This is a genomic window from Streptacidiphilus jeojiensis (assembly GCF_042510965.1).
Taxonomy (GTDB): Bacteria; Actinomycetota; Actinomycetes; order Streptomycetales; family Streptomycetaceae; genus Streptacidiphilus; species Streptacidiphilus jeojiensis.
In genome coordinates, this window is record NZ_JBEUKS010000003.1 from 584751 (window position 1) to 641070 (window position 56320).

Here is a 56320-nt window from a genome sequence, read left to right on the forward strand (position 1 = left end):
GCGACAGCACCGCGAGCAGTTCCGCCAGCCGCACCCGCGAGAACGCAGATGGTTCCGCCACAGTGGCGATTCTAGGCCTGCGGCACGTCCGTCGCATCGAGCGTCCGTGTGGGAGCGTGGGCGGGGAGGGAGCTTCCTCGTACCAGCAGCTTCGTGGGCAGGATGAGGGGGGTGGGCTCCTCGCCCTCGATGAGGGTCACCAGCATGCGGGCCATCTCGCGGCCCAGTTGGCGGATCGGCTGCTGGACCGTGGACAGCTGCGGGTTGGTGAGTCGGGAGACCGGAGCGTCGTCGAAGCCGACCACCGCGACGTCCTCGGGGACCCTGCGTCCGCTCTCGCGCAGGGCGCGCAGGGCGCCGGCGGCCATGTTGTCGGAGGCGGCGAAGACGGCGTCCAGGTCGGGATGCCGGTCCAGCAGGAGCCTGGTCGCTGCGTAGCCGCCGGCCTCGGTGAAATCGGCTTCCACGGTGCGGGTGGTGTCCAGGCCGGCGACGGCCAGGGCCTCGCGGAAACCGCGGAGGCGTTGCACGGCGGCGTCGGTGTCCAGCAGGCCGGTGACGGTGGCGATGCGGCGGCGGCCGAGGGCGATCAGGTGCTCGGCCGCGAGCCGCGCACCGCCGCGGTTGTCGGCGTCCACGTACCACTGCGGTTCGGCGTCCAACGGGCGTCCGCCGTAGACGACAGGCAGGTCCAGTTTGCCGGCGAGGCGGTGCAGCGGGTCGTCGCCGTGGAGGGAGAGCAGCATCAGTCCGTCCGCACGGCGGGAGCGGAGGATGCGTTCCAGCCGGGTGCGGCCGTGCTCGGAGGCTGCGAGGACCAGCATCAACACCAGGTCGGTGCGTTCCAGCTCGGCGCTGACGCCGACGATGACCTGGGCGAAGAAGGGGTCGGCGAACAGCTCCGGGTCGTGGTGGGAGACGGCCAGGACCACCGCGCCCGCCTGCTGGGTGGCCAGGGCGCGGGCGCTGCGGTTGGGGACGTAGTCCAGTTCGCGCACCGCTCGCTCCACGGCCTGGCGGGTCGCCGGGCTGACGTTCCCGCTGCCGTTGATGGCACGGGAGGCGGCCGCACGGGAGACCCCGGCGGTCTGCGCGACCTCGTCGAGTGTGGGGCGGCGCTTGGGCGGTGTGGACACAGGGGGATCTTACCCGCGGCGGCCACGGTACTGGAAGCGCTTCCAGTTCTTTGTTCAAGTCATTGACAGCGGATGGGTGGGCAAGCACTATCTCGTGCAGATTCTGAAGGCCTGTCATGACTGGAAGCGCTTCCAGTTCACCTCTCCCACCCTAGGAGTCATCGTGCAACCTCGCAGTGTGCGAAGGCGTGTGGCCGCTGCTGCGGCGCTCGTCCTGGGCCTCGGTCTGACGGTGCTCGCGCCGGGCTCGGCCTCGGCCTCCACGGCCGTGTCCACCGGACACACGATCAACCCGGCCACCCGGTTCTTCGTGCCGCCGCCCGCGGACGGCTCGGTGCAGCAGATCGCCGGGCTGGTGAAGTCCGGCGACCTCAAGGACGCCAAGCTGCTGACCGAGATGGAGACCGTTCCGTCCGCCGTGTGGCTCACCGGCGGCACACCCGCGCAGGTCGCCAGGCAGGTGCGGACCACCCTGGCCGAAGCCGCGCTGGAGCGGGCCGAGCCTGTGTTCGTGGTCTACGACATCCCCGGACGCGACTGCTCCGAGTACTCCGCGGGCGGCGCCGCCGACCAGGCGGCGTACCAGAGCTGGATCGACGCGGTCGCCTCGGCCGTGGGCCGTGCGCACGCCATGCTGCTGGTCGAACCGGACGCGCTGGGCAACGAGCCGTCCGACTGCAACCTCCCCACCAGCGCCTATCCGTACACCGACGCCGAGCGGACCGGGGAGGTCGGCTACGCGGCCGGCGCGTTGGAGAAGGACCCGAACACCAGCGTCTACCTGGACGGAACCAACGCGCACTGGCAGGCCGTCGGCAACATCACCTCACGGCTGCTGGCGGCGGGCGTGCAGCAGACCCAGGGATTCTTCCTGAACGTCTCCAACTTCCGTACCAACGCCGAGTCCCAGGACTACGGCTCGTGGATCTCCGACTGCATCGCCATGGTCACCGACCCCTCGCACTGGGCCTTCGGCCACCCGGAGTACTGCGCCAGCCAGTACTACCCGGCCACCGTCGACGACTTCAGCACCTGGAGCCAGACCACGGCCTGGTACACCCAGAACCTGGGCGGCGCGGTGCCCACCACGCACTACGTGGTCGACACCAGCCGCAACGGACAGGGCCCCAACACCATGGCGGCGTACGGTGCCTCACCGTACGACCAGAGCCCGGCCACGGTCGCCGCGCTGATGCAGGGGAACTGGTGCAACCCGACCGGCGCGGGGCTCGGCGTGCGGCCCACGGCCAGTACCGGCGTGCCGCTGCTCGACGCGGACCTGTGGATCAAGACACCGGGGCAGTCCGACGGCCAGTGCGACGCCGCCGGCGGGGTACGGGCCTGGGACTACACGGCCTACACCCAGCCCGGCTGGCCCACGGACGCCGCCGCGCAGGCGCAGTTCGACCCGCTGTGGGGCCAGGTCGACCCGGCCGCAGGAGCCTGGTTCCCGGCACAGGCCCTGCAGTTGGTGCGGCTGGCCGCCCCGAAGCTGGGCTGAGCCGGCCGTAGGGGTTCTCCGCCCGCCCGCCCGCGCCCTCCTGGACCGGGGCGCAGGCGGGCGGGCGGGTAGCTCCAAACGGGTGGACTCGCCGGGACGCGTATCGGACGGGGACCGTCGGCTGTGGTCCGGATGGTGACGTTGCCATCTGCGCCCCTGCCCTGACCCGGAAGAAGCGTCCCACATGCAGAACGCCCCCTCCCGCCGTGGGTTCACGGCGGCACTCCTCGCGGCGGCGGTGCTGGCCCCCATGGGGGCCGGTTCCACCGCAGCGGCACTCGCCAAGAGCGGCGCCCGGTACGGCGAGGACGACTGCCCGCCCGGCGGACTCGGCCCGGAGCTGACCGCTCGGCTGGACACGGCCATCGAGGACGTCCGCCGGCAGGCCGGCATTCCCGGCGTCATCGCCGGCGTGTGGCTGCCCGGCAGGGGAAGCTACACCCGCGCGACCGGCGTCGCCGACACCGCCACCGGCCGACCGATGACCACCGACCTGTTCATGCGGATCGGAAGCGAGACCAAGACCTTCACGGTCACCGCGCTGCTCCAACTCGTCGACCAGGGCACGGTCCGGCTCGACGACCCGATCTCCGCCCATCTCGACGGCGTCCCCTGCGGCGGCCTGATCACGCTGCGTCAGCTCGCCGAGATGCGCAGCGGGCTGTTCCCGTACACCTCGGACCCGGACTTCGTGCAGGACCTGTTGAGCGATCCGAGTCGCTCGTTCACCCCGAGGGAACTGCTGGCGTACGGCTTCAAGAACCAGAACACCTTCGGGCCCGGCGAGAAGTTCCAGTACTCCAACACCAACCTCATCCTGCTCGGCCTGGTGGTCGAGAAGGTCAGCGGCCTGGGCCTGGCCGACTTCATCCACCAACGGGTGCTCCGCCCGTCCGGGCTGCACCACACGCTGCTGCCCCAGGGCGCCGAGATCCCCTGGCCGCACGCACACGGCTACACCAACCAGACGCTGAGCGGCGCCGTCGCGGACACCACCGACTGGAACGGCAGCTGGGCCTGGGCAGCCGGGGCGATGATCTCCGACCTCCAGGACCTGCGCCGCTGGGCCGAGATCGTCGCCACCGGAACGCTGCTCAGTGCGCAGACCCAGGCGGAGCGGCTCAAGGTGCTTCCGACCGGCCTGCCCGGCACCAGCTACGGTCTGGGCATCTTCGAGACCAGCGGATGGATCGGCCACAACGGCTCCACACCCGGCTACCAGAGCGTGACCGTCCACCTACCCTCGCAGAAGGCCACCCTGGTGCTTCTGCTCAACACGGACATCAGCTACGGGGGCCAGGAGCCGTCCACGCTCCTCGCCCGGGCGATCACCGAGATCGTCACCCCGGACAACATCTACGACAAGCCGACACCCCCGAGCTGAGCGGTGTCGCCCCGGCGCGTAGTGGGGTGCCGGAAGATCCCGGCGTGCCTGGTCGTGGCGTCACTCGGCCCATTCGTGCTCCAGCAGGGTGCGGAAGTCGGCGGGACGGTGGCCTATCAGTTCGGCCAGCGTCGGGTCGACGGTGGTGAACTCGCCGTTGCGCGCCGCGGCGAAGATGCTCAGCAGCAGGTCGGCGATCGGGGCTGGGGCGCCGTGCGCCAGGGTCTGCTCGCGGAAGTCGTCGTCGCCGAGGACGGTGCGCTTGAAGGGGCGGCCGGTGGCCCGGGCCGCGATCTCGGCGATGGCGTCGAAGTCGAGCGCCTCCGGGCCGGTGAGCGGCGGGGTGGGGCCCTGGAAGCGGCCCTCGTCGAGCAGGATCGCCGCAGTGGCCTCGGCGAGGTCGTCGTGGCCGGTCCAGGCGACGGGGCCGTCGGCGGGCAGGGCGATGTCGCCGCTGTGGCGGGCGGAGCGCAGGAACTGCAGGGCGCTGCTCGCGTAGAAGCCGTTGCGCAGCGCGGTCCAGGGCAGGCCGGTGGCGCGCAGCAGGTCCTCGGTGGCGGCGTGGTCGCGGCAGGCCTGGAAGCGGGAGTCGTGGGCTGCGCCCATCTGGCTGGTGTAGAGGATGCGGCCGACGCCGGCCTGCACGGCGGCGTCGACGGCGGCGCGGTGGCCGGTGACGCACTCCTCGCCGGTGCGGTCGAGCGAGACCAGGAGCAGTTGCTCCGCCCCCTCGAAGGCGTGCCGGAGCGAGTCGGGGTCGTCGAAGTCGCCCTGCCGTACCCGGACGCCGCGGTCGGCGAGGTCCTGGGCCTTGCGGGGGTCGCGGACGCTGACGCCGATGCGGTCGGCCGGGACGCGCTGCAGGAGCAGTTCGACGGTGCGGCGGCCGAGCTGTCCGGTGGCTCCGGTCACGATGATCATGGGTTCTCCCGATGCTGGTTCCAGTGGAAACATGAAAATGGTAGCACTGGAAATACCAGCGGAACCACATCCTCGGTATCATCGGTCCATGGCAACGCGCGACACCACCGACAGCCCCCGTCGCCGCATCGTCGAGGCCGCCGTCGAACTCCTGGAGACCGGCGGCCCCGACGCGGTGAGCACCCGCGCAGTCGCCGCCGCGGCCGGGATGCAGCCGCCGGCGATCTACCGCCTCTTCGGCGACAAGGAAGGGCTCCTCGAAGCCGTCGCGGAGCACGGCTACGCACAGTTCCTGGAGAGCAAGCGCGCCCACCTCGACCCCGACGGGCAGGACCCGATGGAGGAGCTGCGCCGCGGTTGGGACACGGTGGTCGAGTTCGGGGTCACCCATCCCGAGCTGTTCGCGGTGATGACCAGGGCCACCGGCCGCGGGGCGGACCTGGGACACCGTGCGGGCCTGGAGATCCTCCACGGCCGGGTGCGCCGGCTGGCGGCCGGCGGGTGGCTGCGGGTCGACGAGGAAATGGCCGCCCAGGTCATCCAGGCCACCGGCCTGGGTGCGGTCACCACCTGGCACTCCACCCCCGCGGAACGCCGCGATCCGGCGCTGCTGACCCTGCTGCGCGAGGCCATGGTCGCCGCCGTCACCCGCCTGGAACCGACGCTCCCCGCCACCGAGTCCGGCCCCGCAGCGGCAGCCCGCGCACTGCGCGCCGCCCTCCCGGCCGACACCGACGTCCTCACCGGCGCCGAGCAGCACCTGCTGCGCGAGTGGCTCACCCGCCTGGCGGCGGACGTCGGCACGCCGCGGACCGGGGACGCAGCGGCGGCGTCATGATGGAGATCCAAGCCCCGGCCGCCGAGGTGCGGCAACGGTCCTGAGGAGACGTGACATGAGTGCAGCAGTGAACTGGAACGAGCAGGTCATCGAGGAGTTCCGGGCGAACGGGGGCAGGGTCGGCGGGCCCTTCGAGGACGCGCCGCTGGTCCTGGTCCACCACCGCGGCCGCAAGAGCGGGAAGGGGCACATCGCCCCGATGATGTACCTGCCGCACGAGACCGACCAGGACCGCGTCTACGTCTTCGCGAGCAAGGGCGGAGCGCCCACGGATCCTGACTGGTACCGCAACCTGACCGCCGCCGGCGAAGGCAGTGTCGAGCGCGGCACCGAGACCTACCCGGTGACCGTCCACGAGGTGACCGGCGCCGAGCGCGACCGGCTCTACGCCGAGCAGGCGAGCCGCTACCCCGGCTTCGCCGAGTACGAGCGCAAGACGGCCGGCATCCGCACCATCCCCGTGCTCGAACTCCGGCGCGTCCATGACGCAGCGTCAGCCGGCGCCTGAGCGCGGACTCCTCGACGCCCTGGGCCGACCTGGGCAACGGGACCGCGCGGCCGATACCGTGCGGCCCATGCATCGGAGCCGCGTCTACGCCATCCTGATCGACACTCCCGAAGCCGAGGCCGCTCGGGCGGCCTCCTTCTGGTCCGCCGCCCTCGGTGCGCCGGCTCAGCCAGTACCCGCCGAACCGCAGTTCACCGCGCTCCACGACGCCCTGCCGGGGCTGGTCACCGCGATCCAGGCGGTCGACGACGCACCTCGATTCCACCTCGACATCGAGACCGACGACGTCGAAGCCGAGACCGCGCGCCTGCTCTCCCTCGGTGCCACCCAGGTAGCGCAGTGGCTGGAGCGCCACGTCCTGCGCGCCCCCGGCGGACACCTGCTGTGCGTGCTGCCCGTGCACAGCGACCCGGAGGTCTTCAGGACCCAGGCCCGTACCTGGCCCTCCTGACATCTCGTCAAGCCATCACTGCCGACCCGTTCAACGAACTACCGGTGACACCGGTACAGGTCCCGGCCTCCACCAGGAGCTGCAGTTGGGGCAGAGCGGCGGCGACCGCCCCGGGAACGGTCGCGTCCTGCGCGTTGATCAGCGCGAGCAGATCGGCCAGGGCGAGCCGGTCCAGCCCGGTCCTCAGCGGTGGTCATGGTGGTGCTCCCAGGGGACTCAGGGACGGTCGGAGATGAGCATGGGGGATCAGGTCCAGCCGGTGCGGGGGGAGATCCGGTGGTCGTGGTCCGGGAGGAGCAACTGCGGTCGGGGCGTCGTCCGTCGGGACATGGTGCGGAGGGTGTCCTTTCAGGACGCGGGTCGCCGAACGGTGCCGCGGATCACCAGGTGGGTGCCCAGGACGGTGTTCTGACGCATCGCCATGGTCATCGGGTCGTCCCGGTGCAGGGCCAGCCGCATCGCGGTGCGTCCGAGCTCCAGGTGCGGGACGTGCACGGTGGTGAGGCCGGGGACCACGTCCAGGGCCGTCGGCTCGTCGTTGTAGCCGACCACCGAGATGTCGCCGGGGACGTCGACTCCGGCCTCCCGCAGGGCTGCCATGGCGCCGGCGGCGACCAGGTCGTCGTAGCAGAACAGGGCGGTGAACGGCAGCGGGCCCTGCTCGACCAGTGCCTGGACGGTGCGGTACCCGAACTGCCGGGAGGGTTCACCGTCGGGGCGGCAGTGCCGCACCAGCGCCGGGTCGGGCTCGACCCCGAAGTCCCGCAGCGCGCGCCGGTAGCCGGCCAGCCGCGGTGCGGTGGTGGTGTAGCCGGGCGGACCGCCGAGGAAGGCGATCCGCCGGTGGCCCAGGGACAGCAGATGGCAGACGGCGGCGAAGGCGCCGCCCTCGTTGTCGTACTCGACCACGGTGATCGGCAGCGCCGGGTCCGGCGTCGGGCGTCCGCAGAACACCAGTCGCGAGCCCGCGCCGTCCAGGGCCTGGGCGAGCCTGCCGATCCTGGTCCGGTACTCGGGGGAGTCCCGCACCCCGCCGATCAGCACCACGGCCTCGGTGTTGCGCTTCCGCAGCAGCTCGATCAGTGCCATCTCCCGGTCCGGGTCGTCCATGGTGGTGCACACCAGGCACATCCGGTCCTCGGCCACGGCCTCCTGCTCCACGCCCCTGGCGACCTGGTTGTGGAACGGCCAGGTGATGTCGGCGAGCAGGATCGCCACCGTGCGCGAGTTGGCCACCGACAGGGAGCGGGCCTGCTCGTTGACCACGTAATCCAGGTCCTCGATGGCCTTGCGGACCCGGCGCCGCACCTCGGCGGAGACCGGCCGGTTTCCGGTGAGCACCCGGGAGACGGTCGCGGTGGAGACCCCGGCCCTGGCGGCGACGTCGCGCACGGTGGCGGCGCGGGCGGGGGTCGGCGATGGCTCAGAGGCATCCGGCATACCGGGAGTATAGGGATGAGTGATCACTTGAGCAGTCCCACGCTGAGTCCGGTCTGCACCTTCTTGGCCAGGGCGAGGTAGAGCGCGACCACCGGGAGCGCCGCGATGACCAGTCCGGCGAACAGCGCGCTCCAGTCGTTGGCGTAGCCCTGCTGCACGGCGAGTGCGGCCAGGCCCTGGGAGAGCAGGTACTTGTGCTGGTCGGAGTTGAGCACCAGCGGCAGCAGGTACTGGTTCCACATGCCCAGGAAGTTGAAGATGGCGACGCTGACCAGCCCCGGCTTGGCCATCGGCAGCATGATCCGGAAGAACACGCCCTCCTGCGAGCAGCCGTCGATGACGGCGGCCTCGGCCACCGAAGTGGGCAGGGTGCGGAAGAAGCCGGTGAGGAAGAAGACCGTGAACGGCAGCGCATAGGCGGTGTAGACCAGGATCAGCCCCGGGTAGCTGCTGAGCAGGTTCAGGTTCTTCACCACGAAGAACAGCGGGACCAGGGCCAGGAACACCGGGAAGGTCATCCCGGCCACGAAGGCGTAGTAGATGACGCGGTTGCCGGGGAAGCGGAACCGGGCCAGCACATAGGCGGCCATGGAGCCGAGCAGCATGGTCAGCGCCAGCGCGCCGACGACCACGATCACGGTGTTGACGAAGTACTCGCCGATGTCCGCCTTGGTCCAGGCCCGGACGAAGTTGTCGAAGTGCCAGGTCGCGGGCAGCTTCCAGGGGCTGGCGAACAGCTCGTTGTTGGTCTTGAAGGCGCTGACCAGGGCCCAGAGCAGCGGGACGGCGGCCAGCAGCGCCCAGACGCCCAGGAATCCCTGGGTGGCCCCGGTGCCGAGGCGGCGGGACAGCCGCCCGGCAGGCCGGTGCGGACTGCTTCCGGCAGCCTGCGGGGAATCACCCGGCGAGTCGGACCGCGGGCCGGCGTCGGGCTCCGCCGACAGCGGAGGGGTGGTGGTGTCGGTCATTGCGGCCTCCTCAGAATTCGATGGTCTCGCGGCGCGACAGCCCGAAGGTGGCCGCGGCCATGAGCAGGGTCAGCAGGCACAGCACCACGCCGATGGCCGACGCGTAGCCGAACTCCCCGTTCTGGAAGGCCGCCTGGTACAGGTACTGGGCCACCACATTGGTGGAATTGTCGGGGCCGCCGTCCGGCAGCAGCACCTCGAACAGCGCGAAGGCGTCCAGTGCGGCGATGCCCAGGTAGATCCAGGCGACCTGGACGGTCTCCCGCAGCAACGGCAGGGTGATCCGCCACATGGTCTGGGCCCGGGAGGAGCCGTCCAGGTCGGCGGCCTCGTAGATGTCCTTGGGGATGGACTGCATGGCGGCGCTGAACAGCACCACGTAGAAGCCGACCCCGGTCCAGACCATGATCGCGGCCAGGGACCACAGGGCCACCGCCGGGTCGCCCAGCCAGGTGGCCTTGAGGCTGCCCAGGCCGACCGCGTCCAGGGCCGAGTTGATCGGCCCCAGCTGCGGGTTGTACAGGAACTGCCAGAGCACCGCGGTGATGACGGCGGGCAGGATGTGCGGCAGGAAGAACAGCTTCTGGTAGGGCCCGGCGCCGCGCACCCCCTTGACCGTCCCGGCCGAGGCGCCCACGTTGAGCGTGCTCGCGAAGAACAGCCCCAGCGCGATGGTCACCAGCGGGACGGCCACCAGCAGCAGCGCATTGTGCTCCAGGGCCGTCCAGAAGCCGGGGTCCGAGGCCAGCTTGCGGTAGTTGGCCAGGCCCACGAAGGGCTGGGCGGCGGTGAAACCGGTCCAGCTGGTCAGCGAGATGTAGAAGGCCTGGGCGAACGGGGACAGCACGAACACCCCGTAGAGCGTGAGCGGCGCTGCCAGGAACAGCGTGATGATGCGGTACTTTCCGTGCCCCATGGCAGCGAACTCCGTTCTTCGTCAGGACGGTCAGCGGGTGTACTTCTTGATGGAGGAGTCGGCGGTCACGGCGTCGGCCGTGGCCTGCATCTTCTTCAGGAAGCCCGCCGCGTCGCTGCGCCCGGCCAGCAGGTTGCCGATCTCCGTCTTCAGGGTCGTGGCCATGGTCGGGTACCAGCTGGGGAAGAGGTACATGAAGGTGTTGTCCCCGGCGGCGGTGATCGCCTTGGTGACCGAGCCGAACGCGGTCGAGCCGAAGTCCTGCCCGGAGGCCGCGCCCTTGACCACCGTCGGCGCGTGGGTGAGCTCGGAGAAGTGGGTGGCCGCGGACTGGGACAGCATGATGCGCAGGAACTCCAGGCCGCCGCGGACGTTCTTGGACTGGGCCGGGACGATGTACTTCTCGCTGGCGCCGGTGTAGAGCGCGGTGACCGGCAGCTGGTCGGCGGCGGTGAGCGAGGGGAGGGTGCCCAGGACCATGTCGAAGCCGTCGGGCGTGATGCCCTTCATCTCGGCCTCGATCCAGGAGCCGCTGGGGTAGATCGCCGCCTTGCCCTGGACCCAGGAGGTCTGTGCCTGGGTGTGCGTCAGACCGGCGCTGCCGGACATCATCCAGCCGTTCTTGACCAGCGCGGCTATCGCCTGGGCGGCCTGCTGCATGGGCTCGGACTGCCAGGCGCCGGCCTTGAGGTTGTCGATGTCGGTGACCGTGCTCACGCCGCCGAGCTTCACCGCGAGGCTGATCAGCGGCTGCATGAAGTAGTCGGGGGCGGTCTGGCCGCCGTAGGCGAAGGGGGAGATCCCGGCCGCCTTGATCTTCCCGGCCAGGGTGACCAGTCCGGACCAGGTGGTCGGCCACTCCCAGCCGTTCTTCTGGAACAGCGACTGGGAGTACCAGAAGCCGTAGGCGGTGTAGACGTAGGGCAGTGCCATCACCTTGCCGTCGAAGGTGGTCGCGGTCAGCGCCCCGGGCAGCAGGGTGTCGGCGACGGTCTTGGACGGGTCGTCGATCGAGGGGGCCTTGAGCAGGTCGCTGAGGTCGGTGACCTGGCCGTTGCCGACCAGGGTGCCCAGCACCATGGCGCTGGCACCGCTGTTGTCGATGACCGCGGGCGGGTTGCCGGCGACGAAGCGCGGCTGCAGCTCGGTCTGGACCTGCTGGATGCCGTTGTGGGTGATGGTCGCCTTGGGGAAGGACTTCTTGTAGATGGCCTCGTCGAACTTGGCGTAGTCGTCGCCGTAGCCGCCCTTGAAGACGTAGACCTCCAGCGGCGCTGAGGTGTCGACACCGAGCGGGTTGGCCGCGCTGGTGGCGCCGGCGGCGGGGGAGGTGCCGGAGGAGGCGTCGCTGCCGCCGGTGGCGCAGCCGCTGAGCAGGGACACGGCGGGGACGGCGGCGATTCCCAGCAGGCCGGTGGTGCGCAGCAGGGATCTGCGGGTGAGCGGGGCGACGGTGTTCAGGTTCGGCTTGTTCATGGCTGTTCCTTTCGAGGGGGTGGAGCATGAGGGGTGGAGCATCGGGGTGAGGGTCGGATCGGGCATCGGGTCGGGCATCGGGTCGGTGCGGTTCGGGTTCAGGCGGTGGTCGCCAGTTCCTCGGCGGCGACCAGGCCGAGCAGCGGCAGTCCGGCCGCGAGCCGCTCGACCTCGGCCACGGCGAATTCGCCCAGGCGGCTCACCTCGCTCCCCATCGCACCGGCGACATGGGGGGTGACCAGCACGTTCGGCAGGGTGAGCAGCGGGTGTCCGTGCGGCAGCGGTTCGGGGTCGGTGACGTCGAGGACGGCGTCGATCCGGCCCGAGGCACATTCGGCGACCAGTGCCTCGGTGTCGATCAGGGCTCCGCGCGCGGTGTTGACCAGCACGGCGTGGTCCGGCAGCAGCGCCAGCCGACGGGCGTCCAACAGGCCGCGGGTGCCGGGGAGGAGCGGGGCGTGCACGGTGACCACGTCGCTGCGGATGAGCAGGTCGTCGAGCTCGACCAGTTCGACCCGGCCGTCCGGAACCAGCGCGGCGGCCTGTGCCTCGGTGATGGTCGGGTCGCTCACCAGTAGCCGGAACCCGTGTCCGGCGAGCATGGCGAGCACCAGCCGACCGGTGCGGGAGGCGCCGACCACCCCGACCGTGCGGCCGTGGTTGCCGGTGTCGGGCTGGACCGAGTAGTCCCTGAAGCCGGTCGAGGTGTACTCGTTGGCGAGCCGGAAGGCCCGCTTGCCCGCCAGCAGCACGGCGCTGACGGTGTACTGGGCCACCGGCAGGGCGTTGACGGCGGCCGCGGAGGAGACCAGGACCCCGCGGTCCCAGACCGTCGGGCTGACCAACTCCTTGACCGAGCCGGCCGCGTGGACCACGGCGCGCAGTTTCGGCGCGGCGTCCAGGACCCAGTCCTCGACCACCGGGCAGCCCCAACCGGTGATCAGCACGTCGGTCCCGGCGAGTGTGTGCAGGACCTCCGGCTCGGCGAAGTCGGTGGCCGCCAGCACGCGTTCGATCCGTGCGGTCGCACTCAGCCGGGCCATCAGCGGCTCGGGGAGCACGCTGGCGACGAGATCGGGGCGCATGGCGATCATTGCGGTCAGCTTCTCGGACACGAGGAGGCTGGTCTCCTTGGTGGTAGCAGTGCAGGCAATCGGTTACACGAGATGGCGAGATTCAAGCTTTTCGACTCATGGTTCGTCAATACCTGCGAGGAAGAAGCCCGGTAGATGTGGTGATTCACAGCGATCCCAAGCGCCGTCGGCTGGTAACCGATTGCCTGATATTCCGTCGAATCCGTTGACGTGTCGCTGGAAGGCGCTTACCTTCTCGTCAATCGGAGCGGGAGGCTCCGGGCCTGCGGACGCATCGGCGAGGAGACCCCCATGAGTACGCACTTCACCCGACGACGGATCCTTCAGCTGGGCGCAGCCACCACGGCGCTGGCGAGCACGGCCCAGTGGGCGTCCGCGCCGCACGCCTGGGCCGACGACGCCTACGACACCCTGCGCGGGCGCTGGCTGGAGCTGCTGACCGGCACCGGCTTCGACGCCACGGCGGCCCCCTTCGCCTCCGCGCTGTCCACCATCGGCACCCAGGCCTCGACCTACCAGGGCGCCATGACCACCAGCGGCAGCTCGCTCTGGAGCGATCTGCCGCTGGGCAGCGTCTCGGCGAACATCACCTCCAGCTACAACCGCCTGAAGACCATGGCCCTGGCCTACGTCCAGCCGGGCACCGGCCTGACCGGCGACGCGACCCTGGCGGCGGCGGTGACCAGCGGTCTGGACTTCCTCTGCGCCAACGCCTACACCGCCTCTGCGACCACGTACAACAACTGGTGGGACTGGCAGATCGGCAGTCCGGAGGCGCTGCTGGACACCTGCGTGCTGATGTACTCCCAGTTGAGCTCCACCGAGATCGCGAACTACTGCGCCGCCGTCGACCACTACGTACCGGACTCCGCCGTCTCCTCCTACAGCGGGACCAGTACCGGGGCCAACCGGGTGGACCTGTGCCGGGTGATCGCGCTGCGCGGTGTCCTCGGCAAGAGCTCCGCCAAGCTGGCGACCGCCACTGCCGCGCTCTCCCCGGTCTTCCCCTACGTGCTCACCGGCGACGGGCTCTACGCCGACGGCTCCTTCGTCCAGCACACCTACGTCCCCTACACCGGCTCCTACGGCGAGGTGATGCTCGGCGGCCTGAGCCGGATGCTCTGGCTGCTGTCCGGCTCCACCTGGGCGGTCACCGACACCGGGCAGCAGAACGTCTTCGACTCGGTCGCCAACGCCTATGCGCCCTTCCTCTTCAACGGCCTGGTGATGGACGGAGTGGTGGGGCGGGCCATCAGCCGGGGCCTGGCCGTCACCGACCCGCTGCAGATCCAGCAGGACGACCACCGGCGCGGACACACCCTGATCGCCGACATCCTGCGCCTGGCCGACTCGGGAGTGGCCTCCAGCACCCAGAGCGCGCAGTGGCTGGCGACGGTCAAGGGCTGGATGCAGCGCGACTACTACAGCCCCTACCTCTCCGACGCCACCCAGGGAGTGCCGGAACTCGCCCGCGCCCAGACACTGTTGAACGACTCCACGGTCACCGCCTCGGCCGAGCCCTCGGGCCACCGGGTCTTCGCCATGGACCGCGCCGTGCACCGCCGCAGCGGCTGGGCCGCCGCGGTGAGCATGTGCTCGGCCCGCACCACCTTCTACGAGAACGGCAACGGGGAGAACGTCCGCGGCTGGCACACCAACAACGGCATGCTCTACTGGTGGGGCGCCGGCTACGGCAACGGGCAGTACTCGGACGCCTTCTGGCCCACCGTCAACCCCTACCGGCTGCCCGGCACCACGGTGTCGACACTGGCACTGGCCGACGGTGCGGGCGGAGTCTGGGGCGCGGCCCACCCGGCCGCGGTCTGGGCCGGGGGAGCCACCGACGGCAGCTACGCGGCGATCGGCCAGGACGTCCGGGGCCTGTCCAGCACCCTGACCGGGAAGAAGTCCTGGTTCTTCCTGGACGACTCGGTGATGTGCCTGGGCGCCGGGATCAGCTGCACCGACGGCGTCGCGGTGGAGACCGTGATCGACAACCGCAACCTGGGTGCGACCGGCACCCACGCGCTCACCGTCAACGGCACCTCGCAGTCCACCACCCTCGGCTGGTCCTCACAGTTCACTGCGGCGAGCTCGATCGCGATCGCGGGTTTCGGCGGCTATGTGTTCCCCGGCGGGGCCACCGTCAACGCCCTGCGCGAGGCCCGGACCGGGGCCTGGTCCGACATCAACTCCAACGACATGACCACCGAGGTGACCCGCCGTTACCTCACCCTCTGGTTCGACCACGGCACCGATCCGACGGCCGGCTCCTACAGCTACCTGCTGATGCCCGGCGCAACCGCCGCAGCCACCGCGGCCCGCGCCGCCGCGCCGACGGTCAGCGTGCTGGTCAACAGCGCCACGGCGCAGGCCGTCACCGACACCGCCTCGGGCGTCACCGCCGCCAACTTCTTCGCCGCCGGCACCGCGGGACCGATCACCGTGAACGCACCGTGCTCGGTGCTGATGGTCGAGCAGAGCGGCACCCTGACGGTGACCGTCGCCGACCCCTCCCGCCTGGCCTCGACGGTGCAGGTGACCGTCGCCCGCTCCGGCTACACCTCGGCCACCGCGGGCACCGGCATCTCGGTGCTGTCCTCGTCCGGCGGGGCGATCACGCTGCTCGCGGAGGTCGGCGGCAGCCACGGCGCCTCCCGCACGGCGACGCTGAGCACCTCGGGCACCGCCCTCACCGCCTCCGCACTGACCCTGCTCGCGCCCACCGCGGACAGCTACGTCCGGGACGGCAGCGCCTACAACACCGTCAACTACGGGACCGCGACCACGCTGACGGTGAAGAACACCAACAGCACCGCCAGCGGATACTCGCGCCGGGCGCTGTTCGCGTTCGACGCCTCGGCGGTCACCGGAACGGTCTCCCGGGCGGTGCTGTGGACCCACGGCAACGTCGCCGACTCGGGCGGCACCCAGACCACCCTGCAGGCCTTCGCCACGGCGAGCGACACCTGGACCGAATCGGCGGTGACCTGGAACACCGCTCCCGCCCTGGGCACCGCGCTGGGCACCGGCCAGATCTCCACCGCCGCGGACTGGATCGGACTCGACGTCACCACCGCGGTCGCCGCCGCCGTCACCGCGGCAGGTGGCGACGGTACGGCCTCGCTGGCGGTCTGGGAACCGCTGGGCGCGGTGGGCCTGGCGGTGCTCCTCAACAGCCGTGAGAACGCGGCCTACCCGCCGGTGCTGCAGATCATCAGCAGCTGAGGGGGCCGGACGCCGCTGCCCTCGGTGAGGCCGAGGTCAGCGGCGGACCGCTGCCGATGCCCGGGCGTCGGACCGATCGGGGCGGATCAGCTCGCGAGCGGGTCGAGGACCTGGCCGAGGAAGAGGATCTGGCCGGTGGTGGTGTCGCGGACGGCGAAGACGAACGGATGGTCGAAGTCCAGCTGGATCCGGGCCGGGGCGACCGCGCCCATCCCCACGCCGACGCCGGTCGCGGCGGCCGCTGTGGTTCCCCGCTCGTCCACATCAACCTTGGTGCGCTGGACCACGGTGGTGACATGGAGGGGGGTGTGGTCGGTGGTGATCGCGCCGAGGTCCGCGTCGCCGGTGAAGGCGGTCCGCATGCCCAGGGCGCGCAGCGCCCCGCTCAGCTCGCCACCGTACTCGAAGTGGAACTTCGGCAGATGGATCCCCGCCTGCTGATGAGAGCTGCCCAGCGCGGCGACGGCCGCGGCCAGCTGTGCGCCGGTGGGCAGTCGGGTGCTGGTCGCGGAGTCGGGAAGCAGCAGGTCCATCGCCAGGTGTCCGCCCTGGTAGGGGAGTTCGGCAGCCTGCCAGCCGGGGATCGAGGCGGTGCTGACGTAGTGCTCCGACCTCATGGTCTCCACCGGGACGGTGCTGCCGTCCGCGAGGTGGAAGTCGGCCTGGGAGGTCTGGTTGGGGTCGAACGGTGATGCCCAGTCGGCGTGCAGGTAGAGCGCGTCGGTCAGCACCAGCCGGGTGTCGGAACCCAGGGCGCCTTGGTCGAAGAGCTTGGTGATCATCTTTCGGGTCTCCTGGGAGACCGTCGCATTGATCGCGTCGGTGGCCTGGTCGGCGTGGTGTGCGAAGTCCGCGGTGTGCACGCCTGTCGCGAAGGCCGCGGCCAGCGTCCGCAGATAGGTCCGGTCCAGCTTCAGGCCCTGCTGGGCCCAGAGGTCGTCGGCGTAGCTGAGCTGGTTGTGGTCCTTGGCGGCCTGGGCCTGCTCGTCCCTGCGCAGCGTGCCCAGCGCGGCGGCGTACTCGGCGGCGGAGAGCCGCGTGCCGAGCAGCTTGCGGATCTCGTCGGCGGTCGCCCCCTGCGCGCCGGGCAGCAGTAGCGCCAGCGCGCCTTGCAGGCTGGCGGGGGAGACCGCGAGGTTCTGCTTGCCGGCCTGGTTGTTCGAGCCGGCCAACTGCCGGAGCAGATCCAGACCGAGGGCGGTCCCGCCGGCCGCCGCTGCCTGCCGGTCTGCCGCCGGTGCCACGGCGGCTGCCGCGGACACCCGCACCAGCGTCCCGTCGGCCGTCCTGTCGTTGTTCCCGCCGCTGCTGTTCGCGCTCCCGCACCCCGTCAGCACGGTCAGCGCCGCGGCCAACAGCAGTCCCGACACGCGTGTCCTCCGCTGTACTGTCATGCCGCTTCGACGTGCCGGCCGGTGATCGGGTTCCAGCGCCCGGCGCGTGGATTCATCCGGATCTGGTGAACCGAACCCCGGTGCGGCGCAATAGAGGTGGTGATGGACGACGACGAGCTGATCGCCCGCCTGGCCGGCGGCGACGACGGGGCGCTGCGAGAGCTGTTCCACCGTCATGCCCCGTGGCTGGCGGCACGGTTGAGCCGAGTGCTGGCGGTCCAGGATGTGGAGGACGTGCTCCAGGAGACCTTCCTGGCGGTCTGGCGCAGCGCCGCCGGCTACCGGCCGGTGGGCTCCGCGGGCGGGTGGCTGTGGGTGATAGCGCACCGCCAGGCCGCGGCCTGGCTGCGCCGGCACGGCCGCGATCCCAGCCCGGTCGACGACCTGGTCCTCGCCGCCCTGCGCGGCCCCGACCCGGTCGGCGACGTGGCCGACACCGTGGTGAACCGCGCCGAACTGGCCGCGGCCGTGGCGGCGTTGGGGCCGGCGACCAGCACCGAACGTGAGGTCTGGCACCTCTACTACGTACAGGACCAGCCGGTGCACGAGGTTGCGCAACGGCTGGGCGTGCCCTCGGGCACGGTCAAGAGCCGGGCCCATCGGGTCCGGCGGCTGATGCAGGCTGCGCTCCTCGGACGCGCGGTGCGGGAGGAGGGGCTGTGAACTCTGCGCCAGGACAGGTTCCGGACGGGCCGGAACCGGACCTCGAACGGGTCTGGCTGGGAGTCGCGTCCGAGGTGTGGCGACGGCGGCCCGGTCCGTGCGAGCGGCTGGCCGCCAGGGCGCTGCGCTCCCCGGGGCTCGCCAGGGCCCTGCTGACCACGCCGTCCCTGCTGCTGCCCTGGCTGGTTGCCAGTGTGCTGGTGTTCGCCCTGGGTGCGGTCGCCTCGGTCGGCACGGGCCAGCCGGTGGTGGCGCTGGCCGCGCCGGCGCTCGCCGCGGTCGCCGTCGCCTATGCCTACGGTCCCGGGCTCGACCCGGCGTGGGAGCTGTCCCGGAGCATGGCCGTCAGCGACCGCAGCGTGCTGCTGGCCCGGGTGCTGGCGGTCTTCGCCCTGGACGCCGCGCTGGGGCTGCTGGCCTCCGCCGTTTCGGGCGCCGCCGCCGCGGTCGCCTTCGGCTGGCTGGCACCGATGACCGCGGTCTCGGCCCTGGCCCTGGCCGTGGCGACGACGGCGCGCTCGCCCAACGCGGGTGCCGCCGCCGGCATGGGCGCCTGGGCCGTCGCGGTGCTGTCCGGGCAGTCCGCCACCGGGCGGGTCGCCGAGGCCGTCACCGGTTCCGCCTTCGTCCTGCCCTGCCTGGCCCTGGCGGCCGGCTGCTCCGTTGTCGTGCTGGTGATGACCAGAACTCCGAAGGGACTGTCATGAACGTCGAGATCAACGACCTGACCAGGCGGTTCGGCCGCACCCGGGCGGTGGACGGCGTCGACCTGCGCACCGGGCCCGGGGTGCTGGGGCTGCTGGGTCCCAACGGCGCCGGCAAGACCTCGCTGCTGCGCATGATCGCCACCGTCATCCCGCCCAGCTCGGGCACCCTGCGGCTGCTGGAGCGAGATCCCGGCGCGGCGGGCCCGCGCCGCGAGATCCGGCGCCGGCTCGGCTACCTGCCGCAGGACCTGGGCTACTACCCGGGGTTCACCGTGGTGGATTTCGTGGAGTACTTCGCCCTGCTCAAGGAGGTGCCCCCGGCCCGGGTGCCCGCCGCGGTGGCCGCGGCCGTGGAGCGGGTCGGCCTGGGGGACAAGGCCAAGTCCAAGCTGCGCACCCTGTCGGGAGGCATGCTCCGTCGCGCCGGGATCGCCCAGGCCATCGTCAACGATCCCGAACTGCTGCTCTTCGACGAGCCCACGGCCGGCCTCGACCCCGAGCAGCGGGTCGAGTTCCGCACCCTGCTGCGCGACCTCGGCACCCGGGCGACCGTGGTGGTCAGCACCCACCTGGTCGAGGACGTCGGGGCCGCCTGCGGCGAGGTCGTCCTGATGCACCAGGGGCGCATCGCCTTCCAGGGCACGCCGGAACAGCTCACCGCCCGCGGTGAGGGACACGGCACCGGTGACGCCCCGCTGGAACGCGGCTACACCGCGGTGCTGGCGGAGGCCCGCTCATGAGCGCCGTGCTGCTGCCGGCCAGGGCGCCCCGCCGGATCGCGCTGCCGGGCGTGCTGAGGACCAGCGCCGGCCGGCTGCTGCGGCTGGAGCTCCGCCGCAGCCCGATGCTGTGGATCCTGCCGCTGGCGGTCCTGGTCTTCTGGCTGGACACCTACCGCAGCACCATGGTCCTGCCCCCGCTGTGGGGCTCGCGGGCGCTGATTCTCCGTCAGGGCTCGGCCGCGGACGACTTCGCCCCCTTCGTGATCGGCGCCGCCGCCTGGGCGGGCGGCCGCGACCGCCGGCGGGGCACCGACGAGCAGGTGGGGGCCACCGCCCTGCCACGCTGGGCGGCCCGGCTGACCACCTGTACGGCCGCGCTGTGCTGGGCGCTGCTGGCCAACCTGCTGTGCGTGGCAGCGCTCTACGGGGTGACCGCCGCCCAGGGCGCCGCGGGTCGGCCGCTGTGGTGGCCGGTCGCGGTCACCGAGGTCGCCGTGCTCGCCTTCGGCGCCGCCGGGTTCGCCGCCGGAACGCTGCTGCCCAGCCGGTTCACCGCGCCCCTGGCCGCCATCGTCGTCGCCCTGATGCTGCGGCAGACCCTGCGCAGCGGCGGCACCTTCGCGTTGTTGTCACCCACCGTCTCGCCCATGTACTCGCTGGAGGTGCTGCGCCCCGACGCCGGGGTGTTCACCCCGTACCTGCCCGATCTGTCGATCACCAGGATCCTGTTCATGGGCGGCGCCGCGGTGGCGGCGCTGGGCCTGCTGGGCGTGCAGCGCACCTGCGGTGCGATCGGGCTGCGCCGGGCCGCCGCGGCCGTGGTCGCCGTCGGGCTGGCCGCCTCGGTGACCGCCACCGTCCTGGTCGGCACGGCGAAGGCCACCGCCACCGGAGTGGTCGTCCCGGCCCTGCACGACGCCGCGGACGACCGCCCGATTCCCGCCGTCCTGGTCTGCTCGCCGGGCGCGGTGCCGGTCTGCCTCAACCCGGTCTACCGCCGCTATCTGCCGGCCGCCACCGCGGCGCTGGACCCGCTGCGGCGCGAGGTCGCCGGGCTGCCGGGCGCCCCGGTGCGACTGGACCAGGTGGCCGCCCCGGAGCGCTTCCCGCAGGTGGCCGCCGCCCGGATCACCGGGACGCCGCCGGTCGCGCAGGTCTCCTTCGACTTCGGCTACGACGGCGCGGTTTGGCTGGGCCCGGGCGGACAGGGCCGCGGCTGCTGCTCCGCGGTGCAGCTGTGGTCCAGCGCCGCGTACCTGCACGCCCAGGTGCTTCCGCTGGTGGCGGTCCCGGTGGTGGACGGCCTGGTCGGTCACGCCGGGCCGGCCCAGCAGGCGGTGTCCGAGGGACTGCTGCAGGCGGTCGGCGTGCCGTCCGACGAACTGGCCGTGCTGGTGGCCGTGCAGGCCGCCCCGGCCGGGCTGTCGGGACCGGGCACCCCGGTCCAGGCCGCCGGGCAGCGGTTCGCCGCGCTGCCCGCCGCCACCAGGCACGCCTGGCTGACGGCCCACCTCGCGGACCTTCGGGCCGGCCGGATCACCCTGGACCAGCTGCCGTGAGCGCGCTGACCATGGGGGCGGCCGGAGGCCGGGCCCTTCGCCGCGGCGCAGCCGTGCGGTTGGTCCGACTGCATCTGCTGAGCCGTCAGGTGCCCGGCGCGCTGCTGGCGCTGGTCGGCTGCGGGATCGCGCTGCGGTGCACACTGCTGCTGCACTGGGCTGTCGGCGACGGCGCGGCCGCGCAGCAGACGCCGCTGCTGATCGAGGCGGCGGCCGCGTCGGTGGTCGCCGTAGCGGCCCGCAACCCCTTCGGCGAGAGCGAGCGCAGCACCGGGCGGTGGCTGCCGTACCTGCGGGTCGGCAGTGCACTGGCGCTGACGGGCGCTGCGGTGGGCCTGCTGGCCGCGGGCGCGGCGGGTGCGCACCTTCCGGGGGGATGCTGGGAACTGCTGCGCAGCGTCGCCGGGCTGACCGGCATCGGCCTGCTGTCGGCCGCTGCCCTAGGCGGCGCGGTGTCGTGGGTCGGACCGCTGGCCTACACGGTGGTCGCGGAATTCGCTCTGGCCGCAGCCTGGCGCACACCCTGGATCTGGGTCACCAGGCCGGGCCACGACACCGGCGCGGGACTGTTCGTGGTGCTGGTCCTGCTGGCAGGGGTCGTCCTGATCGCCCTGCGCGGCCCGCGTGACTGACCTGGGCCGTGGTGGATCTCCGTGCCCACGGATGTCGCTCAGGTGATGATATGTCAATTCAGGTCTGCTGTAAGGCGCACATGCCGCGGGGCGGGTTTCGCTCGAAACGAACTGTCTCCCGTGGCCTGTGGCGACGTGACGCGGCTAGGCTGGCACGGTGATCGTCAAGGGAAGCTTCAACGTCAGCAGAACTCTTCCGTTCGTCCGGTTCGATCTGGGGCTCGCGGCGGTGAGCAGCACGGTGGCCTACCTGCTGGTCGACCAGGCCGGCATCGGCTGGCTCGCGCTGCCCTCGCTGCTCGCCACCGTGCTGGGAACCGCGTTGGCGATCCTGCTCGCCTTCCGTGCCAACACGGCCTACCAGCGCTGGTGGGAGGCGAGTGGCATCTGGGCCCAACTGACGGGACAGTCACGGACGTTGATCCGGGTCGCCCGCAGTGTCACCGATGCCAAACTCGCCGACCCCGCGATCGACCCCGACACCGTCCGGGCCTGGCAACACGAGTTCGCCAACCGGCAGGCAGCGTGGGCGTACAGCCTGGCCCGACTGCTGCGCCGGCAGGACGCCACCCTCGAGCTCACTCGGCTGCTGTCCCCCGAGGAGGCCGAGCTGGTGCTGGCGGCGGACAACCGCCCCGCCGTGCTGGCCCGGCTGCAGAGCCAGGCCATCTTCCGCGGATACGGCCTCGGCATCCTGTCCGGTCTGGATAACTTCCAGATGGAGACCGCCCTGGCCGGTCTGTCCACCCAGCAGGCGCTCGCCGAGCGGATGAGCAACACGCCGATCCCGCGGCCGCACGACTATCTGAGCCGGTTGTTCGTGCACTCCTACGTGGTGGTGTTCCCCTTCGCCGCGATCAGCGCATTGACTTCCTACCGCTGGCTGGTCATTCCCTCCGCACTGTTGATCACCCTGTTCTTCCGCATGGTCGAGCGGGTCGGTGCATCCACCGAGGAGCCTTTCGCCAACCGTACCCAGGACGTCCCCATCACCGCCCTGGCCGTCAACCTCGAACGGGACCTGCTCGAACTGGTCGGCGTCGACCAGCGTCCGGCCAGGCCCGTTCCCGTGGACGGATACCTTTGGTAGCAGCCGGTCAGGAGGCCGGTTCGGATATGCGTCTTGTCACGCTGTGATCCTGGAACCCTGGATTGTATGTCCGGTTTGACTGCTGCGTGATTGTTCCGCGGTCATCCTGCGGTTACCGCGCGTAAGGAATTCCGGGGCGCATTCCAGGGGAATCGGATGCCTTTCACGCGGGCAATTGATCGGGTCTCGGTCGGGTCACTAGTGTCTGCGGTCGAACCACCGCGAAGTCGTCCTCCCGTTCCGGGGGGCCGCGGGGGTTTCCGCCGAGTCCGACCGTACGGCAGTCCCGCTTCCGTGCCATGGGAGTGACCGCAGTGGCTGTCCGTCAGTTTCGGAGCCGGGGAACCATGTTCCCTCGGGGTGAATCGACGTCAGGCCGGTACGCCGGTGAGGCGTTGTAGGGCGCGTCTTCCAGCCCGAACCCGTCAGCTCACCCGGTAGGCGGACGTAGGAAGAAGGAGCTCGCCTTCGTGGCGTCCCATCGTCGTCCCAGGAATCCCGGTCGCGCCCGCATATCCGTGCTCACGGCTGCCGCGGCCACCACTGTTGCCCTGTCCGCGACCGGCGGCCAGTCGGCGCAGGCGGCGCCGAAGCAGACCACCGCCCAGCTCAAGGCACAGATCGACAAGCTGAACAACGACGCGGACGCGGCGGTTCAGCAGTACGACAAGGCCCAGTCCGACCAGCAGGCGCTGCAGAAGCAGATCAACACGCTGCAGGACCAGGTGGCCCGGCAGCAGGCCTCGGTCACCGCGAAGGCCTCCGTCCTCGGCGCCATCGCCAGCGTGCAGTACCGCAGCGGGGCGATCGACCCCTCGGTCCAGCTGATGCTCTCCTCGGACCCGACGGACTACCTCAACCAGGCGTCCGCGCAGAGCCGGGTCGCCGACAGTCAGGCCGCCATCCTCGCCGACCTCAAGGCCCAGCAGGCGACCCTGGACCGGGCGAAGGCCGACGCCGAGGCCAAACTGAAGCAGCTGGACGCGACCAGCAAGCAACTGGCGGCTGCCAGGACCACCATGCAGCAGCGGCTGGACGCGGCGAAGGCCGAGCTGGATTCGCTGACCGCCGCTCAGGCCGCCGCGCTCAAGACCGCTCAGGACGCGGCGGATGCCCAGGCCAAGTCCAGCGCCCAGAACATCGCAGCCGGCCACGGCTCAGGCTCGGGCGCTGGCTCAGGCGGTGCGAGCGGCGGGGGTAGCAGCACCAGCGGTGCGAGCGGCCCCAGCGCGCCGGGCAGCTCGGTCGGCATGGCAGCGCTGGCCGCCGCCGAGACCCAGCAGGGCGACCCCTACCAGCGCGGGGGCACCGGCCCGGACCGCTGGGACTGCTCGGGCCTGACCCAGTGGGCCTTCGCCCAGGCCGGGGTGGCCATCGGCCGCACCACCTACGATCAGATCGACAAGGGCACCTCGGTCAGCCTCGCCGACATCAAGGTCGGCGACCTGGTCTTCTTCAACAACGACTCCCATGTCGGCATCTACGCCGGGGGCGGCCTGCTGTTCCACGCCCCGCACACCGGCACCGTGGTGAAGTTCGAGAAGATGTCCGAGATCGGCTCGATCTACGCGATCCGCCGTATCTGACGGTGCCACGACCGACGACCCCTCATGCGTCGTATCGATCGGCGTTGCCGCCTGCCGCGTCCCCGTCGTCCTGGGGGAGTTGTTTGAGGAAGGTGCGTACTGCGTCGGCGAATTCGTCGGGGCGGGTGGCGTGTACGAAGTGGTCGGTGTCCAGCTGGACGGCGCGGGCGCTGGGCCTGCGCTGCAGCATCTCCTGTGCCAGGGCCTGGCTGACGACCTGGCTGCGTGCTCCATAGACCAGCAGTGCGGGGCAGTCGGTGGCCAGCCAGTCGGCCCAGTGGTCGCCCTCGCTGAGCTCCTCGGAGTCGATCATGTCCTGGGGATGGAACGGCAGTCGCCAGGTGCCGTCCGGCAGGGCCATCAGGGCGTCGGCGAAGATCGGCCCGGCCGGCCCGAGACCATGGATCAGCTCCTTGCGGGTGGCCGCCCGATAGGGGCTGCCGCTGAGGAAGAGGAAGGGGTTCTTGCCGTCGTCGACCCCCATCACCGCGCCGGCGTCCTCAAGCACGAGGGCGTCGACGCGGTGCGGGTGACGGGCCGCCAGTTGATAGGCGTTCAAGCCGCCGAGCGAGTGGCCGAGGACGACGGCGCGCTCCAGTCCCAGGTGGTCCAGCACGGCGAGGGCGTCGGCGAGGTACCCCTCGCGGGAGTAGTCGGCGGCCCGGTCCGAGGCCCCGTGGCCGCGCTGGTCCGGTGCGATGACCCGCCACCGGGGGCCCAGTGCGTGGGCGAGGGGTGCGAACGCGGCCCCCTGGTCCAGGTGGCCGTGCAGGGCGAGCAGGGGGCGGCCGGCGCCGCCGAAGTCGAGAACGGACAGTCGGCGGCCCTCCAGGTCGAGGGTGCGGCGGACGGGGGTCGGGTGGTCGGCGGTGGTGTTCATCCGGCACTCCTGGGTGGGCTCGTGGGCCGGGTGTTCCCCGGCTGGTTCCCTCACCGTAGGGAGTGGGGTATGCAGGCGTATACATGCCCTAGTACAGTCGGTTGCCGGTTCCTGGTCAGCGACCGAGGTGCACTAGGTCGGCCGTCCGAGGAGGTCGTGTGACCGATACCCCGTCCCCCTATCTGCGGATCGCTGCGGAGCTGCGCGAGCGTATCGTCTCCGGCGAGCTGACCGCGGGTGAGCGGCTGCCGTCGACGCGTCAGATCGTGCGCGAGCACGGTGTGGCGATGGCCACGGCCAGCAAGGTACTGGCAGTGCTGTGCCAGGAGGGGTCGGCCCGCGCGGTGCCGGGCGTCGGCACCGTTGTCGAGGGGCCGGTCCCGCCCGACCCCCGGCCGGGCCGCACAGCGGCCGGGCCGCAGCGGCTGTCCGTGGCAGCCATCGTCCGCACTGCCACCGCCCTGGCCGACGCCGACGGGCTGACGGCGCTGTCCCTGCGCCGGACCGCGGCGGACCTGGGCGTGACCACCATGGCTCTGTACCGCCACGTCCCGGGCAAGGCACAACTGCTGCTGATGATGGCCGATGCGGCCTTCGCCGAGTTCCCGCTGCCCGAACCCCCGCCACACGGTTGGCGCGCCCGGCTGGACGCTGCGGCGCGCATGCAGTGGGCCATGTTCCGCCGCCATCCCTGGCTGGCCCAGGCCACCTCGTTCACCCGTCCCCTGCTCTCGCCCCGGGCGCTGGCCCACGGCGAGTGGGTCCTGCGAGCTCTGGACGGCCTGGGCCTGGACCCGGTCACGATGATCCATGTGCACGCGGTGCTGGCCGCCCACGTCCGTGGGCTCGCCGCGAACCTGGAGACGGAGGCCGAGGCAGTCCAGGACACTGGCATCGACGACACCGAGTGGATGGACCGACACGGCACCCCGGCCCTCACCTCCCCCCGCCTCGCCGCCGCACTGCCCCTGCTCGCCAGCGTCCCCGAGCACTCGCTCGACCTGGACACGTTGTTCGAGTTCGGCCTGGCCCGCCTGCTGGACGGCATCGCCGTACTGATCGGCGACGCTGCGGATGCAAGGAGGGGTGCCCCTGGATGACCCCGGTCCGTCAGATTGGCATGGAGAAGCGCCGGTCTACGTGGACGCGGGCGAACTCGGCCCGCAACTGTTCCTCGTCGGCGAGGGGAGCGTGTCCGAAGACCATGATGGGTCGCAGACCCGGACGAGGCTCGGCGATCGCACGGCCCGGCTCGGCCGGGTCGGTGTAGTAGAAGGCGTAGACGTGCAGGTAGTGGTCGCTCTCGGCGAAGCCCATGGAGCGGTACCAGGCCAGCGTGTCCGCGTCGTCGCGGGTCCAGGCGTCCAGTGTGGTCGCCCCGATGGAGCCGCCCCAGTCACGGGTGCGGTGCAGCAAGTCCCGCCCCAACCCTCGGCGCCGGTGGTCGGGGTGGACCGCGACGGTGTCGATGGTCGCCACATCGCCGTCGATCCCGGTGTCCATGATGGCGACCACGGAGCCGGTCGCGTCGACTGCGACGAGTTCCAAGCCGGGCGCCTCGATGGCGGGCTTGGACGGAACGACGGCGTCGTAGAAGGCGGTGTCCAGAAAGGCGAGCACTCGGCAACGCAGCCAGGAGGCCTCGTCAGCAGGTGTGTACTCGCGAATGGTGTAGTTCACGATCGTGATCCTCTGCAGGTGTGAAGAAGCGCGGGCGGCGGATGCAGAGTGTCGTGGTCACAACCGGGAGCATGGCCGAGGGGACAAGGACCATCAAGTCGTTTTCCGGTGTGGACGGCTCCGGTGCGAGCGATGAGTCGGGGCGCCGGCGGGAGTCCTAGTGTGTGACCACACACCTGAGGCGAGGGTCGAGGCGGAGCGATGAGCGATCTGGACGGCGTGCTGCAGGACCATGTCGGCCCCGGGCGGGCCCCGGGCGCGGTGGGCCTGGTGGCCCGTGGTGACCGGATCGAGGTGGCGGCTGTCGGCTCGGTCGACGACGAGGGCAGTGCCCCGATGGCCAGGGACACGATCTTCCGGTTGGCCTCCATCACCAAGCCGATCGTCGCCGCCGCGGTGATGATGCTGGTCGACGAGGGCCGGATCGGCCTGGAGGACCCCGTCGCGCGATGGCTTCCGGAGCTGGCGTCCCCCTGCGTCGTACGGACCCCGGACAGTGCGGTCGACGACGTGGTCCCGGCGAACCGGCCGATCACCGTGGAGGACCTGCTCAGCTTCCGCGCCGGGTACGGCTTCTCCGCCGACTTCAGCCGGCCGGCGGTCGCCCTGCTGTTCAGCGAGGTGCATCCGGCACCGCCGTTCCCGCAACCGAATCCGGCCCCGGACGTGTGGATGGCGAAGCTGGCGGCGGTCCCGCTGCTGCACCAACCGGGCGAGGCCTGGCTCTACAACACCTGCTCGGACCTGCAGGGCGTGCTGGTCGCCAGGGTCACCGGCCGTCCGTTGCCCGAGTTCCTGGCCGAGCGACTGTTCGAGCCGCTCGGCATGGTGGACACCGCCTTCGAGGTGCCGCCCGCCAAGCTGTCCCGGTTCACCAGCTACTACCAGCCGGACGCAGCTGGCTCCCCGGTGCTCGCCGATGCCCCCGACGGCCAGTGGAGCAGGCCGCCGGCCTTCCCGTCCGGGGGCGGCGGCCTGGTCGGCACCGTGGACGACTGGTACGCCTTCGCCCGGATGCTGCTGGCCGAGGGGACGGCGGGCGACCGACGGCTGCTGTCGGCCGAGGCGGTACGGCGGATGACGACCGATCAGCTGACGCAAGCCCAACGCGTGGCCGGCGACCTGTTCCTGGAGGGCCAGGGCTGGGGCTACGGCGGCTCGGTGGACGTCGACCCGGTCAACCCCTGGATCGTGCCCGGCCGCTACGGCTGGGTCGGCGGCACCGGTACGACCGCGCACCTGACCCCCGCCACCGGCACGGTCGCCCTGATGTTCACCCAGCTCGGAATGGCCAGCCCGACCCCACCGGAGGTCATGCGGGACTTCTGGCGCTACGCGACCGGGGCCTGAACGGCAGCACCGGCGCCCACCCGGTCGCCAGGCACACCGCGACGGTCATCGCTTGAGTGGCGAACATCCCGATCGCGCAACGCTGGGCCGCCTGGTTGGATAGGATATGCGCCGTTCACCCTTGGCCGCGCCGAAGGAAGGACGCCGTTCCATGGGCTGGTCTGGATGGAAGCGAACCACCTTCGGCCCAGGTGTCTTTCACCCGGCCAGTGCACCTGCCGCATCCGGCTACGGCGGCGTCCTGGACGTCGTCTGTCAGGAGGACAAGAGCCCCTACAGCGGCGATCTGTGGGAGCAACCGTATCTGGGGAACGACTACTGGTCGCCCTTCAGCGACATCGGGCAGCCGCAGGGGCGCGCGATCATCGGATCGCCCGCGCTCACCTCATGGCAGGACGGCGACCGCCACGATCTGTTTGTGAACGCCGCGACCGGTCTGCTGCACCGGTCGATGCAGCGTCCGTACCCGTGGTCGGACTGGGAGGATCTGGGCGGCGGCCCACCTGGCGGCCCGATTCTGGGCAGCTCCCCGGCCGCCTGCGTCGACAGCGATGGACGGCTTGACGTGTTCTGCATCTCGGGCACCGACTTCTCGCTGCTCCACAAGCGATACCGGAACGGATGGTCCGACTGGGAAAGCCTGGGCGGCCACTTCCCCCGGCAGCTCACTCCCGCGGCACAGACCTGGGGAGGCGGCCGGGTCGGTGTCTTCGTCGTGGGAGACGACCTCGGCATCCATCACAAGTGGACCGCTGCCGACGGCGCCGGCTGGTCCGGCTGGGAGGACATCGGCGGCGTCACCGAACAGGGAGTAGCCGCCTGCTCATGGGCGCCGGGACGCATCGATCTCTTCCACCGCGGACAGGACGCCGCCGTGTACCACAAGTGGTTCGACGGCGGGTGGTCAGGTTGGGAGAGTCTGGGCGGTGTGACCGGCCACGGGATAACCACGGGGAGCCGGGGTCCCGGACGCGTTGACGCACTGGTCATCGGCACTGACGGTGAGCTGTACATCAACGAGTTCTAACGGGACGTCACCCGCGGCGAGGACAGGTCCACGATCAGCACCGGAGCACTGCCCCGGGTCATGGCGAACAGCGCCACAGGCGACTGATCGCACGGACGGATAGTCACGCCCTGCCGCCCCGCGAGTCTGTAGGCGGTACCTGAGCAGCAGGTATTCGGTTGCAGTGATGACTCTCGGCGGTCAGGATCAGCGGATGTCCGGGTTCCCGGGCAAGCGGTCGACCAGGCCCAAACGCACTGTGTCATTCGAGGAGATCACCATGGCAGCAGCGGGCGACCTGGCCGAGGAGAAGTCCTGGTACGCGGTTCGCTGCGTGTTCCACTGGGATGCCTGGGAGGGCACACCTTACGAGGAGCGCCTGACACTGTGGCAGGCCGCCTCGATGGACGAGGCCATCGCCAGGGCCGAGAGTGAGGCACGGACCTATGCCGGGGAATGGGGCCATCGCTACCTGGAACTGGCCCAATGCTATCGCCTGGCCACCGCAGGACGACCGGGTGACGGAGCCGAGGTCTTCTCCCTCCTGCGCGACAGTCTCCTTGGCGAGGAAGCGTATCTGGACCACTTCTTCGACACCGGCCAGGAGCACCAAGGCACCACGACCGAGGGATGACGGCCGCACCAAGAGCCCGGGCTGCACGGCATCATGAGGTCACTTCGGCAGATCGGCGGACAGAAAAGGGGCAAGGAGCGCGAGCAGCGCGTCGGGGCGGTCGAGGGGGATGATGTGGCCGCAGTCCTGGAGGTGGTGTGCGACCAGGTCGTCGGCGATGGGGCGGAGTTGGCGTTTGAGTCCGGTGCCGACGGGGTGGGAGCCGATGGCCATGGTGGGCATGGTCAGCCGAGCTGTCGCGACGGCGTCCTGGATCTGCTGCGCGCTGGTGGGCAGGGCCCGGTAGTAGGAGAACGCGCAGCGCAGAGCCTCGCTGCCGGTGTACGCGTGGACGAAGGCAGCACGGATCTCGTCGGGTACTCCTCGCCCGAGCGTCCCCGAGTCGAGGAAGAAGTCGATGTACGGGGCCTCGTTGCCGGCCAGGACGGTCTCCGCGAGGCCGGGGACGGCGTGGAAGCCGAACCACCACGGGGCGCCGCCCGCGACGACGTGTTCGGCTCCGGGCAGGCGGCCGAGCAGTGCCTCCATCACGACCAGGCGCCGGACGAGGCCGGGCCTGCGCAGCGCGAGCAGGACGGCGGGGGCGGCGCCCGCGTCGATGCCGACCACCGCTGCCGAGGGCTCGCCGAGTGCGTCGAGCAGTCCTTCGATGTCGGTGGCGAGGGTGCCTGCGTCGTATCCCTCGACGGCGCGGGTACTGGCACCGAAGCCTCGCAGGTCCGGGGCGATGACCCGGTACTGCCCGGCCAGGCGGCCCATGATGCCGCTCCAGAGTTGCCAGGTGTGCGGGAAGCCGTGCAGCAGGAGGACCGCGGGTCCGTCCCCGGCGACTGCGACGTTGAGCTGGACGCCGTTTGTTGCGATGCGGCGCAGTTGGGGTGCGGTGGTGATGGGCATGACGGTTCCCCTGAGTGGTTACCATTGGTTACCACAGAACGATAGGTACCTGTCCGACCGCTGCCTAGACGGCACTTTCGGGGAAGGTGGTGAGCCACAGGTGACCACCCGAGGAGCCCGGGCCGACGGTCGCGGAGTACGGGGCGATCTGTTCGACCCCCAGTGCCCGACGCGGCAGTTGCTGGACCGCATCGGTACCAAGTGGACGTCCATGGCCGTCAAGACGCTCGCCGATGCCGCACCGGACGAGGTGCGCTTCGCCGAGCTGAGGCGCCGGATGCCCGGCGTCTCGCAGAAGATGCTGTCCGTGACGTTGCGAAGCCTGACCCGCGACGGGCTGGTGTCGCGTCGGGTCGAACCGAGCGTGCCGCCGCGGGTCTTCTACCGACTCACCGGACTCGGGCTGTCCCTGGAAGCCGCGCTTGCCGGGCTGCGGACCTGGGCTGAGGAGCACATGGCCGAGATCGAGCGCGCCAACGAAGCCGTCGACCAGGAGGTCGACGGGGGATAGGCAGACCGGTTCCGTGCTCAGTACCTTGCCCTGGAGCGGTGCCCGACGGGCCCAGCGCCATGTCCGATTCCCGCCAGCACCCAGGCTCGCCAAGCGGCATTGTGGCAGGTGGAACCCATGACGAGAGGGAGGCCACGATGACCGCCTGGACGACGATCACCAGCCCGCTGGGAGACCTGCTCCTGGTCGGGGAGGAAACCGGCAGCGGGTTCGCCCTGACCGGGCTGTCCATGTCGGGCCAGCGCCGTGCTCCGATTGCCGAGCCCGGCTGGAGGCGTGACAGCGGGCCGTTCGCGGATGCCACCGGCCAGCTGGAGGAGTACTTCGCGGGCGAGCGCACCCGCTTCGAGCTCCCGCTCGCCCCGGTCGGCACGGACTTCCAGCAACGGGTGTGGCGCGCCTTGGACTCGATCGCATACGGGACCACGACCAGCTACGGTTCCCTGACCGCGCAGCTGGGCCTGCCCCGCGAGCGCGTGCAGGCCCTGGGCGCGGCGATCGGCGCCAACCCGCTGCTGCTGGTGCGGCCCTGTCACCGCGTCATCGGCGCCGACGGCTCGATGCGAGGCTACGCCGCCGGCGTCGAGCGCAAGGTCTGGCTGCTCACCCACGAGGGCGCCCTGCAGCCCGCCCTCATCTGACGCGCCGCCACACCCACCGCCCTGCCCCGGCACAGGACCAAGGAGAGACCGCCACCATGATGCAGACCACGCAGCCCGCAGCTCCGGTCGCCGGCCGGGTCGCCGGCACCGACTGGGAGGCCCTGGCCGGGGCGCTCGACGAGCACGGCCACGCCCTGACCGGGCAGCTCCTGACGCCGGACGAGTGCGCCGCCATCGCGGCCCTCTACGACGAGCCCGACCGGTTCCGCACCACGGTGGACATGGCGCGTCACCGCTTCGGCTCGGGCCAGTACCGCTACTTCACCCACGACCTGCCCGACCTGGTCCGCGACCTGCGTGAAGCCTTCTACCCCGGGCTGCTGCCCATCGCCCGGGACTGGGCGGCCAGGCTGGGCAGGCCCGCCCCCTGGCCCGACACCCTCCATGAATGGCTGCGGATGTGCCACGAGGCCGGCCAGGCCAGGTCCGCGCAGATCCTGCTGCGCTACGGCCCCGGCGACTGGAACGCGCTGCACCGCGACGTGTTCGGCGAGCTGCTCTTCCCGCTGCAGGTCGTGGTTGGTCTCGACGCGCCGGGCAGGGACTTCACCGGCGGGGAGTTCCTGATGACCCAGCAGCGCGCCCGCGCGCAGACCCGCGGTTGGGCCACGACCCTGCCGCAGGGGCACGGCCTGGTGTTCACCACCCGCGACCGGCCGGTGGCCGGCAGCAGGGGTTGGTCGAACGGGCCGATGCGGCACGGGGTCAGCACCGTGCGCTCCGGGCGCCGCCACGCCCTGGGGCTGGTCTTCCACGACGCGTCATGGCACCCACCCCACCCACCCCACCCGCCCCACTCACCCCGCCCGCAGGAGCAGAGATGAGCGCCCTGATCCCGCGTCCGGTCACCCAGGTGGCGCCCGGCGCTGTGCACGTGCCGAACTGGCTCACCCTTGAGGAGCAGCGCCGACTCGTGGCCGCGTGTCGCGGCTGGGCCGCGGGGCCGGTGCCGATCCGGCACACCCGGCTGCCGCGCGGCGGCGTCATGTCGGTGCAGACGGTGTGCGTGGGCTGGCACTGGCAGCCGTACCGGTACACCCGGACCGCAGGCGACGTGAACGGTGCCCGGGTCGCCCCGTTCCCGCACTGGATGGTGCTGCTCGGGCGCCGCGCGGTCCTGCGCGCCTACGGTGACCAGGAGGCCGCGGACGCCTACACCCCGGACACCGCACTGATCAACTTCTACGACGGACAGGCCACCATGGGCATGCACCAGGACAAGGACGAGGAGTCGTCCGCGCCCGTGGTCTCGCTGACCGTCGGCGACAGCTGCGTCTTCCGCTTCGGCAACACCGAGACCCGTACGCGCCCCTACACCGACGTCGAACTCGCCTCCGGTGACCTCTTCGTCTTCGGCGGTCCTTCCCGCTACGCCTACCACGGCGTCCCCAAGGTCCGCCCCGGCACCGGCGACCCCGCCACCGGACTGCGCAGCGGGCGGCTGAACATCACCATGCGGGTCACCGGCCTGACCGACACGTGATCTGACCTGCCGCCGCTGGGACGCGGTGAGAGGGCACGGAAGCCCGGGTGCCGACGGGGACGGGTCCGCCGGCACCCGGGCCGGGCGCCGGATCAGCGCCGTTTCCGGGGACTCCTCGCGGTACTACCGGAAGGAGTTGAGGTACGCCTCGGTCGGCGAGCCGACACCGGTCGCGTTGTCGAAGCCCTTGGTCGCGGCGAGACCGTAGTCGCGGCCGAAGGCGACCAGGCGGATCCGGAGGCTGCCGCTGACGACGCCCAGGTCGGCAACCGCGTTCAGCGGCTGCTTGCCCTTGCCCAGCGTGTGGTTGACCACGTCGGTGAAGGACTTGCTGCCGAAGCGCTCGTACAGCGCCGGGTTGGCGAAGCCGATCGGGCGGCCGTGGCGGGCCTGGATGGCGTCGGCCTGGACGCCGCTGAACTCCGGGGCGGAGACGCTGGTGCCGCCGTAGCCGCCCTCGCTGTAGGGCGCGCCGTCGGACATGCCGACCAGGACCGAGGTGTAGAGGTCGCCGTTCATGGCGACGTCCGGGGTGACCCGCTGGGCGGTCTTGCTGGTCGCGCCGGTCATCAGGGTGTGCGACAGCGTGCTGGGGACGACCGTGCCCTGGTACCACGGCTGGGCGAAGTCCTCGCTGGTGCCGCCGCCGCCACCGAAGTAGAAGGTGCCGGGGAACGGGGTCCAGCTCTTGCCGTCCGCGCTCAGCACGGAGCGCTGGGTGCCCATGTCGGTCTCGAAGCCGTAGGCCCCCGCCTTGTTCCTGACGGCCAGTGCGGTGCCGCCGACATCGGTCACCCAGGTGTCCGAGGACGGGAACCCGGTCTGCGCCCGGGTGCTGGTCGGGTCGCAGTTGGTTCCGGTGGCCGCGGCGGCCGGGGACTCGTCGCCGCAGTCGCCGGACGAGAAGTCGAACCCGATGCCCTCGACCGCACCCTGCTGGAAGATCTGCTCGTACGCGGCGACCTGGGCCGGGGTCTCGTCACCCGAGGTCGAGTGCATCAGCCCGGACCACGAGTTGGAGACGACGTCGGCCAGGTGCTTGTCGACGATCGTGCTGAGCGCCGCCAACAGGTCCTGGTCCGAGCAGGAGTTGGCGCCGACGTAGACGACATCGGCGTCCGGCGCCATCCCGTGCACCATCTCGACGTCCAGCGACTCCTCGCCGGCCCAGCCCGCGGCACCGCCGCAACCGTCCTTGGGACCGGTCCTGGTCCATGCGGCGGGGTCGACCACCTCGGTGTACTGGCCCTTGCGGAAGGCCCGGTCGCCGTGGGCGGTGGCGAAGCGGTTGGCGTCGGCCAGCATGGTGGAGGAGCCGTAGGCGTCCACGATCGCGACCCGGGCGCCCTTGCCGGTGAGGCCGGAGGCGGTGACGCCGTAGGCCTTGCGCAGTTGGGCGGGGGTGAAGGAGCACTGGTCGAAGCTGGTCTTCGCGGTGTAGCCCTTGGGTGCTCCGCTGACCGTCTTCTGGCCCCAGTAGTCGGAGCAGGTCGCCACCGTGGGCAGACCGGGCTTCGGCTTGGGCTTCGCCGTGCCGGTCGCGAGCTGTGCCTCGGAGGCGTTCACCGAGATGGACTGCGGACGGTTCCGCGGGGCGTTCTGGCTGAGGCCCGTCACACCGAGGATCGCGCTCGCTACGGAGGCGGGGAGCACGGCGTCGCTGCTGGGTGCCTGGCGCAGTTCGCCCTGGACGGCGTACTCGTGCAGGTGGGTGCCGAAGGCCCGGTTCACCGCGGCGGCGGTGCCGTGCACATCGACGTAGTGGGCGCTGCTGCCGGCGATCTGCAGTCCCGCGCCGGTCGCCCAGGCGTGCACCGCGGCGATCTGGGCCGGGGTCGCACCGAAGCGCTGCTGCACCTGGGCGGGCGTCAGGAACCGGTCGTACTGTGCGGTGCCCGCGGTGGAGACGGCCTTGGCGTAGGCGGCCAACCCGGCCGGGTCCTGACCGGCCAGGTAGACGCGGGCGGTGAGCTGCTGGCTCGACGGCGTCGCGCCCTTGTCGGCGGAGGCGGCGGCCCACTGGGGGCTGGTGCCGACCAGGGTCCGTGCGGAGGGGGCGGGGACCGCGGCCTGGGAGGACGGGGCCAGGACCATGGCACCTGCGACCATGGCGAGCGAGACGGAGGTGATGGCCGCTATCCGGCGGCGGCGATTGCGCGGGGGCAGGGCGTCGGAAATGTCGACTCCAAGGACGAGTTCACGATGAGGGCGAGGATGGCCGACCGCCTGCGGTGAAATACCGGGTTCAGACATCCGTGCTGATATGTACACGCGGACGGAATGTCCGGGCAAGTGGTTTGTGATAATCCGCATACCGGCGGCCGAATGGAGCAGAAAAGGCCGAGTGGGGCGGGAATCCGGCCCCTCGCGACGCGTGCGGCGGAGTGTGCCCCACCATTCGGGGGTGTCGCCCCCGGAGCCTCGACGACGGCTCCCAACTGGCACTGAGTTCCCGTCAGCACCGACCCGGTCCGGGACCGACCAGGACCGCAGCCCCCCATTCGGCTTGTCCACCCCCCGATCGACGCATGTGTGCCCACCGCTCGGGGGTATCCCGGAGATCCGGAGTGCTGCAGGATGATCGCATCAGTCAGTCGTTATCGACCGGACCTCGCGGGATATTTCGGCCCCGGGCACCGTACTGCGCAGAATTGCGCCATGAATTCACTGGAAGCCGTGTTTTCCATTCACGCTGAACGTTCGCTGTGCCGGTGACCCCTCACACAGGAGGTCCAGGATGTCCCGGATCTCGGCGTACTGCTCCAAGGGTTTTGGATTGCTGGTCGCCAGGTGGAATGTTTCCACTGCGTATGTGCTGCTGACCTGCTTCCCGTCGGCCAGGTGGAGCACGATCGTGATCCGGCGCTTGCGGATGTCGGGCCGGAGGCCGTCGGGGTGCGCCTGCGCCGTGGCCGATACCAGCCTGGAGCGCAGGTACGTTCGGGTGTGCAGCGGTCGGCGGATCCGGATGTGGTTGGGCCCCACGTAGAGACCGGTGAGGCCCAGGCGGACCAGAAAGGCCGTGGGTACGTCCGTGAGGACAAGGAAGAACACCAGCAGGCCCGTTGCCCTGGCGTTCCTTGTGAGCTCGCCGGCCAGCCCGGAACTGATGAACGAAGCGGGCAGCAGCGCGAAAAAGTACGCCCTCTGGCGTGGGCCGCCCGGCCAGGTGACGCGCATCAGACGCTTGCGGCGGATCGGACGAAACCGGCGGATCGGACGGTACCGGCGCACTGATGGCATGTCATTTCCCCCCTGGGGCCCAGGTTACGAGGAGCCCAGGGGGCGGCAAAAGACCGTGGGCGTCGAGATTCCGCCGCGCTGCGCTATGTGCCGTCGTCGTCCAGGGAGAGAGCCCTGCGGCTCAAGCCAGCTCCTCCTTGAAGCCCTGGCGCCACGACGGGTAACGCAGCTGCCAGCCCAGCTGCTGCTTGGCCTTGGCGTTGGAGAACCCGCGTCCTTGAGTCATCATCACCACGGCCTGGTCCCCGGCCAGTAGCCGGCCCAGCCACACCGGCACCCGCATCGGGCGCTTCGCCCCCGCGCATTCCGCGAGATAGGGAAGCCACTCGCTCGCCGGGGCCGGTTCGTCGTCGACGATGTTGAACACGCCGCGCGCCTTCTGCTCCACAGCCAGGACAGTGGCGCCGGCCGCGTCGTGCAGGTGGATCCAGGAGCTGAAGCCGGTGCCGCGGCCCATCAGCGGGTACTGCCGCTTGCGAAGCAGTACCACCTGGTCGTCGATGGCGCCCGGACCGTAGAACGCGCCGTACCGCAGCACCGCACCACCGGCTCGGAGAACCGCGTCCTCGGCGTAGCGCAGGGTCTCCAGCCCGAACTGCGCCGCGGTTCCGACCAGCAAGTCCAGCGGGTCCTCCTCGGTCTTGATCCAGCCGCCCTCGCGAATGCCGTTCCAGCTGGCATAGCCCTGCGCCACGACGTGGGACACCCCGCTGGCCTCGGCCGCAGCCAGCAGATGGTCGGTACCCTCCCGGCGCAGCCGGTTGGTCAGGGCGAACCAGCGGTCGGGGTGCTTGATGTCGGGCTTGCCCGCGTGCGCCATGGAGATCGCCGTCATCTGATGCACGATCACCTCCGGTCGGGCCTTGGCCACTGCCTCGCCGACCGAGCCCGGGTCCAGGCCGTCCATCACCACACCGGTGGCGCCCAGCCGGCGCGCCAGGTCGAGCTTGGCCTCGCTCGTCGTTGTCGCTGTCACCTGGTGGCCCCGTGCCACGAGCTGCGGCACCAGAACCTGTCCCAGGACCCCGGTCCCGCCCGCTACGAACACCCGCATGACCATCACCCTCCTGACGTAAGCGTTTCGCCTCTACTACCGGAGACAAGACAGCCCTCCTTTCTGTGACCTGAACAGAAGTGATCTGCATCACCCGTGGCGCAGGCGCGTTGGTCCGCGCCGCCCCCGCGAGTCCTGACGCCGCCGTCGACCCATGGAGAAAAACCCCTTGGAACCGTGACTCGACCTGGCCGTACCATGCCCGGGCCGGCAGCCCCTGCTCTCTGCACATCGCCGGCATCGATCCACCTCCAGCTCGAAGGTCGGACAGGAAGTCGGAATGTCTGCTCAACGCGCCCTGCTGCCACGTTCGGCACCGGCTGACTCGGGGATCTCGTCCCGTTCGATCGCCGCGCTGCTGGACCGGCTCGAAGCACGCTCGGGGGAGTGCCACTCCGTCATGGTGGTGCACCGCGGTCACGTCGTCGCCGAAGGCTGGTGGGCGCCGTACTCGGCCGAACGCCCGCATCTCCTCTACTCGCTGACCAAGTCGTTCACGTCGATCGCCGTGGGGCTCGCGGTCGGCGACGGGCTGCTCTCGCTGGACGACCGGGTGGTGGACATGCTGCCGGACCACGTCCCGGCCGGCATCTCCGAGCAGGGCAGCCGCATCACCGTTCACCACCTGCTGTCCATGACGGCCGGGCACCCCACGGACAGCCTCGCCGAAGCCTGGCAGCTGGAACCCGACGACCTGGTGAAAGGCTTCCTGGGCCTGCCGTTCGCCACGGCCGAGGGAACCCGGCACACCTACGACAACTCGACCACCTTCATCCTGGCCCGGATGGTGGAGCGGGTCACGGGTCGCGGTCTCCCGGAGTTCCTCGACGAGCGGCTGTTCAAGCCGATGGGCGTCGACCATGCCGAATGGGACCGGGTGAAGAGCGGTGCCGCCTTCGGATTCCACGGACTGCACCTCACGACCGAGGCCATTGCCGCCTTCGGTGAACTACTGCTGCGCGGCGGCCGCTTCGGCGACGAGCAACTCGTCCCGCGCGCATGGGTGGAGCTTGCGACCAGTCGGCACATCGACAGCGAGTGGATCCTGGACGGATCCGACCAGGCGGACTTCGCCCACGGCTACGGCTACCAGTTCTGGATGTCGCGTCACGGCTACCACGGCCACGGCTCCTTCGGACAGCAGTGTGTGGTGGTCCCCTCGCACGATCTCGTGGTCGCCGTGACCGCCCAAGGGGAGTCCCAGGGGGTACTCGACGCCATCTGGGAGTGCCTGCTGCCCGGAGTGGACCAGGTGGGAAGCGCCCAGGACGACGAGATCCTCGCCGATCGGCTGCGGCGACTGTCGTTGTCGCCGGTGCCGGGTTCCGCCGACCCGGGGCGTTCGGCGGGCGCGACGCTCGACGCCTCCGCCGAGGGCTCGGCCCTGCCCGACGGTACGACGGTGACCATCGATCCCACCGACGGCGGCTGGCTCGTACGGTTCGAGTCGCTCCTCGACGTCGAAGTCGGGCACGGCACCTGGCGGGAGAGCTCCCCGCTCGGCCGGCCCGTCGTCGCGGCCGGCGCCTGGCAGGGCAGCATGTTCGTCGCCGACCTCTACGTCATCACCACCCCGCACCGCGTTCGGCTGACCGTCGACGCCGAGGCGGGGACCGCGTCGGCGATCTGGAGCACCGTGCCGCTGACCGGTCCCCGCCTGGAACTGCACCTGCGTTCGCCACTGATGACACGACCTGACGTCGGGTAGGAGACAGCGGCCGACACTCCGCGGCGACTACTCGGAGCTGCAGGAGGATCTGGCCCTCGACGGTCAGCGCCTCGGTATCAGACCGGCTTCGTAGGCGGCGATGACCAGGTGGACCCGGTCGCGGGCCTGCAGTTTGGCGAAGAGGCGTGCCACGTGCGTCTTGGCCGTGGCCGCGCTGATGACCAGGTGCTGGGCTATCTCGGAGTTGGACATCCCGAGTCCGACCAGGACCAGTACCTCGCGTTCCCGCTCGGTGATCCCGTCGATGGTGCGGAGCGGCGGTGCTGCGGCATGGCTGCGTTCGGCGAATGCGGCGATGAGACGCCGGGTGACGCTCGGTGCCATGAGCGCGTCGCCTGATGCGACGACGCGAATCGCATGGAGGATGTCCTCCAGAGCCATGTTCTTGACGAGGAATCCGCTGGCTCCGGCGTGGAGGGCGCCGTACACGTACTCGTCGTCGTCGAACGTCGTCAGCACCACGATCTTCGGCGGATCGGGTTGGGAGGTGATGGTCCGGGTCGCCTCGATGCCGTCCATCTCGGGCATGCGGATGTCCATGACGATGACGTCCGGCCGCAGCGCTCGGGACAGTTGCACTGCTTCGCGGCCGTTGCCGGCCGCACCGCAGACCTCGATGTCCGGGGTGTCCTTGATGACCATGCGCAGTCCGACGATCATCAGCGGCTGATCGTCGACCAGCAGTACTCGGATGGTCATACCGGGAGCCTTGCCGCGACTCGGAATCCGCCTTCGGGGCGTGGCCCGGCACTGAACTGGCCGCTCAGCAGCGCGACCCGCTCGCGCATCCCGAGCAGACCGAACCCGCCACCGCCGGGGCGTGCCAGGGCAAGGCCGTGGCCGTTGTCGACGATCTCGATCGACAGTTCGTCCGCGGCGAAGCCGACCTCGACGCGGCAGGCGTGGGTACCGGAGTGCCGCACCACGTTGGTGACCGCCTCCTGGATGATCCGGAACGCCGAGAGGTCGATCTCGGGAGGCAGCTGACGGCGCTCGCCGCGCCATGCCAGCTCGACGCGGACCCCGGCATCGGCCGCACGGGCCGCGAGCTGGTCGACGTCGTCCAGGCACTGGGCCGGGACGAGCGGGGCGGCTTCGACGTCGGTTCCCGGTTCGGCGTGTCTGAGTGCGCCGAGCATGCGTTGCAGACCGGTCAGGGTCTCGCGGCTGGTTGTCTCGATGCTGCCCAGCGCCTCACGTGCCTCCACGGGCTGGGTTTCGATGACCCGGCCTGCCGCGCCGGCCAGGACGGCGATGATGCCGATGCTGTGGGCGACCATGTCGTGGAGTTCGCGGGCGATGCGCAGCCGTTCCGCCATGACGGCGCGGGCGGCGCTCTGCTGACGCAGGGAGAGCGCGTACTGGCGGCGCTTGCGGATCGCGTAGCCGACAAGGAAGGCGCAGGTCGCGTACAGGGCCATCTGGGCCGAGGTGGACCAGAGGTTCCCGTCCAGGCTCCTGGGCTCGATGAGGACGTTCTCCAGGAACCACACGGCCACCAGCGCCGCGGCGGCCACACCGCAGACCTTGACGGGGCGGACCACCGCCAGGTAGCAGACGGTCACGGCTGCCGCCGCGAAGATCGCCCAGGACCGTGCGCCGACCTCGGCCGCCAGCACGGTCTCGGCCAGGAGCGCGCCGTAGCCGGCGACCGGCCGATGCTGCACCAGCAGGACCGGGAGCGCCAGGGCGAGGGCCATGGCCGTCATCTGAGGCGCAGTCAGCGTGGGGAACCGGAAGGGGCCCTGGTAGGTGCGGCTCTGGGCCACCGGCGCCGACCAGAACAGCAGGAACGCATAGGTGATGAACGCGCAGCACACGACCCCCTTCCCGGTCAGCCACATGAGCCTTTCCGACAGGACGAATCGCATGCTGGCCTGGTCCACGTCGTCGATCGTAAGCGGCGTTCGCGTACTCCGGCGTCGCCCCGGCGGCGTACATCCCCGGGCCGACGCCCGCTTCCCGCAGAGCCATCCGGCGGCCGACGCGGAGCCGGTGGCCCGCCCGCCAGCCTGGTGCCGTGATCGAAGCCAGAGAACTCACCAAACGATTCGGCCGCCTCACCGCCGTGGACGAGCTCACCTTCACCGTCAAGCCGGGCCAGGTGACCGGGTTCCTCGGACCCAATGGAGCCGGAAAGTCCACCACGCTACGCATGATCCTCGGCCTGAACGCGCCGACCAGCGGCACTGCCACGATCGACGGCCGGCCCTTCCGCCTGGAGGGGGCCGGACTGCGCCGGGTCGGGGCACTGCTCGACGCCGGCGACGTCCACAAGGGGCGAAGCGCTCAGGCGCACGTCGCCGCACTGGCTCGGAGCAACGGCCTGCCGCGCGAACGCGTCACCGCCGTCCTGCGGGAGGTCGGCCTGAGCGAGGCCGCGCGACGCCGCGTCGGGGAGTTCTCGCTGGGGATGCGGCAGCGGCTGGGACTGGCCTGCGCGCTGCTCGGCGACCCTCCGGTACTGATCTTCGACGAGCCGATCAACGGCCTCGATCCCGAGGGGATCCGGTGGGCGCGGGAGTTGTTCCGGCGCCTCGCCTCCGAGGGTCGCACGGTCCTGGTCTCCAGCCACATGATGAGCGAGATGGAGCACACCGCCGACCACCTCATCGTCGTCGGCGGCGGCAGACTCATCGCCGACGAGCCGCTGAGCGAGTTCGCGGCACGGGCCTCGCGGCCCACCGTCACGGTCCGGTCCGAGGATCCCCGGCACCTGTCCGCCGTGCTCACCGCGGCGGGCGGCGAGGTGACGCAGCTGGGGAACGGGTCCTTGACCGTCGCCAAGCTGAGCACTAGCCAGATCGGGGAGGTCGCGTTCAGCAACCGGATCATGGTGTACGAGGTCGCTGTCACATCCGGTGCGCTGGAAGAGGCGTTCATGGAGCTGACGTCCTCCAGCGTGGTGCACCGGGCAGCGGAGTCATGACGGCCGCTCAACTGCCGCAGCCGCTCGGGCTGCGAGGGGCCGCGCCGATGCGCACGCGTGCCCGGTTCGGAGATCTCTACGCCGCCGAATGGATCAAGCTGTGGTCGCTGCGGTCGACGTCACTCACGCTGGGTGCCGCCGTGGCGCTGGCCCTGTACTTCGCGGGCAGCAACAGCGCAGGCGGCACGATGCTGGCCACGGGCCCGAGCGGACCGATCGACCCGAACCACGCGGCGTTCGACGGGCCCTCCTGGATCCCGTCGATGATCGGGGTCGCGATGATCGGGGCCCTGGCCCTGGTGGGCGAGCACGCCAGCGGGCTGATCCGCACCACGCTCGTCGCGATCCCCGAGCGTCGGCGGCTGGTCGTGGCGAAGGCGGGCGTCCTGGCGTCGGTGACCGCCGCCACCGCTCTGGTCGCCGCCGTGGGCGGGCTGCTCCTGGCGTTCGCGACCACTCCCGGCGATCTCCACGGACGCTCGCTCACCGATCCTGCTTCGCTGGACGCGATCGGCGCCTCAGTCGCGGTGCTCCCGGTGTGTGCGCTCACCGGGATGGCCCTGGGCGCACTGCTGCGCCACGCCGCTGCCACCGGGTTCGCGGTCTGCGCGGTCCTCGGCTTCGGGCCGCTGCTGATCCGGCCGGACGGCAACCGCCTGGCCACGGACCTCGCCAACGTGATGCCGTACTACGCGTGGGGCCGCCTCACATCCGCCGGGCGCGGCTCCAGCGGCACCATGACCGCCGGCGAGGCGTGCCTGATCCTCGCAGCCTGGGCACTCGCATCCATTGTCGTCACCGCAGTCGTACTGGACCGGAGGGACGTATGAGCACGCCAATTCCGAGGAACCGGGCACGTTTCGGCGATCTGGTGGCCGCCGAATGGATCAAGGTCCGGTCCCTGCGGTCCACCTACGGCCTGATGGCCTTCGGGCTCCTCTTCGCCGTCGTCGCGGCCTGGTGGGAGGGGGCCCACGTCAGGGTCGCCCCGGGGGCCGCCGCCCAGTTCAATCCGCTGATCTACCCTTACAACGACGCCACCTGGGAGTTCATCACCGTGCTGGCCGCCACCTTCGGAGTACTCGCCGTCGCTGGCGAGTACTCCAGCGGACTGATCCGCGCCACCTTCACCGCGGTGCCCGCCCGACGGCGGGTGATCCTGGCGAAAGGCGTCATCGTGTCCGCGCACATGGCCCTGTTCGGCCTGCTGACGTCCCTTGCTTCTCTGTACGTCGCCGGTGCAGCACTCTCCGGCCAGCTGTCGGGACTCTCCCTCGACCGTCCCGACGTCCTGCGCGCCGCCGCCGTCTCGGCCGTACTCCCCGTCCTGGGCGCACTCGCCGGCATGGCGATCGGCGCGCTGATCCGGCACCCGGCGGGAGCAGTGAGCACGGCCTGGGGCGTCCTGCTGTTCCTGCCGACTCTGCTGGCGAGCGGGACCATCGGGCTCGGCTGGGCGACGCAGGTCATGCCCGTGGCGGCATGGGAGGCCATCTCTCGCAGCACCTACGGCACCCCGCACCCGAACCTGCTCCCGGCGGTCGGTGTCGCCTGGATCCTGATGGCCGCGTGGCCGCTGCTCAGCCTGGCGACCACCTCGGTCGTGGTGACCCGCCGCGACGTGTGACAACCGGCCCCGGCGAAGCGGCTGGGGGGTGCAACGGTCACTGCCTGCAGGTAACCGTCCACGACACGTCATCGCCTGCTGGGGACACAGTAGTCTTGGCCCTTGAGCACGCTGGCCGATGACCGGGTCGAGGGGGGTATGTGGATCTCATCGGCCGGCAGGGGCAGCTGGATCTGCTGGCCCGGCTGTTGGCCGAATCGCCGCACCGCGGCAGCGCCGTGCTGGTCCACGGGCCGGCCGGAATCGGGAAGACGGCTCTGCTCGCGCACACCGCCGGCCTTGCCCGGGCGTCGGGGTACCGCGTCCTGCGGACCAGCGGCGTGGAGGCCGAGAGCGACATCCCCTACGCCGGTCTGCAACTGCTCCTGCAGCCGCTGGCGGCCGGAGCGGCGGATCTGACGGCGACGCACCGGCGGGCGTGGGATGCGGCCATGGGGCACGCCGAGGCCGAGGTCGCCGACGTCTTCCTGGTCGGCCTGGCGGCCCTCAACCTCATCTCGGACGCGGCGGCGAGCGCCCCGGTGCTGCTACTGGCGGACGATCTGCAGTGGCTCGACGATGCCACCGTCAGCATCCTGGCGTTCCTGGCGCGGCGGGTGCGCACCGAGGCGATGGTCATGGTGGGGGCCGCGCGCGAGGGCTACCGGTCACGCCTGAACCCAGACGAGTTGATCACAGTGCCGCTCAGCCCGCTGTCCGAGGAGCAGGCCATCGTCCTGCTCGCGGACTGGGCCCCGGATCTGCCTGCCGCCGTGCGCGGGCGGCTGTTGGCCGCGGCGGCCGGCAATCCGTTGGCGTTGACCGAACTGCCGCGCACGCTCGGCGCCTCCGCCGATCCGCACCTCGCCGAGATCCCGCTCACCGAGCGGCTGGAGCGGGCCTTCACCGATCGCCTCGGCACCCTGCCCGAGGTCACCCGCAACCTGCTGCAGATCGCAGCCCTGGACGACAGCTCGTCGCTGCCCGAACTCTACGGTGCGACCCGCGTGTTCACCGGATCCGCCGTCGGGGTGGCGCAGCTGGACCCGGCCGTGGAGGCCCGACTGGTCGAGGTCGACGGAACGGAACTGCGCTTCGGCCACCCGCTTATGCGCTCGGCGATCCAGCAGGAGATGGCGCCGCCGGCGCGACGTGCCGCGCACGCGGCGCTCGCCCGCGTGCTGGACGACCAGCCGGACCGGCAGGTGAGACACCGCGCCGCCGCGACCGGGGAGCCCGACGAGTCGGTCGCCGCCGCCCTTCAGGACGCCGCGCGCCGGGCGGCCCGGCGGGGCGGCATCGCCGAGGCGGTCACCGCGCTGGAACACGCCGCAACGCTCAGCGAGGACGCCGGTTCGCGTGCCGATCGGCTGCTGCTGGCCGCGGACTTCGCTGCCGAACTCGGCCGTCCGGACACTGTGACCAGGCTGCTGGACCGGGCTCAGAGCGAGCGGCTGTCCCGACAGCAGCAGGCCAGGGCCACCTGGCTGCGCGGCGGCTTCGACGAAGGGCTGCACAGCCACCCCTCCGCCGCCCTGTCGCTGACCGCCCTGGCCGAGGAGATCGCGGTCGAGGACCGGGCGCTGGCGATCCGCATCCTGTGGAGCGCGGCCCAGCTGTGTTTCTGGTCCGAGCCGGGCCCCGAGGCCCGTGGCAGGGTCCTGGAGGCCGTCGAGCGCATGGTGGCGGAGGAACTCGACCCGTGGCGGCTGGCCATCTGCGCCTACGCCGCGCCGATCGAACGCGGAGCGTACGTCCTGGAGCGGGCGCGGGACGTGGTGCTGCCGGAGGGGGACGACGGCCGCGCCTACCGGATGCTCAGCACGGCGGCACTGCTGGCCGGCGGGTTCCCTCTCGCCCGGGCCTTCTCGGCCGCCGGCGGCGCGGGGCTGCGCGCCCAGGGACGCCTGGGGCTGCTGGCCCGCACGGTCGGGGCGGACGCCTGGAGCGCACTGGTCGTCGGCGACCTCGGCGCCGCGATCGCGGCGACCGAGGAGTCCCGGCGGCTCGCGCGCGAGACCAGCCAGACCATGATGTACGCCCTGATGACCGCGACCGCCGCCGAACTCGCCGCACTGCGTGGTGAGGAGGACGATGTCCGGGCGCTGGCCGAGGCCGCCGAGGAGATCGGGTTGCCGGTCGGCGCACGTCCGGTCCTGGCGACGGCGGCCATGGCGCGAGGCCTGGCCGCCCTGGGCCAGGGCCGGTTCGACGAGGCCTACGGCCACTTCCGGCGGCTGCACGATCCGGCCGATCCGGCGTTCCAGGTCGCCCTGCGGCTGACCGCCCTGGGCTACCTCGTCGATGCCGCGACGCACTGCGGGCGCAGGGAGGCGGTGATACCGGTCATCGCGGAACTCGAGGAGGTGGCCCAACTGACACCGGCGCCGGTACTGCACGCCGATCTGCGCCTGGCCCGGGCCATGGTGGCGCAGGACGCGGACGCCGAGCCGCTGTTCGCAGCGGCGCTCAACGCCGACCTGAGCGCTCTGCCGCTGGTCAGGGCGCGTACGCAGCTGGCGTTCGGGGAGTGGCTGCGGCGCCGGCGGCGCAGCGTGGAGTCCCGGGACCATCTGCGCGCCGCCCGTGACATGTTCGACGCGCTCGGCGCGATTCCCTGGGGCGAGCGGGCCCGCCGGGAACTGCGGGCGGCCGGCGAGACCAGCCGAAGCCGGGATCCCGACGCCCGCGACCGGTTGACGGCACATGAACTGCAGATCGTCCAGCTGGCCGCCGAAGGGCTGACCAACCGTGAGATCGGCCAGCGGCTGTACCTGTCCCATCGCACCGTCAGTTCGCACCTGCACCGGATCTTCCCCAAGCTGGGCGTCGTCTCCCGGGCCGAGCTGGGCAGGGTGGTCGGTGCTTTGCGTGCCTCCACCGTCATGTGACGCTCGATCGTGTCATCGGCGCTGACTAGCGTCTGTCTCCTCAGGCAGGAGTTCCGATGACAGGGGGTTCCCATGGCCGTGCGCGGGGCTCGTGCCGGAACGGTGCGGCCGCTGCTGGGCCGTTCCGCCGAGCGCGAGGCGATCGGACAACTGCTGGAGGCGGTGCGGGACGGACGCAGCGGCGTCCTGGTGCTGGTGGGCGAGGCCGGCATCGGCAAGACGCGGCTCCTCGATCATGCGGCGGCCCAGGCGGTCGGGGTGCAGCTGACCAGGATCGCGGGTGTGGAGATCGAGCAGCCCCTGGGCTACGGCGCACTGCACCGGATCCTGCGGCCGCACCTGCACCGCGTCGACCAGCTGCCCGCCGGACAGCGGGCCGCGTTGAACGCCGCGTTCGGCCTGGCGGACGCAGCCCCGGTGGACCGGCACCTGGTCGGTCTCGCCGCCTTGACCCTGCTGGCCGCCGTGGCATCGGAACTGCCGCTGCTGTGCCTGATCGACGACGTGCACTGGCTGGACCGGGAGTCGGCCGAGACGCTGGCCTTCGTCGCCCGGCGGCTCTACGCCGACTCGCTGGGCCTGATCTTCGCGGTCAGGGACGATTTCCAGGGCGACGGACTGTTCGGCGCCGTACCCTCCCTGCGGGTCGAGGGGCTGCCTGCCGGCGATGCCAGGCAGTTGCTCTCCCTGGTTGCTCCCGGTCATCTGGACCCGGTGGTCGCCGACCGGGTCGTGGCCGGCACCGGGGGCAATCCGCTGGCGCTGATCGAACTGGGCGCACACCTGGGCGTCGAACAGCTGGCCGGGGTCGTGCCGATGCCCGAACCGCTGCCGGTGGGCGCACTGCTGGTGGAGCACTTCCGACAGTCGGTGGCCGCGCTGCCCTCCGACACCCGGACCCTGCTGCTCCTCATAGCCGCAGCGCCGACCGACGACAGGGCGGTGATCTGGCGTGCGGCCGGTGTGCTGGGCCTGTCGGCAGCAGCCGCCGCCGCAGCCGTCCAGGCCGGGATCCTGCGCCAGGGGACCACGGTCGACTTCCGCCACCCCCTCATCCGGTCGTCGGTCTACGCGGCGGCCTCCGCGGAGGACCGTCGGCGGATCCACGCCGCGCTGGCGGCGGCCAGTGATCCCGACCGCGTTCCCGACCGGCGCGCCTGGCATCGTGCCGAGGCGGCCGCCGGCCCCGACGAGGAGGTGGCCGCGGACCTGGAGGCCGCCTCGGACCTGGCCCGGGCCAGGGGAGGGTACTCCGCCCAGGCACTGTTCCTGTCCAAGTCCGCCGACCTGACCAGCGAGCCGACCAAGCGCGCCGAACGGTACCTGGCCGCCGCCCAGGCCCATCTGACCGCAGGGGACCACGCGCCGGTTCTGCCGCTCCTCGACCTGGCCGCACCCGCGCTCCACCATCCCGCCACCCGGGCACGCGCGCTGCGGATCCGGGCGTCGGCAGAACTCTTCAACACCCGCAACGACCGTGTCCCCGCCATGATGCTCGGGGCCGTTGCCGAACTCGCGGACACGGACGGCCGAATGACCAGGGACCTTCTCTACGAGGCCATGCACGCCGCCGTCATCGCCCGGGACCCGATGTACCGCACCACCATGGCGGAGGTCGCCGGCGCCGTGCTCGCCGCCCCGCACGACCCGGATCCGCAGGAGTGGAGCCCGGACCAGCTGGTCCAGGGTCTGGCCCTGCGCGCGGCACGCGGGTACGGGAGCAGCGTGACGACCATGCAGGCGGCCCTGGCGGGACTGCGCACCGCGGCCGAACTGCGCGACATGGCCACCCCCTTCAGCATCCTGGTGAGCATCGCCGCGATCGACGTGTGGGACATCGAGGCGTACGTCGAGGTCGTCGGCCGACTGGCAGCCGTGGATCGGGGCCAGGGAGCGCTGTACGGACTCAGCCTGGCCGTGTCGAACCTGGCGTCCACCGAGATCTGGAACGGACGGCTGGCCGCGGCCGACGCCCTGTACAGCGAGGCGGACGACTACGCCGAAGCCATCGGACTGAAGACGCAGAAGGATCTCAACCGGGCCCTGCTGTACGCCTGGATGGGCCGGGACGAGGACGTGCGCACCACCGTGGCGATGATGGACGCCGTCGCCGACACCTACGGGTTGGGCCTGCTGCGACAGTTGGCGCTGCACGCACTGTGCATCCTCGACCTGGGCGCCAGGCGCTACGACCAGGCGCTGCGCCATGCGCTGCTCAGCTACCACGAGGACGCCCCGTCGCTGGGCAATCTGATGCTGCCGCTTCTGGTCGAGGCCGCGGTGCGCGCGGGGGACCGGCACTCGGCGACCCTCGCGCTGCAGCGACTCGAAGACCGTGCGCAGCTCGTCGGAACACCGTGGGCGCTGGGTCTGCTGGCCCGTTCCCGGGCGCTGATGGGCGAGGACGCCGGTGCCGAGGAGCAGTACCAGGAGTCGATCGCGCTGTTGGGGAAGGTTCCCCTGGCCGCCGAACAGGCCCGCTCCCGCCTCCTGTTCGGCGAGTGGCTCCGGCGGCGCAAACGCCGGGCCGAGGCCAGGACGCAGCTGCGGGCCGCCTACGAGTCCTTCGACGCCTGGGGCGCGGCGCTGTTCGCCGAGCGCGCCCGCAGCGAACTGCTCGCCACGGGAGCGGTGGCGCGCAGGCGCAGCACCGGAAGCGGGTTCGAACTGACCGGCCAGGAACGGCAGGTGGCGCTGCTGGCCGCCTCGGGGCTGACCAACGCCGAGGTCGCCTCCAGACTGTTCATCACCACCTCGACCGTGGAGTTCCACCTGAACAAGGTCTTCCGCAAGCTCGGCATCACCTCCCGCAGGAGGATCGCCGAGGCACTGGGCCGAACAGGGACCGCCGGTGATGCGGAACCGTCGTAGCCTCCTCCGGGATCACAGCACGTCCGTCATCCCGCCGTCGATCAGGAAGTCGGCGCCGGTGATGTTGCCCGAACGCCGGCCGGCCAGGAACACGACCAGGTCGGCGACTTCGGAGGGCAGGGTGAAACGTCCGGTGGCCGCCTCGGCCGCCGCGGTCTCGGCGACGGTTCCGGGATCCAGGCCGAGGCCGGCGCCGACAGTGGCGGCCACGCCGCCGGCGCCCTTCCACAGGGGCGTCTCCACCGGTCCGGGGCTGACGCAGTTGACACGCACGCCCTGCGGCCCGACCTGCTTGGACAGCGCCTTGCAGAAGTTGGACAGGGCCGCCTTGGCTGCGCCGTAGTCGATGACCAACGGGTCGGGAAGTCGGGCGTTGACCGAGGCGACGGTGACGATCCGGCCGTCTCCGGTGGCGATCAGGTGCGGCAGCGCGCTGCGGGTGGCGCGGACGGCCGCCATCAGGTTGATCGTGAAGGTCCACTCCCAGTCCGAGTCGGTCGTGGCGAGCAGACCTCCGACCCGTGGCTTTACCGCGCCGACGTTGTTCACCAGGACGTCGAGTCCGCCGTGCAGTTCGGCCGCGGCGGCGACGAGGGTTCCGGGGCCGTCGGGGGTGGCCAGGTCGACTTCCACGACGGTCAGTTCGGCGCCCTGTTTGACCAGGTCGTCGAGTTCCTGGGTGCGGTTCTTGGTCCCGGCGACGACGCGGGCCCCGGCCGCGAGCAGACCCTGGGTGATCGCCAGGCCGATGCCGCGGCCGGCGCCGGTGACCACGGCACGCTGACCGGCCAGACCCGTGTCCGCGGCGGAGGCGCTCATCGGGCGGTGTCCAGGTCCTGCCGCCGCAGCCAGGCCAGCGCCTGGTCGGCGACCTCGCGCCAGCCTCCGTCGACGGTCAGCGAGTGGCCGCGGTCGGGGAAGGTCATGAACTCGGTGACGGCCTCGGAGTGCCGGTACTGCTTGAGCGTGGCGCGGGTGACCGCCTCCGGGACGGTGTGGTCCTTGCCGCCGGACACCAGCAGCAGCGGGCCGCGCCCCGAGTTCTCGGTCTCGACCTTCGCCGGCGAGTGCGGGTTGAAGTTCGCGGCGGCGGCCTCGAACAACGGCTTGCCGGGCGCGGGGATGGTCCACTGCTCGAACAGTGCGTCGGATTCCTGCTGGGAGATCGCGTTGCCGAACGCGAAGCGGAACTGCTCGGCGGTCAGCGACACGGCGCGGTGCTTGTTCGCCGGGTTCTTGAACACCGGCAGCGTCGAGCGCAGCGCGGACAGGGGCAGCGGCAGGACCCCCTTGATCTGGGCCGCGTCGACGGCCACGGCGGCGAGGGCCAGGTCCTGTCCCAGGAGCTTCTGGGCGATCATGCCGCCGAAGGAGTGACCGACCAGGATCGGCAGGCTCTCCATCCCGCGGACGATGGCGGCGTAGTGCTCCACGACGTCGTCGATGCCGTGGTCGGCGATGCTCTCCGGGTTCTGCCGTGCCTCTTCGACGGTGTCGGGGTCCCCGGGCCAGCCCGGGGCGGACGGGGCGTAGCCCTCCTGCTGGAACAGGTCGATCCAGGGCTGCCAGGAACTGCTGTGCAGCCACAGGCCGTGGATGAAGAGGACGGGGATCGGATCGGTCATGGTTCTTGGCCTTTCTCTGTTTCGCGAACGGTCGATGCACGGTGGGTGTGCCACCAGGACATCACCCGGCCCCGTTGTTCGAACCGTGGAAACACCCCAGTCCTGACCCGTGGTGACCCCATGTCATGGCTGGGGGCCGACCCGCGGTCCCCTCGGGCGGCTCCGCCGGTGGAGTGACCTCGGGCGGCGTCGACCGAGTCACCCGCGCGCTTGCACAGGCATGACCTGAGTGTCCTGGTATGAACGCAAAATGCGAGCGCATCTGCGTCTACCCCCAGCGACACCAAACGACGCTCACAATCTCTAGGAGTGCATATGTCCGCAGGTGTCCTGCAGCGGCTGGGACAGTGGTGCGCACGTCATTTCGTGGTGGTCATCGTCGTGTGGCTGATCGCCCTGGTCGGTGTGCACGCGCTGCAGAGCGCCTTCGGGGGGACCTACTCCGACGACTTCTCCCTGCCCGGAACCCAGTCCTACCAGGGGCTGGCCGTGCTCAGCGCCCACGCTCCCGGCTCGGGCGGCACCGGGGCGCAGATCGTGATGCACGACCCGAAAGGGCCGCTGACCGACGCCCAGAGCCAGGTCGACCAGGCGGTCACCTCGCTGCAGCACCTGCCCCATGTGCTGTCCGTGCAGAATCCGCTGCCGCCGGCACCCCCGGGAGCCGTGTCCAGCGACGGCCGGACCGGCTACATCACGGTACGGTTCGACGCCAACCCCACCTCCCTGGGCCAGGGCTACCTCTCCGGCGTCGACGCCGCCGTGGCGCCGATCCGGGCCGCCGGGGTCCAGGTCGAGTACGGCGGCCCGCTGGGCGAGCTCGCCAGGCCCAAGGCCACCGACCTGACCAGCGAGGCCATCGGCTTCGCGGTCGCGGTGGTGGTGCTGCTGATCGGCTTCGGCAGCGTCATCGCCGCCGGACTGCCGCTGCTGACCGCGCTCATCAGCGTCGTGGTCGGGCTCGGCTGCCTCGGCCTGCTGGCCGCCGCCTTCACCTTCGCCAGCGTGTCACCGACCCTGGCGACCATGATCGGCCTGGGGGTCGGCATCGACTACGCGCTGTTCCTGACCACCCGTCACCGCCAGCGTCTGATCGACGGCCAGGACCCGGTCGAGGCGGCCGGCCGGGCCGTGGCCACCAGCGGACGCGCGGTACTGGTCTCCGGCTGCACCGTCATCGTCGCCCTGGCCGGACTGTACGTCTCCCGGGTCGGCTTCATCGGGAAGCTGGGGGCGGCGGCCGGCGTCACCGTGATCACGGCGGTACTCGGAGCGGTCACCCTGGTGCCGGCCCTGCTGGGGCTGGTCGGGCGCCGTATCGACCGGCTCAGCGTGCGCACCCCGGTGGCCGAGGGGACCAACGGCGCCGGCACCGAGGCCCAGGGCGGCTGGCACCGCTACGCGCACCGGGTGCAGCGGCGCCCGTGGTGGTTCCTGCTGGCCGGCCTGGTGGTGGTGGGCGTGCTGGCGATCCCGCTGTTCTCCATCCGGTTGGGCCACATCGGCGACGGCGCCGATCCCACCAGCTTCACCGACCGCCGCGCCTACGACCTCATCAGCTCCGGCTTCGGGCCGGGCGCCAACGGTCCGCTGACCATCGTGGTGGACCAGAGCCAGGTCCCCGCCGCGGACCGGTCCACGCTGTCCGCCAACCTGACCAAGTCGCTCACCGGTGTCCCCGGCGCCGCGAGCATCAGCCCGCTGCAACCCACCAGCGACGGTCAGGCGCTCATCGCCACGGCACTGTCGAGCGCGGCACCGCAGGACGCCGCCACCACCCGGCTCTACCGGCACCTCACCGACGTCTCCCTGCCGCAGGGCGTGGCCGGCACCCCGGCCAAGGCCTACCTGACCGGCACGACCGCGGCCCAACTGGACTTCCTGGAGATCATCGCGAGCAGGCTGCCGCTGATCATCGCGGTCGTGGTCGCCCTGGCGTTCCTGATCATCCTGGCGGTCTTCCGGGGCCTGCTGGTCGCCGTCAAGGCCGCGGTGCTGAACCTGCTGTCGATCGCCGCCTCCTACGGCGTGGTGGTCGCGGTCTTCCAGTGGGGCTGGGGCGGTCCCGCGCTGGGAGTGTCCGGCACCGTGCCGATCGAGAGCTACGTGCCGATGATGATGTTCGCCATCGTCTTCGGCCTGAGCATGGACTACGAGGTCTTCCTGCTCTCCCGGGTCCACGAGGCCTGGACGCGCACCAGCGACGCCCGGGCGAGCGTCGCCCACGGCCTGGAGATCACCGCACGCGTGATCACCTGCGCCGCGCTGATCATGGTGAGCGTCTTCGCGGCCTTCATCCTCAGCGACAACATCACCGTCAAGATGCTGGGCCTGGGGCTGGCCGTCAGCGTGCTGGTGGACGCCACCGTGGTGCGCCTGCTGCTCGTGCCCGCAGTCATGACGCTGCTCGGCCGCAGCGCGTGGTGGCTGCCGCGTTGGCTGGACCGGGTGCTGCCCCACATCAACGCCGAGGGCGACTGAGTACCCCAGCGCGGTCCAGCCGCTGCTTCAGGGTCGCTGAAGCCCCAGGCGCGGCCGATCGCCGCCACCGAGCGGGTTTCTCTCTCCCCCCGGGGGCGGCGAGATCCGAACAGGCACCCTTGAGTTGTTCTCATAGCCGGCCACGGCAGACCTCGCAGACGCGAGTGGTGTCAGTGGTTCAGCGAGTCCGCTCCGCGGTATCCCTGTGGCACTCCGTTGACCAGGATGATGTCGCCGTCGATGTTGTCGGTGCGTAGCTTCGCGATCGCCCGGTAGGCCGGGGAGGAGTACCAGCTGCGGGCGTGGTCCCGGTCGGGGAACTCGAGGACGATCACGGCGGGCCCCCAGCTGCCCTCGAGGACCTCGAAGTCGTCCCCGTGGGCGCGGAACCGCCCCTGGAACGGGTCGAGGGTGGCGTCGATGCGCTGCAGGTACTCGGCGATCTGCGGGCTGGGACGGACCGAGCGGACGTGCATGATGGCGTAGGCGGTCATGTGAACTCTCCCGACTGGTGGTTGAACTTGCTGACGGGACCAACCTAGGCAGCGTGGCCTGATGGGGAATCCGTCACGCATAGGTAGTTCGCTGCCCGGGTCCGCACAGGGATTCAGCAAGGACCACACGACCACACGGAACGCAGGAGCCGAGCCGTGAATCGGCTCGGCTGTGAGGGCTGCTGCCTTGTCAACAAGTACAGAGCAGGCCGGCCCGGGCCGAGCAGACAACGCTCGTCAGGCCCGGGGACGGTCGGTCATGTTGCTGAGGCTGCCAGGAACCTCAGCACTGCGAGGACGCGGCGGTGGTCTGCGTCGGCGGTGGGGAGGTCGAGTTTGGCGAAGATGTTGTTGATGTGCTTGGCCACCGCGCTCTCGCTGACCACCAGCGCCTGCGCGATGCCGGCGTTGGAGCGGCCCTCGGCCATGGCGCCGAGGACGTCGCGTTCGCGCGGGGTGAGCCGCTCCAGCGGGTCCAGGTCGCGGCGTAGCAGGAGCTGTGAGACGACCTGCGGATCCAGTGCCGTGCCGCCCTCCGCCACCCGCCGCACCGCCGCCACGAACTCCTCGACATCGGCGACGCGTTGCTTGAGCAGGTAGCCGACGCCGCCGGCGTCGGTGGAGAGCAGCTCGGCCGCGTACCGCTCCTCCACGTACTGCGACAGCAGCACCACCGCCGTCCCCGGCCAACGCCGACGGATCTCCACGGCGGCGCGCACCCCCTCGTCGGTGAAGCCCGGCGGCATCCGGACGTCGACCAGTGCGAGTTCGGGCCGGTGCTCGGCCACCGCCGCCAACAGCGCCTCACTGTCCCCGACCTCGGTGGCGACCTGGAACCCGCCCATCTCCAGCACCTTGACCAGGCCGACCCGCAGCAGCACCGAGTCCTCGGCGATCACCGCTCGCACGGCAACTCCGCCGCCACTGTGGTCGGTCCGCCGACGGGACTGCTGACCTTCAGGGTTCCGTCGATGGAGCCGACCCGCTTGGCCAGCCCGCTCAGTCCCGTGCCGGCGCGGGCGTCGGCCCCGCCCAGCCCGTCGTCGGTGATGTTCACCCGCAGCACCTTACCGACCCGCCGGACGGTCACTTCGGCACGCGTCGCGCAGGCGTGCTTGGTCACGTTGGTCAGCGCCTCGGAGACCACGAAGTACGCGACCGACTCCACCGCGGGCGCCGCCCGCTGCTCCAGTTCGACCCGCAGGCGCACCGGCAGGGGAGCCCGGGCGGCCAGGCCGGACAGCGCCGCGTCCAGGCCGCGGTCCTCGAGCACGGCCGGATGCAGGCCCCGTACCAGGTCGTTGAGTTCCTCGATCGCCTGCTTGGCCTCCAGATGCGCCCCGGCGAGCGCTTCGCGGGCTCCGGCCGGCAGGTCGGGCTGAGTGGCCATCGCCAGGCCCAGGTTGACCGCCAGCGAGACCAACCGCTGCTGGGTGCCGTCGTGCAGATCGCGCTCGATGCGGCGGCGCTCGGCGTCGACCGCTTCGATCAGGCCGGTCCGGCTCTGGTCCAACTCGTCCACCCGCTCGCGGAGTTGCTGGGCCGGGCTGGGCCCGAGCAGAGCCATCGCCGCACGCGACTCGGAGCGGGCCGCCACCCCCGCCGCCCACGGCACGGCACAGAGCAGGACAAGTCCGCCCAGCGTGTAGCACGGCAGTTGCGTCGCGCCGAACCACTCCGTGCGCACCTCCGCCGGCAGCGCCCACGCCCAGGCGGAGCAGGTGGCGCCCGCCAGGCCCACCGGCAGCGCCATGAGCACCAGCAGTTCCGTCACCGCCAGCACGGGGCCCAGCAGGAGGTGGTAGCCGAGCTGCCCCCAGGTGCGCGGCGAGCGGAGCCAACGGGCGGGCGCCGCCCACGACCAGTGCCGCTCCAGCGCGGGCGTCGGCCGGGGCAGGAACACACCGAGCAGCACTCGGTACCGGGCCCGCTGAACCGCCGTCAGCACCGGCACACCGAGCAGGATCAGGGCGACCGAGACGGGCAGCGTGAGCGGCCAGTTCCCGGTCTCGGCAGTGATCGTCAGGCCCCAGCTCCACACCGGTACCAGGCCCAGGTGCGGCAGCACACCGGCAGCCAG

General features: G+C 71.2%; 50 protein-coding genes and 1 riboswitch (2 of these 51 only partly in view). Of the genes, 28 read left to right on the forward strand and 22 right to left on the reverse strand.

Features of this window, described 5'->3' with window-relative positions; all coding sequences use genetic code 11:
- Both ABUW04_RS11660 and ABUW04_RS11665 read right to left on the reverse strand, forming a co-directional pair.
- Positions 1 to 61, reverse strand: partial view of an HD domain-containing phosphohydrolase gene (locus ABUW04_RS11660; RefSeq protein WP_380564443.1) — the 5' end (the start) only. The gene continues 1583 nt to the left of window position 1, outside the view; only the first 61 of its 1644 coding nucleotides appear in the window; it begins with the start codon at positions 59 to 61; its stop codon lies beyond the left edge, outside the window.
- A 10-nt stretch (positions 62 to 71) separates the two neighbouring features.
- Positions 72 to 1136 (reverse strand): LacI family DNA-binding transcriptional regulator, encoded by a 1065-nt coding sequence (locus ABUW04_RS11665; RefSeq protein WP_380564444.1) that lies wholly within the window; start codon positions 1134 to 1136, stop codon positions 72 to 74.
- A gap of 178 nt (positions 1137 to 1314) precedes the next feature.
- Between ABUW04_RS11665 and ABUW04_RS11670 the strand changes: the two genes are divergently transcribed.
- Together ABUW04_RS11670 and ABUW04_RS11675 are read left to right on the forward strand one after the other, a co-directional pair.
- Entirely contained in the window at positions 1315 to 2637 is a 1323-nt protein-coding gene (locus tag ABUW04_RS11670; protein WP_380564445.1) for a glycoside hydrolase family 6 protein, read from the forward strand.
- 184 nt (positions 2638 to 2821) lie between these two features.
- Positions 2822 to 4021 (forward strand): serine hydrolase domain-containing protein, encoded by a 1200-nt coding sequence (locus ABUW04_RS11675; RefSeq protein WP_380564446.1) that lies wholly within the window; start codon positions 2822 to 2824, stop codon positions 4019 to 4021.
- Positions 4022 to 4081: 60 nt separating this feature from the next.
- On the opposite strand, the gene ABUW04_RS11680 is transcribed toward ABUW04_RS11675, so the two are convergent.
- The gene (locus ABUW04_RS11680) at positions 4082 to 4942 is read right to left on the reverse strand and encodes an SDR family oxidoreductase (RefSeq protein WP_380564447.1); all 861 of its coding nucleotides are present in this window, start codon (positions 4940 to 4942) and stop codon (positions 4082 to 4084) included.
- A gap of 88 nt (positions 4943 to 5030) precedes the next feature.
- Between ABUW04_RS11680 and ABUW04_RS11685 the strand changes: the two genes are divergently transcribed.
- From ABUW04_RS11685 to ABUW04_RS11695, 3 genes are all read left to right on the forward strand, one after another.
- Positions 5031 to 5780, forward strand: coding sequence for a TetR/AcrR family transcriptional regulator (locus ABUW04_RS11685; protein ID WP_030261474.1), 750 nt, complete (start codon positions 5031 to 5033; stop codon positions 5778 to 5780).
- A gap of 55 nt (positions 5781 to 5835) precedes the next feature.
- Entirely contained in the window at positions 5836 to 6288 is a 453-nt protein-coding gene (locus tag ABUW04_RS11690; RefSeq protein ID WP_030261472.1) for a nitroreductase family deazaflavin-dependent oxidoreductase, read from the forward strand.
- Between the two features lie 67 nt (positions 6289 to 6355).
- Positions 6356 to 6739 carry a VOC family protein gene (locus ABUW04_RS11695; RefSeq protein ID WP_380564448.1) on the forward strand — a complete coding sequence of 128 codons (384 nt, stop codon included), beginning with the start codon at positions 6356 to 6358 and terminating at the stop codon, positions 6737 to 6739.
- Positions 6740 to 7087: 348 nt separating this feature from the next.
- Here ABUW04_RS11695 and ABUW04_RS11700 read toward each other — a convergent pair whose 3' ends face one another.
- The 5 genes from ABUW04_RS11700 to ABUW04_RS11720 form a co-directional block, all read right to left on the reverse strand.
- Complete coding sequence (locus ABUW04_RS11700) at positions 7088 to 8179, reverse strand: LacI family DNA-binding transcriptional regulator (RefSeq protein ID WP_030261466.1); 1092 nt, start codon at positions 8177 to 8179, stop codon at positions 7088 to 7090.
- Positions 8180 to 8202: 23 nt separating this feature from the next.
- Positions 8203 to 9147, reverse strand: a complete 945-nt coding sequence (locus ABUW04_RS11705) for a carbohydrate ABC transporter permease (protein ID WP_380564449.1) — start codon at positions 9145 to 9147, stop codon at positions 8203 to 8205.
- Positions 9148 to 9157: 10 nt separating this feature from the next.
- Entirely contained in the window at positions 9158 to 10063 is a 906-nt protein-coding gene (locus tag ABUW04_RS11710; RefSeq protein WP_380564450.1) for a carbohydrate ABC transporter permease, read from the reverse strand.
- 30 nt (positions 10064 to 10093) lie between these two features.
- Positions 10094 to 11539, reverse strand: a complete 1446-nt coding sequence (ngcE, locus tag ABUW04_RS11715) for an N-acetylglucosamine/diacetylchitobiose ABC transporter substrate-binding protein (RefSeq protein WP_380564451.1) — start codon at positions 11537 to 11539, stop codon at positions 10094 to 10096.
- Between the two features lie 98 nt (positions 11540 to 11637).
- Complete coding sequence (locus ABUW04_RS11720; protein WP_380564452.1) at positions 11638 to 12654, reverse strand: hydroxyacid dehydrogenase; 1017 nt, start codon at positions 12652 to 12654, stop codon at positions 11638 to 11640.
- 270 nt (positions 12655 to 12924) lie between these two features.
- Between ABUW04_RS11720 and ABUW04_RS11725 the strand changes: the two genes are divergently transcribed.
- Positions 12925 to 15861 carry a polysaccharide lyase family 8 super-sandwich domain-containing protein gene (locus tag ABUW04_RS11725; RefSeq protein ID WP_380564453.1) on the forward strand — a complete coding sequence of 979 codons (2937 nt, stop codon included), beginning with the start codon at positions 12925 to 12927 and terminating at the stop codon, positions 15859 to 15861.
- Between the two features lie 86 nt (positions 15862 to 15947).
- On the opposite strand, the gene ABUW04_RS11730 is transcribed toward ABUW04_RS11725, so the two are convergent.
- Positions 15948 to 17231 carry a serpin family protein gene (locus tag ABUW04_RS11730; protein WP_380564454.1) on the reverse strand — a complete coding sequence of 428 codons (1284 nt, stop codon included), beginning with the start codon at positions 17229 to 17231 and terminating at the stop codon, positions 15948 to 15950.
- A 126-nt stretch (positions 17232 to 17357) separates the two neighbouring features.
- On the opposite strand from ABUW04_RS11730, the gene ABUW04_RS11735 reads away from it, so the two are divergent.
- The 7 genes from ABUW04_RS11735 to ABUW04_RS11765 all read left to right on the forward strand — a co-directional run bounded on the left by ABUW04_RS11735 (position 17358) and on the right by ABUW04_RS11765 (position 24214).
- Positions 17358 to 17918, forward strand: coding sequence for an RNA polymerase sigma factor (locus ABUW04_RS11735; protein ID WP_380564455.1), 561 nt, complete (start codon positions 17358 to 17360; stop codon positions 17916 to 17918).
- Complete coding sequence (locus ABUW04_RS11740) at positions 17915 to 18625, forward strand: hypothetical protein (RefSeq protein WP_380564456.1); 711 nt, start codon at positions 17915 to 17917, stop codon at positions 18623 to 18625. The genes ABUW04_RS11735 and ABUW04_RS11740 overlap by 4 nt, the downstream gene beginning before the upstream one ends.
- On the forward strand, positions 18622 to 19365 hold the full coding sequence (locus ABUW04_RS11745; protein ID WP_380564457.1) for an ATP-binding cassette domain-containing protein: 744 nt from the start codon (positions 18622 to 18624) through the stop codon (positions 19363 to 19365). The genes ABUW04_RS11740 and ABUW04_RS11745 overlap by 4 nt, the downstream gene beginning before the upstream one ends.
- Positions 19362 to 20906, forward strand: a complete 1545-nt coding sequence (locus tag ABUW04_RS11750) for a hypothetical protein (RefSeq protein ID WP_380564458.1) — start codon at positions 19362 to 19364, stop codon at positions 20904 to 20906. Before ABUW04_RS11745 ends, ABUW04_RS11750 begins: the two co-directional genes overlap by 4 nt.
- Positions 20903 to 21538 carry a hypothetical protein gene (locus tag ABUW04_RS11755; RefSeq protein WP_380564459.1) on the forward strand — a complete coding sequence of 212 codons (636 nt, stop codon included), beginning with the start codon at positions 20903 to 20905 and terminating at the stop codon, positions 21536 to 21538. Before ABUW04_RS11750 ends, ABUW04_RS11755 begins: the two co-directional genes overlap by 4 nt.
- A gap of 157 nt (positions 21539 to 21695) precedes the next feature.
- On the forward strand, positions 21696 to 22628 hold the full coding sequence (locus tag ABUW04_RS11760; RefSeq protein ID WP_380564460.1) for a bestrophin family protein: 933 nt from the start codon (positions 21696 to 21698) through the stop codon (positions 22626 to 22628).
- 306 nt (positions 22629 to 22934) lie between these two features.
- Positions 22935 to 23088, forward strand: a riboswitch (cyclic di-AMP (ydaO/yuaA leader).
- A gap of 10 nt (positions 23089 to 23098) precedes the next feature.
- Positions 23099 to 24214: a C40 family peptidase gene (locus ABUW04_RS11765; protein ID WP_380564461.1), complete on the forward strand. Its 1116-nt coding sequence runs from the start codon at positions 23099 to 23101 to the stop codon at positions 24212 to 24214.
- A 22-nt stretch (positions 24215 to 24236) separates the two neighbouring features.
- On the opposite strand, the gene ABUW04_RS11770 is transcribed toward ABUW04_RS11765, so the two are convergent.
- The gene (locus ABUW04_RS11770) at positions 24237 to 25094 is read right to left on the reverse strand and encodes an alpha/beta fold hydrolase (protein WP_380564462.1); all 858 of its coding nucleotides are present in this window, start codon (positions 25092 to 25094) and stop codon (positions 24237 to 24239) included.
- A gap of 158 nt (positions 25095 to 25252) precedes the next feature.
- Here ABUW04_RS11770 and ABUW04_RS11775 point away from each other — a divergent pair, with 158 nt between their 5' ends.
- A complete protein-coding gene (locus ABUW04_RS11775) occupies positions 25253 to 26194 on the forward strand; it encodes a TetR/AcrR family transcriptional regulator C-terminal domain-containing protein (RefSeq protein ID WP_380564463.1) in 942 nt (313 codons plus the stop codon).
- A gap of 10 nt (positions 26195 to 26204) precedes the next feature.
- Here the strand turns inward: ABUW04_RS11775 and ABUW04_RS11780 are convergent, their stop codons facing one another.
- Complete coding sequence (locus tag ABUW04_RS11780) at positions 26205 to 26774, reverse strand: GNAT family N-acetyltransferase (RefSeq protein ID WP_380564464.1); 570 nt, start codon at positions 26772 to 26774, stop codon at positions 26205 to 26207.
- 201 nt (positions 26775 to 26975) lie between these two features.
- On the opposite strand from ABUW04_RS11780, the gene ABUW04_RS11785 reads away from it, so the two are divergent.
- The 3 genes from ABUW04_RS11785 to ABUW04_RS11795 all read left to right on the forward strand — a co-directional run bounded on the left by ABUW04_RS11785 (position 26976) and on the right by ABUW04_RS11795 (position 29764).
- Positions 26976 to 28124, forward strand: a complete 1149-nt coding sequence (locus tag ABUW04_RS11785) for a serine hydrolase domain-containing protein (RefSeq protein WP_380564465.1) — start codon at positions 26976 to 26978, stop codon at positions 28122 to 28124.
- A 151-nt stretch (positions 28125 to 28275) separates the two neighbouring features.
- A complete protein-coding gene (locus ABUW04_RS11790; protein WP_380564466.1) occupies positions 28276 to 29151 on the forward strand; it encodes a hypothetical protein in 876 nt (291 codons plus the stop codon).
- 259 nt (positions 29152 to 29410) lie between these two features.
- Entirely contained in the window at positions 29411 to 29764 is a 354-nt protein-coding gene (locus tag ABUW04_RS11795; protein ID WP_380564467.1) for a hypothetical protein, read from the forward strand.
- A 39-nt stretch (positions 29765 to 29803) separates the two neighbouring features.
- On the opposite strand, the gene ABUW04_RS11800 is transcribed toward ABUW04_RS11795, so the two are convergent.
- The gene (locus ABUW04_RS11800) at positions 29804 to 30661 is read right to left on the reverse strand and encodes an alpha/beta hydrolase (RefSeq protein WP_380564468.1); all 858 of its coding nucleotides are present in this window, start codon (positions 30659 to 30661) and stop codon (positions 29804 to 29806) included.
- Positions 30662 to 30761: 100 nt separating this feature from the next.
- On the opposite strand from ABUW04_RS11800, the gene ABUW04_RS11805 reads away from it, so the two are divergent.
- The 4 genes from ABUW04_RS11805 to ABUW04_RS11820 all read left to right on the forward strand — a co-directional run bounded on the left by ABUW04_RS11805 (position 30762) and on the right by ABUW04_RS11820 (position 33317).
- Positions 30762 to 31172 carry a winged helix-turn-helix transcriptional regulator gene (locus ABUW04_RS11805; protein ID WP_380564469.1) on the forward strand — a complete coding sequence of 137 codons (411 nt, stop codon included), beginning with the start codon at positions 30762 to 30764 and terminating at the stop codon, positions 31170 to 31172.
- A 137-nt stretch (positions 31173 to 31309) separates the two neighbouring features.
- Positions 31310 to 31813: a methylated-DNA--[protein]-cysteine S-methyltransferase gene (locus tag ABUW04_RS11810; RefSeq protein ID WP_380564470.1), complete on the forward strand. Its 504-nt coding sequence runs from the start codon at positions 31310 to 31312 to the stop codon at positions 31811 to 31813.
- 56 nt (positions 31814 to 31869) lie between these two features.
- Complete coding sequence (locus tag ABUW04_RS11815; protein WP_380564471.1) at positions 31870 to 32658, forward strand: 2OG-Fe(II) oxygenase; 789 nt, start codon at positions 31870 to 31872, stop codon at positions 32656 to 32658.
- Positions 32655 to 33317 (forward strand): alpha-ketoglutarate-dependent dioxygenase AlkB family protein, encoded by a 663-nt coding sequence (locus ABUW04_RS11820; RefSeq protein WP_380564472.1) that lies wholly within the window; start codon positions 32655 to 32657, stop codon positions 33315 to 33317. Before ABUW04_RS11815 ends, ABUW04_RS11820 begins: the two co-directional genes overlap by 4 nt.
- A 123-nt stretch (positions 33318 to 33440) precedes the next feature.
- Here ABUW04_RS11820 and ABUW04_RS11825 read toward each other — a convergent pair whose 3' ends face one another.
- The 3 genes from ABUW04_RS11825 to ABUW04_RS11835 all read right to left on the reverse strand — a co-directional run bounded on the left by ABUW04_RS11825 (position 33441) and on the right by ABUW04_RS11835 (position 37620).
- A complete protein-coding gene (locus ABUW04_RS11825) occupies positions 33441 to 35411 on the reverse strand; it encodes a S53 family peptidase (protein ID WP_380564473.1) in 1971 nt (656 codons plus the stop codon).
- 570 nt (positions 35412 to 35981) lie between these two features.
- Positions 35982 to 36560 carry a hypothetical protein gene (locus tag ABUW04_RS11830; protein WP_380564474.1) on the reverse strand — a complete coding sequence of 193 codons (579 nt, stop codon included), beginning with the start codon at positions 36558 to 36560 and terminating at the stop codon, positions 35982 to 35984.
- 121 nt (positions 36561 to 36681) lie between these two features.
- Positions 36682 to 37620: an NAD-dependent epimerase/dehydratase family protein gene (locus ABUW04_RS11835; RefSeq protein ID WP_380564475.1), complete on the reverse strand. Its 939-nt coding sequence runs from the start codon at positions 37618 to 37620 to the stop codon at positions 36682 to 36684.
- 274 nt (positions 37621 to 37894) lie between these two features.
- Between ABUW04_RS11835 and ABUW04_RS11840 the strand changes: the two genes are divergently transcribed.
- Positions 37895 to 39322: a serine hydrolase domain-containing protein gene (locus tag ABUW04_RS11840; protein ID WP_380564476.1), complete on the forward strand. Its 1428-nt coding sequence runs from the start codon at positions 37895 to 37897 to the stop codon at positions 39320 to 39322.
- A 63-nt stretch (positions 39323 to 39385) separates the two neighbouring features.
- Here the strand turns inward: ABUW04_RS11840 and ABUW04_RS11845 are convergent, their stop codons facing one another.
- Together ABUW04_RS11845 and ABUW04_RS11850 are read right to left on the reverse strand one after the other, a co-directional pair.
- Complete coding sequence (locus ABUW04_RS11845) at positions 39386 to 40042, reverse strand: response regulator (RefSeq protein ID WP_380564477.1); 657 nt, start codon at positions 40040 to 40042, stop codon at positions 39386 to 39388.
- On the reverse strand, positions 40039 to 41229 hold the full coding sequence (locus ABUW04_RS11850; RefSeq protein WP_380564478.1) for a sensor histidine kinase: 1191 nt from the start codon (positions 41227 to 41229) through the stop codon (positions 40039 to 40041). The genes ABUW04_RS11845 and ABUW04_RS11850 overlap by 4 nt, the downstream gene beginning before the upstream one ends.
- A 134-nt stretch (positions 41230 to 41363) precedes the next feature.
- On the opposite strand from ABUW04_RS11850, the gene ABUW04_RS11855 reads away from it, so the two are divergent.
- From ABUW04_RS11855 to ABUW04_RS11875, 5 genes are all read left to right on the forward strand, one after another.
- A complete protein-coding gene (locus tag ABUW04_RS11855) occupies positions 41364 to 42272 on the forward strand; it encodes an ABC transporter ATP-binding protein (protein WP_380564479.1) in 909 nt (302 codons plus the stop codon).
- Complete coding sequence (locus ABUW04_RS11860) at positions 42269 to 43102, forward strand: ABC transporter permease (protein ID WP_380564480.1); 834 nt, start codon at positions 42269 to 42271, stop codon at positions 43100 to 43102. The genes ABUW04_RS11855 and ABUW04_RS11860 overlap by 4 nt, the downstream gene beginning before the upstream one ends.
- Positions 43099 to 43899 carry an ABC transporter permease gene (locus tag ABUW04_RS11865; protein ID WP_380564481.1) on the forward strand — a complete coding sequence of 267 codons (801 nt, stop codon included), beginning with the start codon at positions 43099 to 43101 and terminating at the stop codon, positions 43897 to 43899. The genes ABUW04_RS11860 and ABUW04_RS11865 overlap by 4 nt, the downstream gene beginning before the upstream one ends.
- Before the next feature lie 140 nt (positions 43900 to 44039).
- A complete protein-coding gene (locus ABUW04_RS11870) occupies positions 44040 to 46769 on the forward strand; it encodes an ATP-binding protein (protein ID WP_380564482.1) in 2730 nt (909 codons plus the stop codon).
- 72 nt (positions 46770 to 46841) lie between these two features.
- Positions 46842 to 49640 (forward strand): helix-turn-helix transcriptional regulator, encoded by a 2799-nt coding sequence (locus ABUW04_RS11875; protein ID WP_380564483.1) that lies wholly within the window; start codon positions 46842 to 46844, stop codon positions 49638 to 49640.
- A 12-nt stretch (positions 49641 to 49652) separates the two neighbouring features.
- On the opposite strand, the gene ABUW04_RS11880 is transcribed toward ABUW04_RS11875, so the two are convergent.
- Both ABUW04_RS11880 and ABUW04_RS11885 read right to left on the reverse strand, forming a co-directional pair.
- Positions 49653 to 50459 carry an SDR family NAD(P)-dependent oxidoreductase gene (locus ABUW04_RS11880; RefSeq protein WP_380564484.1) on the reverse strand — a complete coding sequence of 269 codons (807 nt, stop codon included), beginning with the start codon at positions 50457 to 50459 and terminating at the stop codon, positions 49653 to 49655.
- Entirely contained in the window at positions 50456 to 51265 is an 810-nt protein-coding gene (locus ABUW04_RS11885; RefSeq protein WP_380564485.1) for an alpha/beta hydrolase, read from the reverse strand. Before ABUW04_RS11885 ends, ABUW04_RS11880 begins: the two co-directional genes overlap by 4 nt.
- 315 nt (positions 51266 to 51580) lie before the next feature.
- On the opposite strand from ABUW04_RS11885, the gene ABUW04_RS11890 reads away from it, so the two are divergent.
- Positions 51581 to 53746, forward strand: coding sequence for an MMPL family transporter (locus ABUW04_RS11890; RefSeq protein WP_380564486.1), 2166 nt, complete (start codon positions 51581 to 51583; stop codon positions 53744 to 53746).
- 170 nt (positions 53747 to 53916) lie between these two features.
- Here ABUW04_RS11890 and ABUW04_RS11895 read toward each other — a convergent pair whose 3' ends face one another.
- The 3 genes from ABUW04_RS11895 to ABUW04_RS11905 form a co-directional block, all read right to left on the reverse strand.
- Positions 53917 to 54240, reverse strand: coding sequence for a DUF1330 domain-containing protein (locus ABUW04_RS11895; protein WP_030261363.1), 324 nt, complete (start codon positions 54238 to 54240; stop codon positions 53917 to 53919).
- Positions 54241 to 54497: 257 nt separating this feature from the next.
- Positions 54498 to 55148, reverse strand: coding sequence for a response regulator transcription factor (locus ABUW04_RS11900; protein ID WP_380564487.1), 651 nt, complete (start codon positions 55146 to 55148; stop codon positions 54498 to 54500).
- Positions 55136 to 56320: the 3' portion of a sensor histidine kinase gene (locus ABUW04_RS11905; RefSeq protein WP_380564554.1), read on the reverse strand. The gene runs 57 nt beyond the window's last position; 1185 of the gene's 1242 nt are visible here — the last part of the coding sequence; its start codon lies beyond the right edge, outside the window — the gene reads right to left on this strand; it ends in the stop codon at positions 55136 to 55138. The genes ABUW04_RS11900 and ABUW04_RS11905 overlap by 13 nt, the downstream gene beginning before the upstream one ends.

Bases quoted from the DNA above. Each gene is read 5' to 3' on its own strand.
- ABUW04_RS11675 (WP_380564446.1), top strand. From the start codon at position 2,822: ATGCAGAACGCCCCCTCCCGCCGTGGGTTCACGGCGGCACTCCTCGCG.
- ABUW04_RS11680 (WP_380564447.1), bottom strand. From the start codon at position 4,942: ATGATCATCGTGACCGGAGCCACCGGACAGCTCGGCCGCCGCACCGTC.
- ABUW04_RS11685 (WP_030261474.1), top strand. From the start codon at position 5,031: ATGGCAACGCGCGACACCACCGACAGCCCCCGTCGCCGCATCGTCGAG.
- ABUW04_RS11690 (WP_030261472.1), top strand. From the start codon at position 5,836: ATGAGTGCAGCAGTGAACTGGAACGAGCAGGTCATCGAGGAGTTCCGG.
- ABUW04_RS11695 (WP_380564448.1), top strand. From the start codon at position 6,356: ATGCATCGGAGCCGCGTCTACGCCATCCTGATCGACACTCCCGAAGCC.
- ABUW04_RS11700 (WP_030261466.1), bottom strand. From the start codon at position 8,179: ATGCCGGATGCCTCTGAGCCATCGCCGACCCCCGCCCGCGCCGCCACC.
- ABUW04_RS11705 (WP_380564449.1), bottom strand. From the start codon at position 9,147: ATGACCGACACCACCACCCCTCCGCTGTCGGCGGAGCCCGACGCCGGC.
- ABUW04_RS11710 (WP_380564450.1), bottom strand. From the start codon at position 10,063: ATGGGGCACGGAAAGTACCGCATCATCACGCTGTTCCTGGCAGCGCCG.
- ngcE (WP_380564451.1), bottom strand. From the start codon at position 11,539: ATGAACAAGCCGAACCTGAACACCGTCGCCCCGCTCACCCGCAGATCC.
- ABUW04_RS11725 (WP_380564453.1), top strand. From the start codon at position 12,925: ATGAGTACGCACTTCACCCGACGACGGATCCTTCAGCTGGGCGCAGCC.
- ABUW04_RS11735 (WP_380564455.1), top strand. From the start codon at position 17,358: ATGGACGACGACGAGCTGATCGCCCGCCTGGCCGGCGGCGACGACGGG.
- ABUW04_RS11745 (WP_380564457.1), top strand. From the start codon at position 18,622: ATGAACGTCGAGATCAACGACCTGACCAGGCGGTTCGGCCGCACCCGG.
- ABUW04_RS11750 (WP_380564458.1), top strand. From the start codon at position 19,362: ATGAGCGCCGTGCTGCTGCCGGCCAGGGCGCCCCGCCGGATCGCGCTG.
- ABUW04_RS11770 (WP_380564462.1), bottom strand. From the start codon at position 25,094: ATGAACACCACCGCCGACCACCCGACCCCCGTCCGCCGCACCCTCGAC.
- ABUW04_RS11785 (WP_380564465.1), top strand. From the start codon at position 26,976: ATGAGCGATCTGGACGGCGTGCTGCAGGACCATGTCGGCCCCGGGCGG.
- ABUW04_RS11790 (WP_380564466.1), top strand. From the start codon at position 28,276: ATGGGCTGGTCTGGATGGAAGCGAACCACCTTCGGCCCAGGTGTCTTT.
- ABUW04_RS11795 (WP_380564467.1), top strand. From the start codon at position 29,411: ATGGCAGCAGCGGGCGACCTGGCCGAGGAGAAGTCCTGGTACGCGGTT.
- ABUW04_RS11800 (WP_380564468.1), bottom strand. From the start codon at position 30,661: ATGCCCATCACCACCGCACCCCAACTGCGCCGCATCGCAACAAACGGC.
- ABUW04_RS11810 (WP_380564470.1), top strand. From the start codon at position 31,310: ATGACCGCCTGGACGACGATCACCAGCCCGCTGGGAGACCTGCTCCTG.
- ABUW04_RS11815 (WP_380564471.1), top strand. From the start codon at position 31,870: ATGATGCAGACCACGCAGCCCGCAGCTCCGGTCGCCGGCCGGGTCGCC.
- ABUW04_RS11820 (WP_380564472.1), top strand. From the start codon at position 32,655: ATGAGCGCCCTGATCCCGCGTCCGGTCACCCAGGTGGCGCCCGGCGCT.
- ABUW04_RS11825 (WP_380564473.1), bottom strand. From the start codon at position 35,411: ATGGTCCTGGCCCCGTCCTCCCAGGCCGCGGTCCCCGCCCCCTCCGCA.
- ABUW04_RS11830 (WP_380564474.1), bottom strand. From the start codon at position 36,560: ATGCCATCAGTGCGCCGGTACCGTCCGATCCGCCGGTTTCGTCCGATC.
- ABUW04_RS11835 (WP_380564475.1), bottom strand. From the start codon at position 37,620: ATGGTCATGCGGGTGTTCGTAGCGGGCGGGACCGGGGTCCTGGGACAG.
- ABUW04_RS11840 (WP_380564476.1), top strand. From the start codon at position 37,895: ATGTCTGCTCAACGCGCCCTGCTGCCACGTTCGGCACCGGCTGACTCG.
- ABUW04_RS11845 (WP_380564477.1), bottom strand. From the start codon at position 40,042: ATGACCATCCGAGTACTGCTGGTCGACGATCAGCCGCTGATGATCGTC.
- ABUW04_RS11860 (WP_380564480.1), top strand. From the start codon at position 42,269: ATGACGGCCGCTCAACTGCCGCAGCCGCTCGGGCTGCGAGGGGCCGCG.
- ABUW04_RS11865 (WP_380564481.1), top strand. From the start codon at position 43,099: ATGAGCACGCCAATTCCGAGGAACCGGGCACGTTTCGGCGATCTGGTG.
- ABUW04_RS11875 (WP_380564483.1), top strand. From the start codon at position 46,842: ATGGCCGTGCGCGGGGCTCGTGCCGGAACGGTGCGGCCGCTGCTGGGC.
- ABUW04_RS11880 (WP_380564484.1), bottom strand. From the start codon at position 50,459: ATGAGCGCCTCCGCCGCGGACACGGGTCTGGCCGGTCAGCGTGCCGTG.
- ABUW04_RS11885 (WP_380564485.1), bottom strand. From the start codon at position 51,265: ATGACCGATCCGATCCCCGTCCTCTTCATCCACGGCCTGTGGCTGCAC.
- ABUW04_RS11890 (WP_380564486.1), top strand. From the start codon at position 51,581: ATGTCCGCAGGTGTCCTGCAGCGGCTGGGACAGTGGTGCGCACGTCAT.
- ABUW04_RS11895 (WP_030261363.1), bottom strand. From the start codon at position 54,240: ATGACCGCCTACGCCATCATGCACGTCCGCTCGGTCCGTCCCAGCCCG.